Genomic DNA, 57236 nt, shown 5'->3' on the forward strand with positions numbered 1-57236 from the left:
TAGAGTAAATGAAAATGGTTCTCGTTTCCAACTAGTTTCTCCGCCTTCATCCGAGAGGTAGGTCACCCTTGTCCGCCCACTGCCAGCTGACCGGCGCACAGCCCGGCTTCGGCAACCGCATCTCGCACTCGCACCGCCGCACGTCACGGCGGTTCGACCCGAACATCCAGAAGAAGCGCTACTGGCTGCCGAGCGAGGGCCGGTACGTCCGGCTGACGCTGAGCGCCCGCGCGATCAAGACCGTCGACACGATCGGCGTCGAGGCCGCCGTGGCCCGGATCCGGGCGCGGGGGGTGCGGATCTGATGGCGAAGAAGAGCAAGATCGCGCGCAACGAGCGGCGGCGGGGCGTGGTGGAGCGGTACGCGGCGCGGCGCGCCGAGCTGAAGGAGATCATCCGGCGGCCGTCCGCTCCGGGGGCCGAAGGGGAGGGGGCGGTACAGGAGGCGGCTGTACGGAAGTCGGCAGTGCGGGAGGCGGCTGTGCGGGAGGCGGCTGTGCGGGAGTTGCGCCGCCAGCCGCGTGACGCGAGCGCGACGCGCGTCCGCAACCGGGACGCTGTGGACGGGCGGCCTCGGGGGCACCTGCGGAAGTTCGGGATCTCACGGGTGCGGCTGCGGGAGCAGGCTCATGCGGGGTTCTTGCCGGGGGTGCGTAAGGCGAGTTGGTAGCGGCATTGGCGGGAGGCCGGGTGCGGTCCCGGGCGGGTGCAGTCCCGGGCCGGTGCGGTGCCGTCAGGCGCGGTCCGTGGGTGGGGCGAGGGACTCCGACAGGTCGTCCAGGGCGTCCAGAAGCAGACCCGCGCCCTTGCGGAGCAGCGGGTCCGTCATCAGCGGCCCGGAGTTCGCGACCGTCTCGCGGAGCTCGTCCCACTCCGGCACCCTGCGCTCCCGTACCGCCTTCCCGCCCCGTTCCGTCGACCGGCGCAGCGCCTCCGCGAGGGTCGCCGCGGCCGGGACGGGCGGGGCGCCGCGTTCCGGCAGATGCGCCTCCATCAGCATCGCGACCCGGCCGAACTGGGCCAGCGCGTGCCCCGCGTCGTCCGCCGCGGCCCGTGACAGGCCGCGGTGGCGCACCGGTTCGTGGGTCGCCCGGTCCAACGCCTCCTGCCAGGCGATCCGGGCGGCGCGGGTGTCGAGCAGCGCCTCGCGCACGTCGGCGCAGACGTGGCCGGCCGGGTTGGCGTAGTGGGCGACGACCGAGGCGGCGTAACGGCCGTCGGTCACCAGCCAGTCGGCGAGGCGGCCGCGCAGCCGGGGCGTCTCCCAGGCGGGGTAGACGGCGTACGCGAGCATCGCGAGGACCCCGCCGAGGAGGGTGAGTACCACCCGCTCGTACACGGTCTGGGTCCAGGCCGAACCGCCCATGCCGAGCAGGAACACGACGTACGCGGCGACGCACACCTGGCTCACGGCGTACCCGGTGCGCATCAGCAGGTACATCCCGAAGGCGCAGGCCACGGCGAGCGAGGCGGAGGCGTACACGCCGGGGTCGGCGACCTCGACGACGGCGGTGGCGAGGGCGACGCCGACGAGGGTGCCGCCGAAGCGGGCGACGGAACGGGAGTACGTCTGCGAGAAGTCGGGGCGCATGACCATCACGGAGGCCATCGGGGCCCAGTAGCCGTGGCCGAGGGGGAGGGCGGAGCCCAGGACGTAGCCGGCGGTGGTGACGGCGGTGACGCGGACGGCGTGCCGGAAGACCGGGGAGTCGGGGCGGAGTTCGGCGCGCATGCGGGCGGCGACGACGGGGGCGAGGCGGAGGAGGGTGGGGCGGGCGCGGGACTTGGGCTGGGACTGGGACTGGGAGGCGGTCTGGGTGCGGGTTTGTGCGCCGGCTGCCGTGGGGGTTTGTGTGCGGGTTTCTGTGGGGGTTGGTGTACGGGTTTCTGTACGGGGTTCGGCCGTCTCGACGACGTCGTCCAGGAGGGCGGCGAGGCGGACGGCGGCGCGGCGGGGTGGTCCGTCGAGGATGGCGACGGTGTCGGGGGTGCGGAGGGCGGCGACGGCGCCGGGCGGGAGGTCGACGGGCTCGCCGTGCCGGATCGCGTGGGCGGCGGCGTCCAGGACGGAGGCGGCCGCGGCGAGGAGTTCGCGGACGCGGTCGCGTTGCGGGCCCTCGGCGGGGGCACCGACGGCGGGGTCGGCGAGGGAGGCGAGCACGGGGCGGATCCGCTCGGCGAGGCCCCGGGCGCCGTGGAGTTCGGCGGGACGGCTGCGGGCCTGGCGGGGTGTGACGGCGGCGGCGCTGCGGGCGGTCATGAGGGGGACGGGGTCGAAGGGGGCGACCGGGTCCTGGCGGAGCCGCCGGGCGTAGTCCGCCTCGGCGGCGAGGGCGTCGGCGAGCGCGTCGCGCTGGGCGCCCCAGCGGCGGACGGGGAGCAGGACGACGAGGGCCGCCTGGACGACGCCGCCGACGGCGATCATCGCGGCGTGGCCGGCGGCCGCGGCGACGGAGGTGGGGAGGGTGACGGTGACCAGCATCATCGCGACGTTGGAGGAGGCGATGATGCCGATGGTCGGGCCGGCGGCCCAGGCGAGACCGGACAGGAACGTCCAGACGGCGAGCAGGGCGAGGAAGGGGCCGGGGTGGGTGCCGGCGCCGGTGACGTAGCCGAGGAAGGTGGAGACGGCGAGGCTGGCGCCGGAGGCGAGGGCGAGGGTGGGGCGGGGGCGCCAGGACCGCTGGAACGTGGCGATGGCGGCCTGGAAGGCGCCGAACGCGGAGCTGATGGCGGCACCCGGGCCGAAGAGCGCGAGCGTCGCGCCGACGACGAGGGCGAGGCCGAGGGCTGCGCGGGCGGCGACGAGCGGTTCGAGCCGGCGCCGCTCGACGGTGAGCCCGGAACGGGCGGTCGCTTTCAGGGCCCGGAGCCAGCTCATGGCGGGAGCCTATCCGCGAAGCGGTATGAAGCGGTTGATTCCCCCCACCCCACCCCTTCCCGAAACCCTGCCGGGGGCGGGGGTGTGGGTGGGGTGGGGACCCCTGCCGGGGGCCGGGAGGGCGGGGCGCCGCCGGGTGGGACCTTGAGGCGGGGCACCGCCGGAGGGCGGGGCGCCACCGGGAGGGCGGGCGCCGGGTGGGGCCTTGTGGCGGGGTGCCGCCGGAGGCAGGCGCCACCGGGACGGGCTTCCGGAGGGCGGCTCTTGGGGCGGGCACCGCCGGAGGGCGGGGTTTTTATGGTGGGGGTACGGGGCGCGGCCAGACGGGGTGATGTGGCGGGGCGCCGTGGGCGGTTCGGGTCTGGCCTGGGGGGTGGGGCGGGGCCGTGGGCGGTGCAGCCTGACCCCCCGGGGCCGCGTGGCCCCACTGTGGCACACGTCGGCGCCACCCTTACGATCCGCTGGCGCCAAGCTCGACGCCGACGGCATCACACCCTCCCTGGGCATCAACTTGGCAGACCAGAGGGCCTATCGGGCCCCCAGTCACGCCCATCGGAAACCCCCCTCCGGGGCCCCATCCCCGCATCAGCTCACGCCAGTCGCTCGCCATGGCGCCATCGATGTGCCACTATGGCGCCACACGTTGAAACAACGCTGAGGCACCTAAGGGGTCGGATCATGGAGAAAGCGCAGAGCAGTCGGCGGCAGCCCGCCTCGCCCGGTGCCTTCGTTGCCTTCGTGCGGTTCGTGCTCTGTGGTGGTGGCGTCGGGGTCGCCTCCAGTTTCGGTGTGGCGGCCCTCGCCTCCTGGGTGCCCTGGGCCCTGGCGAACGCCCTCGTCGCCGTCGTCTCCACGCTGCTCGCCACCGAGCTGCACGCGCGCTTCACCTTCGGTGCCGGCCAACGGGCGACCCGGCGTCAGCACCTGCAGTCGGCCGGGTCCGCGGTGGCCGCGTACGCGATGACCTGCGTGGCCATGTTCGTCCTGCAGCTGCTCGTCGCCGCGCCCAGTGCCGTGCTCCAGCAGGTCGTCTACCTGTCCGCCTCCGCGCTCGCCGGTGTCGCGCGGTTCGTCGTGCTGCGGCTCGTCGTCTTCGCCCGCAAGCGGTCCGCCCGGACGACGACCACCACCATCAGCGGCGCGACCGTCGACCCCTCCGCGCTCTGCCGCGCCGCCTGACAGACCTACGCGCCCTCCACCTCCCCCCGCCCCCGGCGCCCCAGGCCCGCCGCGTTCGCCGCCGTCGTGCCGTGGGTCCAGCCGGCCTCGTCCCACATCGCCCGGACCCGGGTCGTCCGCGTCTGCGGGAACATCTCGTCCGTGTGGGACGTGACCGCCGCCTCGCGGCTGCGCAGCGCCGGAAGCAGCGTCGGCTCCTCCGCCGTCACCCGGCGCGCGGTCGACGCGAGGCGGGCGCCCAGGCGGTTCGCGTACGCCAGCAGGAACGACTGCCGGAAGGACTTCGTACGCTTCCGGCCGCCCGCCCGCTGCTCCGCCTCCGCGCGCGTCATCGCCGCCGTCCCCTGCACAAGGAGCGAGGTGTACAGCAGCTCCACCGGATCCAGGTCAGCCTCGAAGCCGACCACCGTCGAGAAGCCGTACGGCTCGTTCCACACCGCCCGGCAGTGGTTCGCCGTCGCCACCGCGTCCAGCAGGATCGCCTTCGCCTGCTCGTACGGCGGCTCCACCCCGATCCGTATCGCCCCCGGCACATCACCGGAGGGCGTACGCGACGCGAGCGCAGCCTCGTCCAGGCTGTGGCGGGCCATCAGTTCCTGGGCCTTGGCGGTCAGCGCCTCCGCCTCCTCCGGGTACCCCGTCGCCTCCGCCTTCGCCAGCAGCGCCCGTACCCGCGTCAGCATCCGCGGCTCCCCCGCCGCCGGCGCCGGAAGCGCGTCGCCCGGCACCGGGCCCACCGGCTCCAGGGACGGCAGCCGTACCAGCAGGCGGTACAGCTCAAGGGCCGTCGTCGCCGACGAGAAGCGGTCCGAGCCACGGGCGGGCTTTGTGTCCAGGTCCGTCAGTTGGGACGCCCAGCGGTGCGGCAGGTGCGCGTAGCCGGCCGTCTCCGCCGCGATCAAGGAGCCCGCCAGCCGTACGTGTTCCTCCGCCAGGTCCCGCTTCACCAGTCGTACGAGATCCGCCGGCTGCCAGCCCCGCTCCCATGCCTTGCGTACGAACTCCTCGCCCCGGCGCGCCAGTTCCGCGTCCGCCGAGCGGTCCGCCGCGAGCATGGAGGCCGCCGAGTCCAGGGGCGTGTCTTCGTCCGTGTACAGAGCCGTCTCCAAGGCCCTGTCCACCGTCGTCTTCGTGCTCACGTCTGCTTCGCGTCCCATGCCTCGCGCGCCCGGCCGATCACCGCGCGGTGGTCGAGCGACCAGTCGATCAGCTGCTTGATCAGGTGCGTCATGCTGTGCCCGGTCGCCGTCAGCTCGTACTCCACCTGCGGCGGCGTCGTCGGGTACACCGTCCGCGTCACCAGGCCGTCCCGCTCCAGGCGGCGCAGCGTGAGCGTCAGCATCCGCTGCGAGATCCCGGTGACCAGGCGCTGCAGCTCCTTGAAGCGCCGTGCGCCCGCCGCCAGTTCGACGACCACGTGCACCGTCCACTTGTCGCCGAGGCGGTCCTGGACATCCCGTACGCCGCACTCCTCCGCACAGCTCACCAGGGGGTCTGTGGTTTCGAGCGTGGCTTCCGACCCGGTTACCTCGGTGTGCCCCTCGTACATGAATGTGCCTCCTTACAAGATCCGCGCGTCGCCTCCAGGATGGTCCTGAACGGACAGAACCACGAAACCAGGGGGAATCATGCTGCTCGTCACCGGTGTCTCCGGCGGGCTCGGCTCGCTCGTCGCGGAGCGCCTCGCCGGGCGGGAGGACGTGGTCCTCGGCACCCGTGCCGGGCTGCCCGGCACCCGGCCCGTCGACTTCGACGCGCCCTCGACGCTGCCGGAGGCCTTCGCCGGGGTGGACACCCTGCTGCTGATCTCGGCCGGATACGGCGAGGACGACATCGTGATCGGCCGGCACGAGGCCGCGATATCCGCCGCCGAGGCGGCCGGGGTCCGGCACATCGTCTACACCAGCCTCTCCGGCGACGGCGACCACCTCACGTACTCCCTCGCCCACCGCTGGACCGAGCGGCGGCTCCAGCGGTCGAGCGTGGAGTGGACGGTGCTGCGCAACGGGCTGTACGCCGAGTTCCTCACCTGGATCGCGGCGCCCGACGCCGACAACCGCATCACCGGCCCCCTCGGGGACGGCCGGCTCGCCGCCGTGGCGCGCGAGGACCTCGCCGAGATCGCGGTCCGCGTCGCCACCGACCCGGCCGCGCACGCCGGCCGTACCTACGAGCTCGTCGGCGAACGGCCGCTCGGCGGGGCGGACCTGGCGCGTGCGCTCGGCGCCACGTACGCACCCGGGACGCTCTCCGAGGCGCGTACGGCGATCGTGGCCTCCGGGGCCGTGGACTTCCAGGTGCCGATGCTGACGGGGACGTACTCGGCGATCGCGCACGGCTTCATGGACGGTACGGGGGTCAAGAGCGACCTGCGGGGGCTGCTCGGTCGGGAGCCGCTGGATGCGCTGGAGGTGTTCGTGGCGGCGGTACGGAGGGGGTAGGGCGTACGGCGGAGGTAGGGGCAGGCATACCTTGGAGACGCCCTTCAGTGGTCGTGATCAGAGGGTGAGGCCAGGGTTCGCTTGAGGCATGACCTCAACCTCAACTCGCCACGACATCGCCGTTCGGCTGATCGGGCTTCGCCGCCACCACCGTGACGTCCGCGCCCTCGACGGCGTCGATCTGGACTTCCGTACTGGGACCTTCACCGCCGTCATGGGGCCCTCCGGCTCCGGCAAGTCCACGCTGCTGCAGTGCGCGGCGGGCCTCGACAGGCCCACGGGCGGGACGGTCGAGGTGGGCGGGATCGGGTTGGCGGGGCTGAGCGAGCGGCGCCTCACGCTGTTGCGCCGGGACCGGATCGGCTTCGTCTTCCAGTCGTTCAACCTGCTGCCCTCCCTGACGGCCGCCCAGAACGTGGCCCTGCCGCTGCGGCTCGCGGGGCGGCGGGTGGCGCGGGGCGAGGTGCGGGCGGCGCTGGAGCGGGTCGGGCTGGGTGGGCGGGAGAGGCACCGGCCCGGGGAGCTGTCCGGTGGGCAGCAGCAACGGGTCGCGATCGCCCGGGCGTTGATCACCCGGCCCGCGGTGCTCTTCGGCGACGAGCCGACCGGGGCCCTGGACTCGACCACCAGCCGCGAGGTCCTGACGATGCTGCGGGAGCTGGTGGACCGGGACGGCCAGACGATCGTCATGGTCACGCACGACCCGGTGGCGGCGGCGCGCGCGGACCGGGTGGTGTTCCTGGTCGACGGGCGGGTGGAGGGGGAGCTGCACGGGCCCACGGTGGACGGGGTCGCGGGGCGGATGGCCGGGTTGGAGACGGCTGGCGGCGGTGGGGCCGGGGTCGGTACGGCTGACTCCGGGGTGGCCGGGTCCGAGGTGGCCGGGTCCGAGGTCGTCGGTTATGGCGTGGAGGTTCTTCCGTGCTGACCGTCGTTCTCTCCGGGCTTCGGGCCCGTTGGGCCGCCTTCCTCGGCAGTTTCGTCGCCCTCGCCCTCGGCGTCGGGCTCCTCACCACCATGGGCCTCGGCCTCTCCGCCACCTTCGACGCGCCCGAACGCGCACCGCAGCGGTTCGCGGCGGCGCCCGTGGTCGTGAAGGGGCGGGACGCGGTCAGCGTCGAGGTACGGCGGGGTCCTGGTACCGCCACCGTGTCGAGGAAGCTCGACCGTCCACAGCCTGTGGATATCGAACTGCTTGCCGAACTGAAGGCCCGCTGGACCGTCACCACCGCCGGTGGCCCCGACGCCGTCGGCGTCCACGGCCCCGCCGCCGAGGTCCGTACGCTCGTCGGGGACCGGGCCCAGGTGCTCACCGGGAACGAGCGGCGGCTCGCCGACCCCGAACCGGAGCGGGACGCCGAGGCGCTCGTCGCCGTCAACGCCCTCCTCGGCACGGCCGGGGGCGTCACCACCTTCGTGTCGGTCTTCGTCGTCGCGTCGACGTTCGCGTTCGCGGTCGCCCTGCGGCGGCGGGAGTTCGGGCTGCTGCGGACGGCGGGCGCGACGCCCGGTCAGGTACGGCGGATGCTGCTCGCGGAGGCCGCCGGGGTCGGGGTGCTCGCCTCGGCCGCCGGGTGCGCGCTGGGCGGGTGGGCGGCGCCGTGGCTGGCGCGGGTGCTGGTGGACGGGGACCTCGCGCCCGATTGGTTCGCGATCGGTGGCGCCGCGTGGCCCTTCCACGTGGCCTTCTGGACGGGTGTGACCGTCGCCCTCACCGGGGCCTTCGCCGCCTCGCGGCGGGCGGGGAGGGTAGGTCCCGCGGACGCGCTGCGGGAGGCGGACGTCGACGCGGACGTGCTACCGCTCGGCCGGGCACTGCTCGGCACGGGGCTGCTGGTGACGGGTGCGGGGCTGCTGGTGTGGACGTGTGTCACCGACCCGTCGGAGCTGCTGAAGCGGAAGACGTACACGACGGTGCCGATGCTGCTGATCGCGGGCGTGGCCCTGCTCGCCCCGGTGCTGGTCAGGCCGGTGGCGCGGGCGGTACGGCTGCCCGGGGCGATCGGGATGCTCGTACGGGAGAACAGCGCGGCTGCCGTCCGCCGTACCGCCGCGGTCGCCGCGCCGGTTCTCGTGACGGTCGCGCTGGCCGGCTCGCTGCTGGGGGCTTCGACGACGGTCACGAGCGCGAAGGCGGCGGAGGCGCGGGAGCAGACGCGGGCGGAGTGGGTGGTGACGGGGGACGACCTGCGGCCGGTGCGGGGTACGTCGGCGACGGGCGCGACCTCCGTCTTCGTACGGGACGGGACGGAGGCGCTGGTGAAGTACGGGGCACGGGCGGTGTCCGACCCGGCGGCCTTCGCGGAACTGGCGCGGCTGCCGGTGGTGGCGGGGGACGTGGCCGACCTGGACGACCGGTCGATCGTCGTGAACGAGGAGTTCGAGCGGCGGAGGGTCGGTGAGGTGGTGGAGGTGTGGCGCGCGGACGGGAGCGGACCGGTACGGCTGCGGGTGGCGGCGGTACTCGCCCTCGGGACCGGCGACAACGGGCCTTACGTGACGCGCGCGAACGCCCCGGGGTCGGTCGTGGACCGGATCGACGCGCGGGGCGCGGAGTCCCTCACGGCTGGCGGAGGGACGGTACGAGGGGTGGACTCGGGGGACCGGGCGGGCGGGTGTGGGGCGGTGCGCGGCGTGGATGCCGGGGCCCTGGCCGCGGCCGGCGGGACGGTACGGGGCGCGGATTCCGAGGCCCTGGGCGCGGCCGGCGGGACCGTACGGAGCGTGGACGTCGAAGCCCTGGCGGCTGCCGGCGGGACCGTACGGAGCGTGGACGCCTGGGCGGCCGCCACGTACCCGGCGTCCAGTCCGGAGACCCGGCTCGGTCTGCTCCTGGTTCTCGGCATCGCCCTCGTCTACACGGTGATCGCCCTCGCCAACACGCTCCTGATGGCGACGTCGGTACGGGGCGCAGAGCTCGCCGCACTCCGCCTGGCCGGTGCCACCCGGTCCCAGATCCTGCGGGTCGTGACGGGCGAGTCCGCGCTCGCGGTGGCGATCGGCACGGCGCTGGGCCTCGCGGTGACGGCGGCCTGCCTGGCCGTCCAGGGCGCCGCCCTCACGGCCCTCTCGGCCCCGGTCGCGCTCACCGTGCCATGGAGCACCGTGGGCGGGGCGGCGGGAACGTGCGCCCTGGTCGCTGCGGCCGCCTCCGCCCTCCCCGCGTGGCGCGCGACGCGCTGAGCGGCGAAGGTGGGTGGACGGGGCGGTGACCAGGGTCGGAGCCGGGTCACCGCCCCGTCCTGGCGGTGCGGGCGTCAACTTCGGGGCGCGCTCACCACTCTTTCCGGTGGTCACGAGCCAGTGGCATATGCCAGACGACTCTGCGCCCTCTACGTTCCCCACATGGTCACTTCATCGCATGAGGCCTCTCATCGGATCTTCCAGGACCGGCCGGAGCTGCTGACGCCGGTCTTCAAGATCCTCGGTGTGGGGCTGGCACCCAAGGCGTCGATCGAGGCGCTGACGCCGGACATGACCGCGTTACAGCCACTGGAGCGCCAGGTCGACAGCCTCCTGCGCGTCACCCCGTCCGAGGGGAGGGCATTCCTCCTCGCGATCGAGCTACAGGGGCGGCGGGACCCGGACAAGGCACTGAGCTGGACGCACTACCTCGCGTACCTCATGGCGAAGTACGAGATGCCGGCGCTCCTTCTCGTCGTCTGCCCGGACCGGCGCACGGCCCGATGGGCCGCCGGCCCCTTCAACACCAGCGTCGATCACTGGCACTCCCTCACCACCCGCCCCCTCGTTCTCGGGCCGGACAACGTCCCGGTGATCACCGACCCGGACGAGGTGAGCCGGAATCTGGCCACGGCGGCCTTCTCCGCCATGACTCATCGCCGCGATCGGGACATGACCCCGACCTTGGAGGCACTGGCACGCGCCCTGGGCACGGCCGGCAGCGACACCGACTCCGTCGCGTACTACTCGGAACTGCTGGAGATCGGCCTGGGCGACACCCCGGCCCGCAAGACCTGGAGGAAATTGATGAGCGTGGGCAGCTTCTTCCCCGGCCGAGGGACTCTCGTCGAGGAGACGTTCCTGAAGGGCAAGGCCGAAGGCGAAGTGGAAGGTAAAGCCAAGGGCAAGGCCGAAGGGAAGGTCGAAGGCAAGGCGGAGGGGAAGGTCGAAGGCAAGGCCGACGCCGTCCTCCGCGTGCTCGCCGCGCGAGGGGTCGACGTCCCCGAGGCCGCCGCCCGGCGGATCTCCACGTGCGCGGACACCGACGTCCTCGACACCTGGCTCGACCGCGCGATCACGGCCACCGACGCCGAGGAGCTCTTCGCCGGCCAGCCCGCCGACTAGGGCCTGGCCCCTCGGTCCGCCCGGCGCAGTTCTCCGGCGCCCAGGGCGAGGTAGGCGGCGCCGATGAAGAGGGTGCCTGGGATCCCGAACATCATGCGCTGATCGGCCTCCAGGACGGCCTGGTACTGGCTCTGGGTGATCTCGACCGTGCCGCGCTTGTGCGGCGTGGTGTCGAAGGCGTAGTAGCGGGCGTTCTTCGCCTCGGCGGACTGGAGATTGCCCTCCCCCTCGCCGGGGAGCTGCATCACCACACCCGACAGGGCCAGTGCCGCCAGACCCAGTTGGGCCCGGCGGGGCAGGCATCGGAAGGCCACCCACATCGTGCGACGGTCCGCGCCGGTCAGCATCACGCGTGCCACAGCGGCTGTGAAGATCGGGAAGAGCAGCGCGGCGATCACGATCATCGGCCATCTCGCCGCCCACGTCAGCGGCAATGTCCCCGGCAGCCACGTGAGCCCCGTCAGGAGCAGCAGCGAGGCGCCCAGTGCCGTCGCTGCACCGCCGTGCAGTTTGTAGGTCCACCCCATGGTCCACAGCCTGCCACGGCGGGGCGTTGTTACGGCAGGAGGATCAACTTGCCCCGCGCTCGGCCGGATTCGCTCAGTTCCTGGGCTCGGGCCGCCTCCTTCAGGGGGAAGGATTCCGCCAGGCGGATCGTCAGGGCGCCCGTTGCCGCCAGCTTCGCCTGGGTCGTGAGGTCCTCGCGGACCTGCCCCGGAGCGCCGATCCCGCCCGAGAAGACGATGCCGTGGGCGGCCGCGTCCGGGGCCGCGATCGTGATGATGCGGGTCTTCTCGCCCGCCATCAGGTCGATCGAGACCGGCAGCGTGTCGTGGCCCGCCGCGTCGAAGACCGCGTCGATACCGGCGGGGGCCGCCGAGCGGACGCGGGTCGCGAGGCCCTCGCCGTACGTCACCGGGATCGCGCCCAGGGACTTCAGGTACGCGTGGTTCGGCTCCGACGCCGTGCCGATCACCGTCACGCCCGCCGCGACCGCCAGTTGGACCGCCGCCGAGCCGACCGCGCCCGCCGCGCCGTGCAACAGCAGGGTCTCGCCCTCCCGCACGTCGAGCAGGCGCAGTACCCGCGCCGCCGTCTCGCCCGCAACGGGGAGGCTCGCGGCCTGCTCCCAGGAGAGTTCCGCCGGCTTCGGGACGTACAGCTCCGACAACGCGTACTCGGCGTACGCGCCCGTCTTCGTCCAGCCCAGGACCTCGTCGCCGACCCGCACCCCCGTCACCCCCGGGCCCAGCGCGTCCACCGTGCCCGCGAACTCCAGGCCCGGGATCGCCGGGAACGTCGTCGGGTAGAACTCCTCCACCCAGCCGTAACGGCGCTTGTAGTCCACGGGGTTGACGCCCACCGCCGCCACCTTCACGCGGACCTCGCCCTCCCCCGGCTCGGGCACCGCAAGGCCCGACTCGTGGCGCAGGACCTCCGGGCCGCCGAACTCCTCGTACACGATCGCTTCCATCTCGGCCTCCGTAGAACCTTGTTCGTCGATGGGCCCAGCTTGTCCTCCCTTGCTCTGTTCTCCGCCCGTCGTTCGGGCAGGGCTGCCTAGTCGAAAGGACAGGCCTAAGCTCCCCCTATGGACGCGATCACGCTGAACACCGCGTACGAGGTCATCCGGCAGCCGCTCGGACAGATCCTGCCCCGGCTCTCCGCCGCCCTCGGCCCGCTGGTCCCCCACCGCGCCGCCGCCGAACTCGCCACCCACTGCGCCCACTCCCCGTACAAGAGCGTCGGCGAGCCCGGCCACGGTCTGCCGACCGCCGCCGAACTCACCCCGCTGCTCGCCTCCGGCACCCCCGGCCGGCCCTGGCAGGGGCGTGCTGTCGTCGGTGGTGCCGAGCGCGAGATCGTCGCCGTCACCAGCGACGCGACCGCACGGCGGTCCGTCCTCGTACTCGTACGGGACGAGGACGGGGTTGTCTCCGACGACGTCCTCGGCGTCGCTCAGACCCTCTGGGATCTGGTCACCAGTCACTTCGACCGGTTCGCCGTCGAAGCCATGCCCGGCGCCCTCGCCCGGTCACGGGCCGCCGCCGACACCCGGGCCCGGGTCATCGCCGAGCTGACGACCGCGCACTCCTCGGCGCTCTCCGGGATCCTCGCCGTGCTCCGCAGCCGCGCCCTCGACGACGCGTCCGCCCGGGTCACCGCCACCGACCTCGCCGTCAACGCCCTGATCCAGATGCGGAACGAGGCCCAGCGGGACCGCTCGGTCGCCGAGGAGCCGGCCCTCGAAGCGTTCGAACGGCTCGCGGACGGGCTGCGCACGATGCTCCGGCACAGCCCCGTACGGCTCGAACTCGGGCCCCCCGGTACCTCCCGCGCCCTGCCGGCCGATGTCGCCCACGGTGCGCGGGCCATCGTGCGCGCGCTGCTGCTCGTCGTCCTCGAACAGGAGGCGGTCGGCCGGGTCCACGTCGGCTGGCAGGTCACCGAGCACGAGCTGCGGGCCACCCTGCGGGACGACGGGCCCGGCGCCCTGGACGCCTGTCCGGCGGGCGCCGGGAGCATCACCGACCGCCTCGACGTGCTCGGCGGGCACCTCGAGTTCGACGCCGTCCCCGGCTGGGGCACGACCTTCACGGCGACCCTGCCGCTCGCCACCCCCGACGCGCCCGTCGCCGCCGTCGACCCGCTCACCGGCCTCGGCGAACGCGAACTGGAGGTCCTCACCCATCTCGCCCTCGGCCACCGCAACCGGCAGATCGCTGCCGAGCTGCACATCAGCGAGTCCACCGTGAAGTTCCACGTCGCCAACATCCTGAACAAGCTCGGGGTCGGGTCCAGGGGCGAGGCCGCCGCGCTGTTTCACCGGGCGGCGTAGCCCCCCGTAGGGCGGTGCAACCCGGCAGAGCGGCGTAACCGGGCAGAGCGGCGTAACCGGGCACTGTCAGTGGTGGGTGCCAGACTCGCACCCATGAGCGAGAGGTGGGCGCTGGCCGCCGAGGCCGAGGGGGACGGAGCGCGGCTCGTCCCCCTCGGCACCGACGCGCTGCCCGCCGGACCCGTCCTGCGCGAGCCGGACCTCGTCGAGGCCGTCCGTTCCCGGCCCGGCGTCGCCCGCTGGGTGTGGCGGTCCACCGCCGAGGTCCACCCCCGGCTGCTCGCCGCCGGGGTGCGCGTCGAGCGGTGTTACGACATCGAGGTCGCCGAAGGGCTCCTCCTCGGCCACGAGGGGCGGCTCGGGGAGCCCCGGTCCGCGGCCGCCGCCCTCGCCCGCCTGCGGAACGCTCCCGTACCGCCCGATCCGCCCCAGCGGGCCGCCGAGCCCGGCTCGCAGGACTCCCTCTTCGAAGCCAGACCCAGCGCCACCGCCGTCTCCTTCGAGGACCTCCTCGCCGTCTACGCCGAGCAGCACGCCCGCCACGACCGGACCGCGCACCCGGGGCGGATGCGGCTGCTCACCGCCGCCGAGTCCGCGGGCATGCTCGTCGCCGCCGAGATGCATCGGTCCGGGCTGCCCTGGCGGGCCGACGTGCACCGGGAGCTGCTGCAGGAACTGCTGGGCGAGCGGTACGCGGGCGGGGGCGAGCCCCGGCGCCTCGCCGAGCTCGCCGACGAGGTCTCCGCCGCCTTCGGCCACCGCGTCCGCCCCGACCTGCCCGCCGAAGTCGTCAAGGCCTTCGCCCGGGCCGGGATCCGGGTGCGGTCCACCCGCCGCTGGGAGCTGGAGGAGATCGACCACCCCGCCGTGGCCCCCCTCGTCGCCTACAAGAAGCTGTACCGGATCTGGACCGCCCACGGCTGGTCCTGGCTCCAGGACTGGGTGCGGGACGGGCGCTTCCGGCCCGAGTACCAGCCCGGGGGCACGGTCACCGGCCGCTGGACCACCAACGGCGGCGGCGCCCTGCAGATCCCCAAGGTCGTCCGGCGGGCCGTGGTCGCCGACGAGGGCTGGCGGCTCGTCGTCGCCGACGCCGACCAGATGGAGCCCCGGGTCCTCGCCGCGATCTCCCGCGACCCCGGCCTGATGGAGGTCGCCGGGCACCCCGACGACCTCTACACCCGGCTGTCCGACCGCGGCTTCTCCGGCGACCGCGAGCACGCCAAGCTCGCCCTCCTCGGCGCGATCTACGGGCAGACCAGCGGCGACGGCCTGAAGAACCTCGCGGCGCTCCGCCGCCGCTTCCCGCGCGCCGTCGCCTACGTCGACGACGCCGCGAAGGCCGGCGAGGACGGGCTCCTCGTCCGGACCTGGCTCGGCCGCACCAGCCCCCGCGCCGTCGGCGCGGCCGAGGACGACGAGGCCGGCCTCCCCCAGGAGGGTGGGGGTGGGGACGGGGGCGACGAATCCGGTTCCCGGGAGGGCGAGTACACGCCCGGCTACGCCTCCGGCAACTCCCGGGCGCGCGGCCGGTTCACCCGTAACTTCGTCGTCCAGGGCAGCGCGGCGGAGTGGGCGCTGCTGATGCTCGCCGCGCTGCGGCGCGCCACCGCCGGGATGCGGGCCGAGCTGGTCTTCTTCCAGCACGACGAGGTGATCGTGCACTGCCCGGCCGAGGAGGCCGAGGCCGTGACCGAGGCGATCCGCGCGGCCGGGGACGAGGCCGGCCGCATCGCCTTCGGGCACACTCCGGTGCGCTTCCCGTTCACGACGGCGACGGTGGAGCGGTACGCCGACGCGAAGTGAGGGCCCCCGCCCCACTGCCTTCTACTCCGTCCGTCTCGGTACTCCGTCTCGGTACTCCGTCTCGCTACTCCGTCTCGAACTTCGACCACTTCGGGCTCAGCGCGATCTCCTTCAGCTGCTCCTTCGTCAGCGCGGGCTTCGCGCGCGTCGCGGCCTCGTGCTGTGCGCCCGTGTTGAACGCGGAGATCACGACCCGGAAGCCCGACGGCGTCAGGGACTCGGCCGTCCACGCCATCACGCCCGCGCCGCCCTTCTCGCCGGGCTCCTCGGTCACCAGGACCAGCCGGCCGTCGGGCAGCCTGGTGCCGGCGTCCTTGAGGCGCGGGGCGACGTCCTGCATGTGGTTCTGCACGTTGATCTGGACGAGGCTCTTGCCCTTGCCGTCGTTCACGACCACGTACGCGAACTCGTCCTCCTGGCCGCCGCCCGAGACCACCGTCAGGCCCTTCGGCATCAGCGAGCGCAGGGTCGCCTGGACATCCGCGCCGTCCACCGTCGGCGGCGGGGTGTCCTTGCCCGGGGTGGGCTTCCCCTCCGGGGCCGGCAGCTGCTCGAACAGCGGGCGCCAGCCCTCCGCCGTGACCAGTGTCCTCAGCTGCGCGGGGCTGAAGGGCGGGTCCGCGCGGGTGACCTCGGAGCCCTTGGCGCTCGGCGCGTTGTACTCGCTCGCGTCGACCAGGAAGCCGTCCTTCGTGAGCAGCACCGCCCGCCAGTTCTTCGTGTCCGTGCGCCGGTCCGGGTACTCGTACCCCTGGAGGACCATCAGCCGGTCGCCGTTCGGCAGCGTGCTGCTCGTGCAGGCGTCGTGCGGGACGTACGTCGGGTCCGGGCACGTCACCTGACCGGCGGCCGTCTCCTCGCTCTCGCCCGCCCGGTAGAGGCCGACGGTGACACCCGCCGGGCCCTTGCCGTCCTCGTACACGGCCGCGACGGACATGGAGTCGCTGTGCTCGACGGTCCAGGTGCCGGCCGGGGTGTTCGCCTTGAGCACGGCCGCCAGGTCTCCTTCGACGCCCGTGCCCTTCGGCGCGGCGACCGAGGAGCCGTCGGCCCCCTTGCCCGAACCGCCCGAACCCAGCAGGTCACCGGCGTACACCCCGCCGACGCCCACCGCCGCGAACGCGAGCACCCCGCTGGTCACGACCGCCGCGCGGCGGCGCTTCACCTGTCGCCGGCCACGGATCAGGCCACCGGCCACGAGGCCGCGGCTGTCCTCGGTGGCGAAGCCGTCACCGGTACGGCGCAGGGCCGCACCGAGCTCGTCCTCGAAACCGTCGTGTCCCTCGTTCAGAGGCATGCCGAATCACCGTCTCCGGTCCATGAGTGAAAGGAAGAGTGGAAGCTGAGGAAATTGCTGGTCAGCCGGTCAGTGCAGTCAGTCGGTCAGGGGTCAGGGGTCAGTGGGGTGCGAACTCGACGATGCTGCCGCCGAGCCGCTCCCGGAGCTTGGCCAGCGCCCGGGACGTGCGTGTACGGACCGCCGCCGAGCTGACGTGCATCGCGTCGGCCGTCTCCTCGACGCTGCGGTCCTCCCAGTACCGCAGCACCACCACCGCCCGGTCCTTGGGCGCGAGCGCCGCCAGGGCGTCGAGCAGGGCGATCCGCAGCGTCGGGTCGTCGCCGCCCTCCGGGGCCCGGTCGGGCAGCTCCCCCAGGGGACGCTCCGTCGCGGAGCGTCTGCGCCGGTGACTGAGGAACGTACGGACCAGGACCGTCTGCGCGTACCCGGCCGGGTTCCCGATCCGGTGGACGCGACCCCACATCGCGTACATCCGGCCCAGCGTCTCCTGCACCAGATCCTCGGCGAGATGGGTGTCTCCGCTGGTCAGCAGGCATGCCGACCGGTACAGATGACCCGTCCTGGCAGCTGCGAACTCCAGGAACTCGTCCGCGCGGGACTGCTTCATGTCCCTCCCCCCTGTCACGCGACCCCCTACACCTCAATGACGCGACGGGCCCGGGGAAATGTTTCACCGGAATTCCGCAGGTCCCGATCCGGGCCCGGATCCAGATCCATGCAGATTGTTACGTATTGCTCAGATTGGCCCCAGATGGGTATCTCTGGAACATGAACGGTTTTCTCGTGGATTCCACAGGGGTCACGACGGCGGCCGGAGTCTGGCAGTCCGGGTTGGCCCAGGTTCTCGGCGGCCTGGTCGTGGTCGCCGTACTGATCGGCGCGTTCTGGCTGGGGATGAGGGTCCGGGACAAAGAGTCCGCCACCCCCAAGGCCGAGGAGCAACCGCACCGGCCCGAGGGCGGTCTTCCCGGCGAGATGTCCGAGTACCGGCGGCCGGCGGAGATGCCCCACACCGACGGCGAGCACCGCCTCATGCCGTACGAACTGAAGAACGGCGGCACCTCGGGCACGGAGACCTCACCCGACCCGCCGAGCGAGGAGAAGCGCAAGTGGGGCGGGATCTCCAGCGGCGGCTTCGGCAGCGGCGGGACGGGTCACGGCGACTGATCCCGCAACGTGAGGCAGAGAGGTGGTCGATCACGCGGTGAGGCATGACGATGCCGCGCGGCTGCGGGCGATCGCGTACCGGATGCTGGGCTCGTTCGCCGAGGCCGACGACGCGGTACAAGCGGTGCAGGCCTCAGGGACCGAGGCGGACGCCGATGCCGGCGTCGCGCGCGTCTGCCTGGAACGGCTGCGTGCGCGCGAGTCCCGGCGCCAGGACCCCTGGGATCCCTGGGCGACGGGCGAGCCCCGCGAGCCGGTGCGCGGCTCCGACGCCGTCGACCCGGGCCTGCTCGCCGCCCTCGACGCGCTGACGCCGGCCGAGCGGGTGGCGTTCGTGCTGCACGACATGTTCGCGGTGCCGATCGACCGGATCGCGCCCGTCGTGGACCGCACCCCGGCGGCCACCCGGCAGCTGGTGAGCCGGGCGGCCACCCGGGTGCAAGGTACGGAGGAGATGCCCGAGCCGGACCTTCCGCGCCAGCGGGAGGTCGTCGCCGCGCTGCACGCCGCCGCGCACGACGGGGACTCCGACGCCGTGCGCGCGCTCCTCGACCCGGAGGTCCTCCTGCGCGCCGACGCGGAGGCGGTACGGGCCGGGGCGACCACCGCCCACGGGGCCCAGGCGGTCTCGGAGCGCCTCGCCGAGCTGGCGCGGACGGCCCGCCCCGCGCTCGTCGACGGCGCGGCGGGGCTGGTGGGGGCGGGCGCGGGTGCGGCCTTCGTGATGGCTCTCGCGGTCATCGACGGGCGCGTGACGGCCGTCGACGTCCTGATGGACCCGGGCCATGTGGGCCACATGCGCGTGGAGGTCGGCTGAGGCGGGCGCGCGCCACGACCCCCGGCCCGGGCCGGCGGACCGGGGGGTCCTGGCGTCGGTGTCCGTCTCTGTATCGGTGCGGCTATTCGGTGGGCCGTCTCCGGCCTCCGCGATGAGTTCCGCCGGACCGGGCAGTCTGCCCCTCGACAACCTCAGGCCCAGTAGGAGACAACTCGTGCACCAGGAACAGCTGCTCAGAGTCATGAACTTCTGCGTCTCGCGCGACGGATACGGCGCGGGCGAGAACCAGAGCCTCGAACGGCCCTTCGGCCACGCCGATCCCGGGTCCATGTTCTCCTGGGCCGGTGCCACGGCGAGCTGGCCGAACCGTACCGACCCCGGGGGTACCCGGGGCCTCGACGACTACTTCACCCGGGACTTCTCCAACAACATCGGCGCGGAGATCATGGGCCGGAACAAGTTCGGGCCCCAGCGCGGGCCCTGGCAGGACCTGGACTGGCTCGGGTGGTGGGGTGACGAACCGCCGTTCCGCACCCCAGTGTTCGTGATGACCCACCATCTGCGGCCGTCCTTCACGCTCTCCGACACCACGTTCCACTTCATCGACGCCGACCCCGCCACGGTCCTCGCCCAGGCGCGGGAGGCGGCCGGGGGCAAGGACGTCCGGCTCGGCGGCGGGGCGGCCACGGTCCGGGAGTTCCTCGACGCCGACCTCGTGGACACCCTCCACGTCGCGGTCTCGGACAGCGTGGAGCTCGGGGCGGGCTCGCGGCTCTGGGAGTCGCCGGACGAGCTGCTCGACCGGTTCCAGCTGGAGGTCGTGCCCAGCCCCAGCGGTGTCACCCACCATCTCTTCTGGCGGAAGTAAGCCCTCAGCCGAGGGGGCTCCCCTCGCGGGCCGCTATGTGCGCCGGCGGCTCGATGCCCTGCGGGAGCACCGGGTCCGGGGTCGGGGTGCCGAAGGTCGTGACGACCGGGAGGACCCCGGCCCAGAGGCCGAGTTCCGCGTCCGGGCTGTCGCCGTCGTCCGGCGGGCCCGAGGCGATCTTGACCGACGCCTCGGTGAGGTCGAGGGCGAGCAGCGAGGTGGCCGCCAGCTCCTTGCGGCTGGGCTGCCTGGCGTACTCCCACTGGCCAGGCGCGCTCTGCTCGGTGAGCGCGCGCAGCCCGCGCAGCTTCTCCTCCGGGTCGGTCACCTCGCGCGGAACGCCGTAGATCATCGCGCACCGGTAGTTGACCCCGTGCTCGAAGACGGACCGGGCGAGGACAAGGCCGTCTACGTGCGTCACCGTGACGCAGACCGTGGCGTCGGGCGCCCGGACCAGGCTGCGGCTGGCGACGGAGCCGTGCAGGTAGAGCCGGTCGCCCCCGGCGCCGTCCTCGCTGCCGTACTCGGTGCCGTACACGGTGGGCACGACCATCGGGGTGCCGTCGACGGTGACGCCGAGGTGGCAGAGGAACCCGGCGGCGAGCACCGCCTGCAGATCGGCGCGCCGGTGGCTGCCCTTGTCGCGCATCCGGCGGAGGCGGGTGCGCTCGGTGGGGGCGAGGTCGTCGGGGCAGGCAGGTGTCCGTTCGGGGGCGGTGCTCATGGAGTCCTCTTCGTGTGTGATCGCGTGCTCCGGTTTCTACGTCCTCCGGACCCCGCCCCGCCACCCTCGCCCGCCTGCCGGACAGCCCTCGAGGCGGCCCTTACGGCCTCAGCAGCCTCTCCTCCGCCACGGGGCTCAACCACTCTGCCGTCTTCAACTCGCCCTTCGGCAACGCGCGTTGCCAGGCCCAGGTGTCGGCCCCCGCGCCCGCGCGACGGGCCTCAACTGCCGCCCGGCCGAGGAGACGGTGGTCCAGGTCCAGCGGCGCCGGGGCGCCGGTCCAGGGAGGCGCCGTCACCTCGACGGGGCCGGAGTCCTTGGCCCTCAGGTACGCCTCCTCGCGGGTCCAGCAGCGTCGAGACGCGGGCAGCGGTTCGACGTCCGGGGGCCCGTCCCTGCGCGACCGCGCCGTACAGGGCGGCGAGTTCGGGGGTGAACAGCTCCACAGCCGCCGCTGGGCGGGGCTGAGGGGCAGGTAGCGCGGGCTCATTTGACCGCCTCCGGTTCCGGGCTCGCCACCGTATCGCCAGAGCCAGAGCCAGAGCCGGACCCGGAACCGGACCCGGAACCGAAGCCCGACCCGCCGCGCAGCCCCCGCGCCAGCAGCACGAGGGCGGCGACCACGAGCACGCCGCCGGACCACACGATCGAGGCCGCGACGCCGACGAACCCGGCGAGCAGACCGCCCACGACGACGCCGATGACGGTGAAGTTGACCATCAGGGCGTTGAGCAGGCCGACGCCACGGCCGCGCAGTTCCTCGGGGAGGTCGCTGAGCAGCGTGTTGGCGATCGGCACCTGGAAGAGGCCGGAGCCGAGGCCGGCGAGGACGCACCACGCCATGACGACGACCAGGCCGAGCGCGCCCCGGTCGGTGCCGTCCCAGACGGCGCCGGTGGGGGCGAGGAGCAGCAGCGAGGCGCCGAAGACCACGATCGAGCCGATGAGCAACTTGCGGTCGGAGAACCGGCGGACCAGCGGCGGGCCCGTCAGCGCGCCGATGACGCTGCCCGCGCCGAACATCGCCTGCGCGAGGCCGTAGCCGGTGGCGGGCAGCTCGAAGACGTTCAGGAGCTGGGAGTTGAGGTTGGTGGTGAACAGGCCGAGGACCAGCATCACCGGGACCATGACGATGGCCAGGAACTTCAGCGACGGCACGGCGAGCACCCCGGAGATGCCGGCGCGCAGCGACTGCCAGTAGCCCTCGCGCCCGCTGTCGGCGCCCCTGACGGGCACCTCCTTCAGCACGGCCATGCCGGCCAGGAGCACGGCGGAGATCGCGAACGTCGCCGCGTCGAGCACGAAGACGAAGGTGACGCTGCCGAAGGCGATGAGCAGTCCGCCGAGCGCGGGGCCGATCAGGTTCAGGGTGTGGTTGGTCGACTGGAAGAGCGCGACGGCCGTCGGGATGCTGTGGCCGCGAACGATCAGCGGGATCGCCGTGATGCGGGCCGTCTCGAAGAAGGCCTTCGCGATGCCGCTGAGCAGGATCAGCACGAGGAGGGTCAGCGGGGAGTCCCGTACGACGATCATCGCGAGGACCAGGACGATCCGGACCAGGTCGGAGCCGACCATGAGGAACCGGGCGGGCAACCGGTCGGCGAGCGGGCCCACGAAGGCGCCGAGGACGCCGAACGGCAGCAGTTGGGCGATGACGGCCAGCGAGACGTACAGGACCGGGTCGTCGGTCTCGGTGGCCACCACGTAGATCAGCGTGATCTTCGTGATGGCATCACCGAGGAACGAGGCGACGACGGCCAGCCAGTACCGGATGTACGTCCGGTCCTTCAGGAGCTCAAGCATGGTGGTGGCCTCCGTCGCCGCGCGGGGCGGCGTTCAGTACGTCGTTGAGCACGGTGGCGACGCCCTCGATGTGAGGGGCGCGCATCATCGTGCAGTGGTTGCCGTCCACCGAGCGGACGTCGAAGCTCTGCCCGGTCAGGTCCCGCCAGGACGAGGCCAGGTCCCAGGTCTCCTCGGCGGCGGGAACGGACCGCAGGTCGACGTGGCGGACGGGCACGCTCATGCTCGCGTGGACGACCTGGACGGGCGCGTGGCCGTCGTACTCGAAGTCAACGTTGAGCATCACGTCCCGCTCGGCCTCGGCCCCGGAGCGCGAAGCATGACGTACGTCCCCCTGTGGCTGCGTGATCACTGTGCTCACAGCATCACTACTGATCACAGGGGTAGGAAGGGTTTCCGGCTGGCCCGATTGGGTCCTGACCCAATCGGGCCCGCTCCGCACTGCTGCGGCCGCCTGGGATGATGACGGGAGGAACAGGGGTGAACGTATGCTCGAACTGCTGGGACTGGATCAGCCGACCGAGGCCGTGTACCGGGCGATGCTGACCCATCCCGACACCGCGGCGGACGCGCTGGCCGAGCACCTCGGCATGCCCGAGGATTCCGTACGAGAGGCATGGCGGCGGCTGGCCGGACTGTCCCTCGCCCAGTACCCCGCCGGGGGCCCGCTCAACGCGTCGGCGCCACCCCGCGCGGTCAACCCCCAGGTCGCCCTGGAATACCTGCTCACCCAGCGCCAGGCCGAGTTCGAGCTCCAGCGCCGGCGGATCGCCGGCGCCCGGGCCGCGGCGGAGCGACTCATCTCCGAGTACGAGGAACTACGCCCGGCCGACCCACCGGTCGGCGTGGAACACCTCGCCCACCTGGACGACATCCGTGCCCGACTGGCGTTGCTCACCGAGAACCTCAAGACCGAGGTGATGGTCTTCGCCCCCGGTGGCGCGCAGACCGAGGCGAACATGGCGGCTTCCCGCCCCCTCAACGAACGGATCCTGACGCGGGGCGTCACGATGCGGACGATCTACCTGGACAGCGTGCGCAACAGCCCGGCGAGCGTGGCGCACGCCAAGTGGCTGACGGAGCTGGGCGGACAGGTCCGCACCGTCGCCACGCTCCCCCTGCGGATGACCATCGTCGACCGGACGACCGCCGTCATCCCCGTCGACAGTGAGGACAGCAGCGCGGGCGGGGTCGTCCTCACCGGACAGGGCATCCTGACGGCCCTGTGCACCCTCTTCGAGACGGTCTGGGCCAACGCCCGCCCGCTCGGCGAGGCGCACCGCCGGGACGAGGGCGAACTCGACCACCAGGAGACCGCGACCCTGCGCCTGCTGGCCGCGGGCCACACCGACGAGGGCATCGCCAAGCGCCTGGGCGTCTCCCACCGCACGGCCCGCCGGATCGCCACGGTCCTCATGGACCGCCTGGGCGCCCGCAGCCGCTTCGAGGCCGGGGCGAAGGCGGTCCAACGAGGCTGGCTACCCCCGGAGGCGTAAGCCCTTCGCCCTACGGCACGCACGCCGACCACCGCTCGCCTGACTAGCGCTCGCTGACTACCGCACGCTGAGCGGCCGCTGGTCGACCCAGACCTCGTCGATGTGCGCGAGGCACTCCTCCTTGGTGCCGACGACACCCACACCCCGCCGGCCGGCGGGCAGTTCGCGCCCCTCGGCCCAGATCGAGTACCGAACGGGAATCACCTCAGCCGATCCACCCGGCAAATACTTGCAAGACCCTGACCGTTTTTTGCGGCCGTGCTGTACGGTACGCGCATGAAGAAGAGGCTGATCGACGTGGCGCAGTTCGCGGGCGTCAGTGAGGCGACGGCGCGGCGGGCGCTCCATGGCAGCCCGCTGGTGGCGCCCGCGACGCGAGAGCGGGTTCTGACGGCGCTCGACGTGCTCGGGCTGCCCCGGCCGGCGGGGCAGGAGAAGGAGCGGAACCTGTTGATCGGCGTGGTGGTGCCGAATCTGCAGAATCCCGTGTTCCCCGCGTTCGCGGAGGCAATCACCAGCCGGCTCAACAAGCGCGGCCTTGTGCCCGTGCTGTGCACCCGGACCTCCGACGGGGTGTCCGAGGCCAACTACATCGAGATGCTGCTGGCCCAGAACATCGGCGGGATCGTCTTCATCGGGTCCAGTTACGCGGACGCCGGCGCCGAGCAGGGGGCGGCCCTGAAGGAGCGCAAGGTGCCGCTCGTCCTGGTCAACCCGGCCGACGAGAACGCGGACGCGGTGCAGATCAGCGCCGATGACGCCGACGCGGTACAGCAGGCGCTCACCCATCTGACCGGGATGGGGCACCGGCGGATCGGGCTCCTGGTCGGGCCAGTGGGGCATGTGCCGTCGGCTCGCAAGCTCGCCGCCTTCGCCGCGTTCTGGAAGGCCCGCCAGGTGCCCTCCGAGGAGTGGAAGCCCCTGGTCGGACACGCCTTGTTCTCCATGGAGGCGGGCGCCGCCACGGCGGGCAGACTCCTGCGGAGCGGGGCGACAGCCATCGTTTGCGGAAGCGACGAACTGGCCCTGGGGGCGATTCGCGGCGCCCGCAGGATGGGCCTGGACGTACCGGGTGATATCTCCGTGACCGGGTTCGACGACTCGCTGCTCATGGGCGCCGTCGACCCGCCCCTGACGACCTGCCGGCAGCCGGTGGCGCGCATGGCCGACGCTGCGGTGGAAGCGCTGACGATGCAGATGCGGGAGCACCCGGTGGAGGCCGGAGTGACACCGTTCCAGACCCAGCTGATCGTTCGGGGCTCGACCGGAAGGCCAGGTCACCACCCTCGCAAGTAGAAATTTTTCAATCGGTCATTGACTTCTTACATAGTCGACTTCTACCTTCTGCGGTGTCAGCCGGCGCCCCCGGGTAGACGGGACCGGGCAGAGCGCGGCGCATCTCAGGAGGGCCGATCTGTCATGGCAGGTACGCAGAGCCGTCGCGGGCTCATAGCCGCGGGTATCGCCGTTGCTCTCGCCGGAGGGCTGGCCGGTTGCGGCGGCTCCCCGGCCGTGTCCAAGGACGGCATCGTCACCATCACGGTCAACGGCATGCCGCCCAAGACCCAGCCGGTGGACCGCAAGTACTTCGAGGAGGACATCAAGGCCTTCGAGAAGGAGCACCCGAAGATCAGGATCGACGCCCGTGAAGGGCAGATGGATCCCAAGACGTTCTCCGCCAAGCTCGCCGGCGGCCAGCTCGAGGACGTCTACTACGTCTACTTCACCGACCCCGCGGGCCTCATCGCCCGCCGTCAGGGCGCGGAGATCACCCAGTACGTCAAGGACATGCCGTACTACAAGGACATCAAGTCCGACTACCTCAACGTGTTCACCGGCTCCGACGGCGCCCTGTACGGCCTGCCGAACGGGCAGTACTCCCTCGGTCTGATCTACAACCGCGACCTTTTCAAGAAGGCCGGGCTCGACCCGGACAAGCCGCCGGCCACCTGGGAAGAGGTCCGTACGGCCGCGAAGAAGATCAGCGCGCTGGGCGACGGCACCGTCGGCTACGCCGACTACAGCAAGAACAACCAGGGCGGATGGCACTTCACCGCGTGGGTCTACTCCCTGGGCGGGGACATCGCGGTCGCGGAGAACGGCGGCTGGAAGGCGGCCTTCGACGGCCCCGAGGGCCGCAAGGCCCTGCAGCTGCTCCACGACATGCGCTGGACCGACAACTCCATGGGAACGCGCCAGCTCCTGCAGATCGAGGACGTCCAGAAAATGATGGGCGCCGGCAAGCTGGGTATGTACATGGCCGGCCCGGACAACATCCCCACCATCGTCAAGCAGTTCGAGCGCGAGTACGACGAGTACGGGGTCGCCGCGATGCCGGGCAAGGCGACCCTCGGCGGCGGCAACGGTTTCATGTTCAACCCCAAGGCCTCGCCGGAGGAGATCAAGGCCGGCATCGAGTGGGTCCAGTGGAAGTACCTCAACCCCGACCGCACCGAGTTCGAGGACAAGCGCGCCTCGGGCAACGACATCCCGATCGGGCTCCCCCTCGACCGGCTGTTCACCGGCGCGGCGCAGGAGAAGCAGGACGCCGCGCACTCCAAGTACGCCAACGTCCCGCGGAACAACTACAAGCCCTTCGTCGAGGGCAACGCCACGCGCGAGCAGAAGGTCGAGCCGCCGAACGCCCAGCAGATCTACGCCGTCCTGGACGGGGTGATGCAGGCCGTCCTGACCGACAAGGACGCCGACCTCGACAAGCTGCTCGCCGATGCCGCCAAGAAGGTCGACGGCATCCTCGCGACGGTCAAGTGACATGGCGGCACCGGCCCTCACGCGGACACCGAAAGCCTCCTCGCGGCCGCGGAAGGACACCAGGGGACAAGGCCAAGGACACGGCCAAGGACCAGGCCAGAGGCGTCGGCGCCGCGTCCGCGAGAACCTGATCGCCTACGCGTTCCTCGGCGCCGGGCTGATCTGCTTCGTCGTCTTCTCCTGGTACCCGATCGTCCGGGGCCTGCTGCTCGGCTTCCAGGAGGTCACCTTCTCCCAGCCCGCCACCTGGGTGGGCTGGGAGAACTACCAACGCCTCTTCGACGACCCGCTGTTCGCCACGGCCTGGAAGAACACCGGCTACTTCACCCTGCTGGCCCTCGTCTTCGGCTTCGCCGCCCCGTTCGTCACCGCGGTCGTCCTCAACGAGTTCCGCCACGCCCGCGGCTACCTGCGCATGACGGTGTACCTGCCGGTGATGCTGCCGCCGATCGTCACGATGCTGCTGTGGCGCTGGTTCTACGACCCGGGGCCCGGCCTGTTCAACAGCGTCCTGGAGGTCCTGCACCTGCCGGCCCAGCAGTGGCTGGAGTCGGAGCACCTCGCCATGGTCTCCCTGGTACTCGTCTCCACCTGGGCCAACATGGGCACCACCACGCTGATCTACCTCGCGGCCCTGGGCTCCGTCCCCGGCGAGCTGTACGAGGCGGCCGAACTCGACGGCGCGTCCATCCGGCAGCGGCTGTGGCACGTGACGATCCCGCAGACGCGGTTCATCCTCATGATCACCCTGCTGCTCCAGGTCATCGGCACCATGCAGGTGTTCATCGAACCGTTCGTCCTCACCGGCGGCGGACCCAACGACGCCACCGTCACCGTACTGCTGCTGCTCTACCGGTACGCGTTCGTCTACAACGACTTCGGCATGGCCAGCGCCATGAGCACCGTGCTGTTCGTCGTCCTGGGCCTGTTCGCAGCGGTCTACCTGCGCCTGACCCGCGGCAAGGCCTGAAAGGAGGCACCGTGTCCGCCCCCGCAGAACGCACACGTACACGCACACTCATCGCGCCGTCCGAGATGAACCGCCGCACCGGCCGGTACCTGTACCGCTTCGTGCTCGCCCTGACCGTGGTCGGCTTCACTCTCGCGTTCGTCTTCCCGCTGTACTGGATGGCCTCCGGGGCACTGAAGTCGTCCGCCGAACTGGCTGACCCCAACCCCACTCTGTGGCCGCAGAGTTGGCACCCGGAGTCGTACAGCCAGGCATGGACCAACGTCGGCCTGGCCCAGCACTTCCTCAACACCCTGCTGCTGGCCCTCGGTGCCTGGCTCACCCAGCTCATCGTCGACGTCGCGGCCGCGTACGCCCTGTCCCGGCTGCGTCCCGTCCTGGGCAACGTCGTCCTGGGGATGATGCTGGCCACCCTCATGCTGCCGGTGTCCGCGCTGCTCGTGCCCACCTATCTGACGGTCACCGACGTCCCGCTCATCCACGTCAACCTGATCAACACGCCCTGGGCGATCTGGCTGCCCGCCTGCGCGAACGCGTTCAACATCTTCATCCTGAAACGGTTCTTCGACCAGATCCCGGGCGAGCTGCTCGAGTCGGCCCAACTGGACGGAGCCGGACCGGCGCGGGTCCTCGTCTCCGTCGTGCTCCCGCTCTCGCGCCCGGTCCTGGCCGTCGTATCGATCTTCGCGGTCGTAGGCGTCTGGAAGGACTTCCTCTGGCCGCTCCTCGTCCTGCCGGACCCCGCGCGCCAGCCCATCACCGTCGCACTCAACCGCCTGGCCGAGTTCATGCCCGCCAACCAGCTCCTCGCGGGCATGGTCATGGCCTCCATCCCGCTGCTGGTCGTCTTCCTCATCTTCCAGCGCCACATCATCGCGGGCCTGACGGCGGGCAGCCTGAAGGGCTGAACTCCGGCCCGGCTTCCGCCGGAACGAGCCTCCACCGGAACGAGCCTCCACCGGGCCGAGCTTCCGTCGGCCGGGCCTCTTCCACCCACCCAGCGGCCTCCATCGCACCGGCGCCACCCCACCCATACGCCCAGGGCCAAGCCGCCCCCGCACCGGAAGGACACACCGCCGTGTCGATCCACCGCACTTCCCCGCGCCCCAGGACCAGGAACTCCGCCGCGACAGCCGCCACCCTACTCCTGGCCATCGCAGGCACCGCCTCCTACAGCCTCGCCGCCCCGGCTCCCGCCCGCGCCGCCACCGTGGTCCTGGAGTCCGAGACGGCCGCCCTCGCCGGCGGTACCGCGGTGGAGCGGGAGCACGCCGGGTACACCGGGACGGGCTACGTCGGCGGCTACACCGACGGCAACAAGGGCTCGGCGTCCACGTCGTACGCCGTCGCGTCCGCGTTCGCGGGCACCGGGTCGGCGCGGATCCGCTACGCCAACGGCACGGGCTCGCCCAAGACCCTGACGCTGCTCGTCAACGGCACGGCGTCCGGCCAGGTCACCCTCCCGGCCACCAGCGCGTGGACGAGCTGGGCCATGACGGTCGTACCCGTCGCCTTCACCCAGGGCACCAACACTCTCACCCTGGCCTTCACCGCCACCGACAGCGGCAACGTCAACATCGACAGCCTCACCGCCACCACCCCCGACGCCCCCGCCCCCATCGACCCCACCATCGTGGAGGCGGAGTCCGCCACCCTGGCCGGTGGCGCGGTCGTCGAACAGGAGCACGCCGGCTACACCGGCAGCGGTTACGTCGGCGGGCTCACCGACCCCCACAAGGGCACCGCCTCCCTCACCGCGGGCGTGCAGTCCACCCACGCCGGCGCCGGCAGCGTCACCATCCGCTACGCCAACGGCACAGGCTCGCCCAAGACCCTGACGCTGCTCGCGAACGGCGCCGCATCCGGCCAGGTCACCCTCCCAGCCACCAGCGGCTGGGCGAGCTGGGGCACGGTGGACGTCCCCGTCACCTTCGCCCAAGGCGCCAACACCCTCCGGCTGGCCTTCACCGCCACCGACAGCGGCAACGTCAACATCGACCACCTCAAGGCGACCACCCCCACCGGCCCCGGCGACCCGGACCCGACCGGGGTGGGGGCCACCGTCCCGTTCACCACGTACGAGGCCGAGGCCGGCACCAGCCAGGGCTCGACGATCGGCCCCGACCGCACGTACCTCACCGTCGCCTCGGAGGCCTCCGGCCGCAAGGCCGTCACGCTGTCCCAGACCGGTGACTACGTCGAGGTCAGGCTCACCAAGCCCGCCAACGCGATCAACCTGCGCTACTCCCTGCCCGACAGCGGCGACGGCAAGGGCATCGACGCCTCCCTCAGCGCGTACGCCGACGGCCAGGCGCTGCCCGACCTCCAGCTGACCTCCCGGTACGCCTGGGTCTACGGCGAGTACCCGTACACCAACAATCCCGGCGAGGGCAAAGCCCACCGCTTCTTCGACGAGACCCGCGTCGCCTTCGGCCAGACCCTCCCGGCCGGCACCGTCCTGCGGCTGCGGAAGGACGCCGGGGACACCGCCCCCTCCTACACGATCGACCTGATCGAGGCGGAGGAGACCGGAGCGGCAGGCACCCTGCCCAGCGGCTACGTGTCCGCCACCACCCTCGGCGTCACCCCGAACGACGGCCAGGACGACACCGCCGCCCTCAACCAGGCGCTCGTGACGGCCAAGGGCCAGGGCAAGGGGCTGTTCCTGCCGGCCGGCACGTACAACATCTCCGACCACATCAACCTCACCGGCGTGAAGCTGCGCGGCGCGGGGGTGTGGCACACGGTGCTGCGCGGCACCGGCCTCAAAGGCGGCCTGTTCGGCCGGGGCGGCACGAGCACCGTCGAGGACCTGATGATCGACGGCCAGAACACGGTCCGCGACGACGCGGGCGGACACGCCGCCGTCGAGGGGGACTTCGGCACCGGGTCCGTCATCAACAATATCTGGATCCAGCACACCAAGGTCGGCCTGTGGATATCCGGCCCGACCGACGGCCTCAAGGCCGACAAGCTGCGGATCCGCAACACGTACGCCGACGGAGTCAACCTGCGCGGCGCGGTGAAGAACACGGTCGTCTCCCAGAGCAGCATCCGCGGCACCGGCGACGACGCGCTCGCCATGTGGTCGGACGGAGGCGCGGTGACGAACAGCGCCTTCCGCAACAACACCGTGCAGCTGCCCACGCTCGCCAACGGCGCGGCCGTCTACGGCGGCAGCGGCAACAGCGTCGAGAACAACCTCATCTCCGACACCGTCGTCGCCGCGGCCGGCATCACGGTCTCCACCCGCTTCGGCGAGCCCTTCAGCGGCACCACCACCGTCTCGGGCAACCTCCTGCGCCGTACCGGCAGCATGGAGGTGAACTGGAACGCCAAGCTCGGCGCCCTGTGGGTCTACGCCGACCGGTACGACATCACCCAGCCCGTCGTCCTGACGAACAACACCGTCGAGGACTCGACGTACAGCGGGCTCCTCGTCACCTGGCAGAAGTCGGTCTCCGACCTGCGCGTGGACGGCCTGGCCATCAACGGGACGGGCCACCACGGCATCGAGGGCAACGCGGCAGGCAACGGCACCTTCTCCCGCACCACCGTCACCGGAACCGCCGCCACTCCCCTGAACATGACCGGCGGCTTCACCATCCAGCGCGGAAGCGGCAACTCCGGCTGGTGACCCGACGGACCGCGGGCCCGGGCGTGCGTCCCTGACCGGCCGCCCGGGCCCGCGGCCCACCACCCCGCGGCCCACCACCCCGCGGCCCACCACCCCATGGCTCCGCATCCTCACGAAGGCAGGCCCCATGACCCCGCGCACCACCGACTGGTGGCGTCACGCAGCCATCTACCAGGTCTACCCGCGCAGCTTCGCCGACGGCAACGGCGACGGCATCGGCGACCTCACCGGCGTGCGCTCCAGACTGGACCACCTCCAGCGACTGGGCATCGAGGCCATCTGGTTCTCCCCCTGGTACCTGACCCCGATGGCGGACGCGGGCTACGACGTCACCGACTTCCGCCAGATCGATCCCCGATTCGGCACCCTCGCCGAAGCGGAGAAGCTCATCGCCGAGGCCCACGAGCGGGGCATCCGCATCATCGTCGACGTCGTCCCCAACCACGTCTCCAACGAACACGCCTGGTTCACCGCCGCCCTCGCCGCCGCTCCCGGTTCACCGGAACGCGACCTGTTCTGGTTCCGCGAGGGCCGCGGCGAGAACGGCGAACTGCCCCCCAACGAATGGCAGTCCATCTTCGGCGGCTCCGCCTGGACCCGCGTACCCGACGGCCAGTGGTACCTGCACCTGTTCGCCCCCGAGCAGCCCGACCTCAACTGGCGCAGCCCGCTGGTGCGCGCCGAGTACGAGGACATCCTGCGCTTCTGGTTCGACCGCGGGGTCGACGGCATCCGCGTGGACTCCGCCGCCATGTGCAGCAAGGACCCCGACCTCCCCGACTACGACCACGCACGTTTCCCCGACCCCCACCCGTACGTCGATCGCGACGAGAACCACGAGATCTACCGAGGCTGGCGCGCCGTCGCCGACTCCTACGCCGAACCCCGCGCGCTGATCGGCGAGGTCTGGCTGGCCGACCCCGCCCGCTTCGCCCAGTACCTGCGCGCCGACGAACTCCACACCGCCTTCAACTTCGACTTCCTCGGCTGCGGTTGGGACGCAGCCGCCCTGCGCGCCTGCGTCGACCAGACGCTCGCCGCGCACGCGGGCGTCGGCGCCGCCAGCACGTGGGTGCTGTCCAACCACGACGTCACCCGGCACGTCACCCGCTACGGCAGGCCCGACACCAGCACCGCGGCCGGCATCCGCCAGTACAACCCCGAGGTCGACGAGGACCTGGGCCGGCGGCGCGCCCGCGCGGCCGCCCTGCTCACCATGGCCCTGCCGGGAGCCGTCTACGTCTACCAGGGCGAGGAACTCGGCCTCCCGGAGGTCGAGGACATCCCCGCCGACCGCCGCGACGACCCGATCTACCACCGCACGAACGGCAAGGACCCGGGCCGCGACGGCTGCCGGGTCCCACTCCCCTGGACGGGAGACACGGAACCCTACGGATTCAGCCCCGCCGACTCCCCGAGCCCCTGGCTTCCCCAGCCCCCCACCTGGTCACACCTGACGGTGGCCGCCCAGGACAAGGACCCCGACTCCACACTCAACCTCTACCGCACCGCCCTCACCCTCCGCGCGACGGAACCCACCCTGGGAGACGGCCCCATGCAGTGGCTCGACTCCCCGAGGAACGTCCTGGCCTTCACCCGCGGCGAGGGCTTCACCTGCCTGGTGAACCTCTCCACCACCCCGCTCCCCCTCCCACCCCACACCCAGCTCCTCGCCTCCTCCCACCCTCTGAGCGAGAACCTGCTCCCACCAGACACCAGCGCCTGGCTCCGCACCCCCTGACGTCCGCGGAACAAGAAACCCCAGGTCAGAAGAGCTGACCTGGGGTGAAGGTGATCTGGGGTGGCCGGTCATTCCTCGGCGTCGCGGACCAGGAGTGCGATCTGCACCCGGTTCTCGACCGCCAGCTTGGCGAACAGGTTGCCTGTGTGCGCCTTGACGGTCGCGACGCTGATGCCCAGGCGCTCGGCGATCTCCGGGTTGCCAAGACCGTCCGCGATGGCCCGGGCGGTCTCGAGTTCCCGTCCGGTCAGCGCGGAGAGCTGTTTCCGCGCGGCTTCGCGGGACGAGCGGCGGGCCGCGGAGGACTGCGGCCCGGTGGCCGCCGCGATCACTCGTGCCGTGGCAGCCGGGGACAGTACGGGGTTCCCGTCCGCGACCGTCCGCACCGCGTCGAGGATCCGCGCCGGCGGGGTGTCCTTCAGGACGAACCCGAGGGCTCCGGCGCGCAGCGCGCCGAGCAGCAGATCGTCGGAGTCGAACGTGGTCAGCATGAGGACCCGGGGCGGCGCCGGCCGGGTGAGGAGTTCCCGGGTCGCGCTGAGACCGTCACGGCCGGGCATCCGGATGTCCATCAGCACGACGTCCGGCCGCTGTTCGTCCACCACGGCGATCGCGGCGTCCCCGTCGGCCGCCTCCGCGACGACGGTCAGGTCCGGTTCGCCGTCGATGACGAGTCGTAGCGCAAGGCGCACCAGTTGTTCGTCGTCGACGATGACGACCCGCACCGGCTCCCGCTCGCTGTCCACTCAGCTTCTCTTTTCGTGGTCGTGGTCGTGGTTCGGGTTCGGGTTCGGCCAGGGGAGTTGCGCGGCGAGGACGTATCCGCCGTCGAGCGTGGGGTGATGGCTGAGTCCTCCGCCGGCGAGGGTGATGCGTTCGGCGAGGCCGAGCAGACCGAATCCCGATGTCGGCGGTTGAACGATCGTCGTGGTGGCCGGGAAGTTGCGGACGCTCACGCGCAGTTCGTCGCCGGCCGTTCCTTCGACGGTGATGTGTACGGCGGCGCCCGGGGCGTGTTTGGCGGCGTTGGTCAGTCCTTCCTGGATGACCCGGTAGCAGGTCCGGCCCACGACGTCGGACGGCGTTCCCGTCACCGTGTTGGTGAGCGTGACGTCCAGTCCGGAAGTGCGGGCGTCGCCCACCAGCTCCGGGATACGGTCGAGGGAGGGCTGTGGCGGTTCCGGGCGGCCCGGGTCGGCGCGGAGGACACCGAGGACGTCCCGTAGCTCTTCCAACGCCTGGTGGGAGCCGTCGGCGATGCCACGGATCAACGTGCGGTTCTCCTCAGGGGTGAGGTTGCCGCGGTGGTCGAGGACTCCGGCCTGCATGGCGACCAGGGAGATCCGGTGCGCGAGCACGTCGTGCATCTCCCGGGCGATACGGTTCCGTTCCAGGGCCCGCGCCTGCTCCGCCCGTGCGGTCTGTTCCCGCTCCGCGCTCTCCGCCCGCTCCCGCAGGGACCACACCTCGACGCGTCGTGCGCCGATGGCCACGCCCATGGCCACCGCGATGCCCGCGCTCAGTGCCGGGAGTGCGAGTTGGAGCGCCAGAGAGCCGGGCGGGGTCTCGATCGGGTAGAGCACGAGGGTGAGTTGCGACGCGGCTACGTAGACGAGCGCGACAACTCCGATCTCCACCGGACGGCGACGCGTGGAGATCGAGCACAGAGCCAGCAGCGCGGCACCGACGGCGAGTGTCGACACACCCGAGGCGATGGCGACCGCCATGGCGACGGCGAGCGGGAACCCTCGCCGCCACAGGAGCGCCGTCAGGCAGCCGAGAGCCACCAGCGGATCACCGGTGACCAACCAGGAACACGTGTCGGTCGCGCACCCCCGCGGCAGCGCCGCACCGGTGGAGACCCAGAAGGGAATGCCCAGTGCCGCGGCCGCCACCAGCTGCCATGTCTGCTGCCACCCCCCGAGTCGTGGCGCGAGGTCCGTGTTCATCCGGTCATTGTCGCGAAACCGTGCGGCCGGTGCAGCAGACCTGAGGACACTCCCGCCCTCGCCCGGAGTCGTACCACCACTTCGACTTAGGTCTAGGTCGACTCGGGCCAACGGGCCGATGTGCCGATGCCGCCGGACGATCAGACTCGTCCATGTCACCCGATCGTTCCGGCGTGCGACATCGTGCGCCCCCTCAGGAGGACACCAGATGCGCACATCCCTGTCCCTTGCCCTCGCGGCCACCGCGGTCGCGGCGGTCGCGATGTCGGGAGCGTCGGCGTCGGCGGCTCCGGATGCAGTCACGGCCAAGCCGGGCTCCCTGCGGTGGGGCCCGTGCCCGCAGCAGGCCGCGGCGCAGAGCGCCGACGCGCCCCGTCTCGAGTGCGCGACGCTCGACGTCCCGCTGGACTACCGCGCTCCCGACGGCCGGCAGATCGAGATCGCCGTCTCCCGCCTGGCGAGCAAGGACCCTGCGAAGCGCCGCGGTGTGCTGCTGACCAACCCGGGCGGCCCCGGCGTCTCGGGGCTCACCTACCCGGCCCTCCTCGCCGGCGCCGGGCTGCCGAAGGAGGTCCTCGACTCCTACGACGTGATCGGCTTCGACCCGCGTGGCGTCGGCCGCAGCACGCCGGTCACCTGCGACCTGACACCGGAGCAGCAGGCGCGCGGCAACTTCCCGCCGTACGCGCACACCGCGGCCGACGTCACCAAGGAGGCGCCGCACGCGCGGGCCATCGCCGAACAGTGCGCCACGTCGCGGACGGCGTGGATGCTGCCGCACACCACCACCGCGAACACCGCGCGCGACATGGACCGGATCCGGGCGGCGCTGGGCGAGCGGAAGACCTCCTACTTCGGTACCTCCTACGGCACCTACCTCGGCGCGGTGTACACGACGCTGTTCCCCGAGCGCAGCGACCGGATCGTGCTCGACAGCAACTTGGGCCCCGGCGGCTACGACCTGGCGGGCTTCCGCCTGCTCGGCCGCGGGATGGAGGACCGGTTCCCGGACTTCGCGGCGTACGCGGCCGCGCACCCCGAGTACGGTCTGGGCTCCACACCGAAGCAGGTGACGGCCAAGTTCTTCGAACTCGTGAAGCGGCTGGACGCCAAGCCGGTCGGCGGCATCGACGGAACGGTGTTCCGCGGGGTGACGTTCGAGAACCTCTACGTCGAGGGCTACATGCCCAAACTGGCGGGGGAATGGCAGGCGCTGGACAAGGGCAAGCCGCTGCCGCCTCCGGCGCCGCTTCCGGAGAACTTCTCGGCCAGTCACTTCTACGTGACCTGCGGTGACTCGCGTTGGCCCGGCAAGGTCCGCGACTACCAGCGCAACGCCGCGATCGACCGGGCGAAGTACCCGATGCTGGGCGGGACCACCGGAAGCATCAAGGCCTGCGCGTTCTGGCCGGACACCCGGGTCGAGCCGCCGGTGCGGATCGGTGACCGCGGCCCGTCGAACGTCCTGATGGTGCAGAACGAACGCGACCCGGGGACACCCCTGGTCGGCGCCATGAAGCTACGGCGGGCATTCGGCGACCGGGCCACGATGGTGACCGCCGACCAGGGCGGCCACGGTGTCTACCCGTTCAGCCGCAACACCTGCGCGAACAACACGGTGACAGCGTTCCTGACCGACGGACAGCGCCCGACCGAGGACCTCGCCTGCGCGGCGGAGCCGAAGAAGTAGCGGGGAGCGAACACATGATCAAGGAGTGGCGGCAGCGTCGAGCCGCACAGCGGGTGACGCCCGGGGACGGCCGAGAGTTGAAGCCCTTCCGCTGGTGGCAGCTGCCTTTCCGCGCCCTGCTCCATCTGCGCCTCACGAACGACGCCGGCCGCGATGCGGTCTACACCGTCGACGTCAGGCACTGGCAGAACCAGTCGTCCGGCAACGTCAAGGCCCACCTGTACGTCGACGGCAGGCTGCACTCCGAGTCCAGGCTCCCTGCCGTGTTCCCCGTCCCGGGCGGCACCGTAGAAGTGAGGATGAGCGGATTCGGCCTCAAGCGCTGCCACTACGTCACCGACGAAGGCCACGAGTTCCAGCTGGTCCCGGACCCCGACTCCGCCGAGGGCCGCCGGGCACACCTCGACCACGCGCACCCCGCGCTGAGCCGCACCATCGGTCTCTTCTCCCTGTGCGTGCTCCTCGCCGCCCTGGCCGTCCTCCTCCCCCAACTCGCCGAACAGCTCACCAAGTCCGAGGCCATCGCCCAGCACACCGGGACCTTCACCTCGCCCATCGACGTGCCGCTGTGGGGCAACATCGCGCTCGGCATCGCCACCTTGGCAGCCAGCACAGAACGCGCACTACGACTCCGCCACAGCCCCCTGCTGGACGGCGCAGCGGGCTGATCGCCCCAACCCCCCGAGGCACCACACCCGAGACTCCACACCCACGCCGGCGACCCCCGCCGGCGCGGCCACACAGCGGCCACACAGCGGGCACGCACGAGGGCGCGAAGATCATCGCGTTCCGCCCCCGCCTCATCGGGGCATAAGAAAAGCCCCAGGTCACGGCGAGTGAGTCCTGGGGCTGATCCGAGCCGCCTTCGGGATTCGAACCCGAGACCTACGCATTACGAGTGCGTTGCTCTGGCCAACTGAGCTAAGGCGGCATGCCGTGCGTTCCCATGTTGGGCGCAGCGGCCTCGCCAAGTCTACACAGTTTCCGGGGTGCTCCTGACCAGGCTCATGTGGTCCGCGACACCCCTCACGTGCAGCGCTTGGCGGTGGTCGGGGGTGTGCCGGTCAGGAGATAGGTGTTGATCGCGGAGTCGACGCAGTCGCTGCCTCGGCCGTAGGCCGTGTGGCCGTCGCCCTCGTAGGTCAGGAGGGTGCCGGAGGAGAGCTGGGACGCGAGGGACTGAGCCCACTTGTACGGGGTCGCCGGGTCGCGGGTGGTGCCGACGACGACGATCGGGGCGGCGCCCTCGGCGGTGATGCGGTGCGGGCGGCCGGTCGGGGCGACGGGCCAGTAGGCGCAGTTCAGGGCCGCCCAGGCGAGGCCCTCGCCGAACACCGGGGAGGCCTTCTCGAAGGACGGGACCGCCTTCTCGACGTCCGCCGGGCCGGTGTAGGCCGCCGGGAGGTCGAGGCAGTTCACGGCGGTGTTGGCGAACATCAGGTTCGTGTACGTGCCGTCCGTCTCGCGCTCGTAGTAGCTGTCGGCCAGGGCGAGCAGGCCCGAGCCCTCGCCGCCCATCGCCCGGGTCAGCGCCTCGCGCAGCTGCGGCCACGCCGCCTCGTCGTACATCGCCGCGATCACCCCGGTCGTCGCCAGGGACTCGCCGAGCTCGCGGCTCTCGCCGGTCGGCACCGGTTCGGCGTCGACCTTGCGGAAGAAGTCCTTCAGGTTGTCGGAGGCCGCGTCGACGGACCCCGTCCCCAGCGGGCAGTCGGGCTTCTGGACGCAGTCGGCCGCGAAGGCCCGGAAGGCGGTCTCGAAGCCGGCGGTCTGGTCGCGGGCGAGGTCGATCGCGGGCAGCGAGGGGTCCATCGCACCGTCCAGGACCAGCCGTCCGACGCGGCCGGCGAACAGCTCCGCGTACGTGGCGCCGAGGAAGGTCCCGTACGAGGCACCCACGTAGGTGAGCTTCTCGTCACCGAGCACGGCGCGCAGGATGTCCATGTCCCGGGCCGTCTCGACCGTGGAGACATGCGGCAGGACCTCGCCCGAGCGCTTCGCGCAGCCCGCCGCGAATCCCTTGAAGGCGCTGGTCAGGGCAGTCGTCTCGGAGCCGTCGTCGGGGGTCTGGTCGACCTGCGTGAACGTGTCCATCTGCGGGCCCGTCAGACACTCGACGGGTTCGCTGCGGGCCACCCCGCGCGGGTCGACGGCGACCATGTCGTACTGGGCCCGGACCGCCGCCGGGTAGCCGATGCCCGCGTACCCCTGCAGGTATCCGACGGCGGAGCCGCCGGGTCCGCCCGGGTTGACCAGGAGCGAACCGAGGCGCTTGCCGGGCCCGCCGGCCGCGACCCGGGAGACCCCCAGCTCGATCTCACCGGCCGCCGGGTTCGCGTAGTCGAGCGGGGCGCGGAGCGTCGCACACTGGAACGACGGAACGCCGCAGTCCCGCCAGGTGAGCTTCTGCGCGTAGAAGCTCCGCAGGGCCGGGTCGGGCGTGGCGGGCGCGGTCCGCGACGACGACGCCAGCGCGCCCGCGGGGGCGGCGGCGTCACTGCCGCCCGTACAGCCGGAGAGGATCAGTCCGGCGGCGACGACGGCCGTCGCGGACGTACGGAGCAAACGCCTGGAGTCCATGCCCGGAGGGTATCCGTACGAGTACGGAGCGTGTCCAATCGTCCCAGGTGCGGACTCAGTCGCGCAGCGCCATCGTCATCGCCTCCACCGCGAGCAGCGGGGCCACGTTCCTGTCCAGCGCCTCGCGGCAGGCGAGGACCGCCTCGATCCGGCGCAGGGTCCGCTCGGGCGCCGTGTCCCGGGCGATCCGCTCCACCGCGTCCCGGACGTCCTCATTGGCTATCGGCGTACGCGTACGGAGCTGCAGCGTGAGCACATCGCGGTAGAAACCGGTGAGGTCGGTGAGCGCGAGGTCCAGGCTGTCGCGCTGCGTACGCGTCTTGCGCCGCTTCTGGCGCTCCTCCAGCTCCTTCATCGCGCCGGCCGTGCCGCGCGGCATCCGCCCGCCCTGGCCGCCGCCGAGCGCGGCCTTCATCTCCTCGGTCTCCTTGACGTCGATCTCCTCGGCGACCTGCTTCGCGTCCTCGCCCGCCGCGTCGACCATCTCCTGGGCCGCCTTGAGGCAGCCCCCGATGTCGCCGACCCGCTGCGGCAGCTTGAGGACCACGGCCCGGCGGGCCCGGGCGCGCTCGTCGGTGGCCAGGCGGCGGGCGCGGTCGATGTGGCCCTGGGTGGCGCGGGCGGCGGCCGCGGCGACCTGGGGATCGATGCCGTCCCGTCGTACGAGCACATCCGCCACCGCGTCCACCGGAGGCGTCCGCAGGGTCAGGTGGCGGCAGCGCGAGCGGATCGTGGGTAGCACGTCCTCCAGGGAGGGCGCGCAGAGCAGCCAGACCGTGCGCGGCGCGGGCTCCTCGACCGCCTTCAGGAGCACGTTCCCCGCGCCCTCGGTGAGCCGGTCGGCGTCCTCGAGGACGATCACCTGCCAGCGGCCGACCGCCGGGGAGAGCTGGGCGCGCCGGACCAGCTCACGGGTCTCCTTCACACCGATGGAGAGCAGGTCCGTACGGATGACCTCCACATCGGCGTGGGTCCCCACCAGCGCGGTGTGGCAGCCGTCGCAGAACCCGCACCCCGGCGCCCCGCCGAGCGCCCGGTCCGGGCTCACACACTGCAGCGCGGCCGCGAAGGCCCGCGCCGCCGTCGCCCGCCCGGACCCCGGGGGGCCGGTGAAGAGCCAGGCGTGGGTCATCTTGGACGCCCCGGGCACGGGCGCACCGGTGGCATGGGCCGTCACGAACGCGTCGGCGTCCCGCGCGGCGGCGGCCAACTGCTCCTCCACCCGCGTCTGCCCGACGAGGTCGTCCCATACGGTCATGTGCCCTCCTCAGGTACGCCCCAGGTACGTCCTGCCCAGGTACGTCCTCCATTGTGGGGCACCCCACTGACACTCTCGGCCGCCCGCCGGACAACGACGGGCGGCCGAGGGTTCCCTGCGTCGGCGTCAGCGGCCGCGGCCCCTGCGGCGGCCGTCGTTCTCCTCGTCGTGCGGGCCGAGCAGCTCGTCCGCCAGGGAGGGGAGGTCGTCGAGCGGGGTCTCCTCCGCCCAGTCGGAGCGGCGCTTCGGGCGGCCCTGCTCGTCGAGCTGCGGCAGCTCGCGCGTCCGGTCGTTCGAATCGGCCTGCTCGTTCGAACTGGTCTGCTCGTTCGATCCAGTCGGCTTGTTCGACCCGGTCGGCTCGTCGCGGAAGATCCCCTGCGGAACCCGGTCGGCCGGATCCGCGTCCCGTACGGGAGGCAGAACCGCCGTCTCGTCGACGGCCCGCACCTGCGGCAGAACCGTCGTCTCTTCCGCGTCCCGCACCGGGCGGAGGACCGTCGTCTCTTCCGCGTCCCTCACGGGACGGAGAACGGTCGTCTGCTCCTCGGGGCGGGGAGCGTCCGGGCGCACGACCGGCGTGGGGACGGTGATCTCGTTCGGCGACACGACCGGCACGGTCTGCGTCACGTCGTCGGGCCGGGGAGCGTCCGGACGCACGACCGGCGTCGCGACCGTGATCTCGTTCGCCGACTCCGTCGCCTTCCTGGCGTCGGCAGCCTTCGCCGCCGCAGCGGCCTCCGCCGCCTTCTCCGCCTCAGCAGCCCTCGCAGCCTCCGCGGCCTTGGCCGCTTCCGCAGCCTTGGCCGCCGCAGCCGCCTTCTCCGCCTCGGCCTTCCGCGCCGCCTCCGCAGCCTTGGCCGTCTCCGCGGCGCGCGCCGCCTCAGCCGCTCGTTCCGCCTCGGCCGCAGCCTCCGCCGCGGCCTTCCTCGCGGTCTCCTCCGCCGCCTTCGCGGCGGCCGCCTCGGCCAGGCGGCGGGCCTCCTCGGCGCGCAGCAGGGCCTCCTCGGCCTTGCGCTGCTTCTCCAGGCGACGTTCCTCCGCCTCCGCGCGCAGCCGGGCCTCTTCCTCGGCCTCCTTGCGGCGGCGTTCTTCCTCCTCGCGGCGGACCTTCTCCTCGGCCTCGCGCCGCTTGCGCTCCTCCTCGGCGGCCACTCGGGCCTCCTCCGCGCGGCGGCGGGCCTCCTCGGCCTGGCGCTCGGCCTCGCGGCGCCGCGCCTCTTCCTCCTCCTGGCGCTTGCGCTCCTCCTCCTCGGCACGGAGCTTGGCGAGCTGCGCCTGGCGCTCGCGCTCGAGCCGCTCCTCCTCGGCCTTGCGCGCGGCCTCTTCCTCCGCCTTGCGCCTGGCCTCCTCCTCGGCCTTGCGCCGCGCCTCCTCCTGGGCCTTCACCTCGGCCTCGGACAGCGGCAGCATCCGGTCGAGCCGGTGGCGTACGACGGTGGTGACGGCCTCCGGCTCCTGGCCGGCGTCGACGACGAGGTAGCGGCCGGGGTCACCGGCGGCGAGCGCGAGGAAACCGGCCCGCACGCGCGCGTGGAACTCCGGCGGCTCGGACTCGAGACGGTCCGGGGCCTCGGTGAACCGTTCCCGCGCGGTCTCGGGCGAGACGTCGAGGAGCACGGTCAGGTGCGGGACGAGCCCGCCGGTGGCCCAGCGGTTGATCCGGGCGATCTCGGTCGGCGACAGGTCACGGCCGGCGCCCTGGTAGGCGACGGACGAGTCGATGTACCGGTCGGAGATGACGATCGCGCCCCGCTCCAGGGCGGGCTTGACCAGCGAGTCGACGTGCTCGGCGCGGTCGGCGGCGTACAGCAGCGCCTCGGCGCGGTTGGAGAGCCCGGCGCTGGAGACGTCGAGCAGGATCGAGCGCAGCCGCTTGCCGATCGGGGTGGCGCCCGGTTCGCGGGTGACGACGACCTCGTGGCCCTTGGCGCGGATCCACTCGGCGAGCGCCTCGGCCTGGGTGGACTTGCCGGCGCCGTCGCCGCCCTCCAGGGCGATGAAGAAGCCGGTCGGCGCGGGCGCCTGCACCGGGTCGGCGCCGCGCAGCGCGTCGCGCAGGTCGCGGCGCAGCGGTACGCCGGCCCGGTCGTCGGTCTTGGCGAGGACGAGGGCCGCGACGGGCAGCAGCAGCGCGCCGACCAGCATCAGCGTGAACGCGGCGCCGCCGTGGGCGAAGACGAAGCTGCCAGAGGCGAGCCGGTGCGGGCCGATCGCGGCGGCGAGCAGCGGCGCGGCAAGTGCCCCGGCGGCCATGGCGACCCGGACGACGGCCTGCAGGTGCTCGGTGACCTTGGGGCGCCGGGCCTCCTCGGTCTCCTGGTCGATGAGGGTGTGGCCGGTGTTGGCGGCGACCCCGGCCGCGTACCCGGCGAGTACGGAGAGGAGCAGCACCGTGGCCGTGTCCGGCACGAGGCCCATCGCGAGCAGCGCGATGCCGGTGAGGGCGATCGCGAGAGCGAGGAGCCGACGGCGGGAGAGCACGGTGAGCACGGAACCGGCCGTGCGGATGCCGACGGCGGTGGCACCGCTCAGCGCGAGGATGAGCAGCGCGTACGTGACCGGGCCACCGCCCAGGTCGTACGCGTGCAGGACGGCGACGGCCGCTGCTGCGGCGACGGCACCGGCGACCGTGGCGCAGGCGATCACGAGCAGTCCGACCGCGCCCGTGCGGCCCTTCTCGGCGCCGGCGAGGCGCAGGCCCTCCAGCGGCGAACGCGGCCTCGGGGTCTGCCCGCCGGGCAGCTCGACGAAGTACAGGACCGAGACGGAGGCGGCGAAGAGACCGGCGGCGACGTACGAGCCGAGGGCGGCCTGGTGCAGCGTGAACCAGTCGATGCCGGCGCCCAGCAGGTTGCTCGCCAGGGTGGCGGCGAGGAGCACGGCGGCCGCGGCCGGTACGGCCAGGAAGCCCGTGCGCAGCGACAGTCGGCGCAGCGCGTCGAGGTGGTCCGGCAGCGGGCGCACGGCGGCGCCCTCCAGCGGCGGCGCGGGCAGCAGCGCGGGGGCCGCGCCCTCACGGGCGACGGTCCACAGCCGTTCGGCGGCGCCCACGACGAAGACGGTGCCGAGCAGGAACCCGAGGGCCTTGTCCGGGGTCCAGTCGATCCACAGGGGCGCGATCACGAGCAGCGCGATCCGCAGGGCGTCCGCCCCGATCATCGTCCAGCGCCGGTCGAAGGGTCCGTTCGGCCCGGTCAGCTGGGTGAGCGGGCCGAGCAGGACGGCCCCGAAGAGCACCGAGGCCAGCAGCCGGGCGCCGATCACGGCGGCGACGGCGAGCGCCGCGCCCCGGTACCCGCCCCCGAATGCCTGCTCGGAGACGGCGGCCTGGAGCCCGAGGAGCACCAGGACGAGCACGGCGAGCGCGTCTCCCGTCCCGCCGACGAACTGGGCGCTCCACAACCTTCGCAGGGGCTGATGGCGCAACAGCGCCCGTACGGCACGCTCCCTGGAGTCTGCGACAAGCGCGACGTCGGAGTCTGGCTGCTCTGCTCGCGTCATCCGTCCACCCTATCCGGACCCTCTGACTCCCCGTGGCCTCCATCCGAACAAACGTCGGGAGGCGGGGAAACGTGTAAGGGGCGGGGGTCACTTGCCCCCGCCCCTTACAAGACCCCGTCGCAGAGCGCGGGGTTCCGCTTTCGCAGCCGTCTTTACTCCGACTTCGCGGCCGTCTTCTTCGCGGCCGCGGTCGTCTTCTTCGCCGCGGTCGTCTTCGCGGCCGTCGTCGTCTTCTTGGCGGCCGTCTTCTTGGCCGCCGTCTTCTTCGCCGGAGCGGCCTTCTTGGCGGCCGTCTTCTTCGCGGGCGCCTTCTTGGCCGTCTTCTTCGCCGGCGCCTTGGCCCGCTTCTCGGCGAGCAGCTCGTAGCCGCGTTCCGGAGTGATGTCCTCGACGCTGTCCCCGGTCCGCAGGGTCGCGTTGGTCTCGCCGTCCGTCACGTACGGGCCGAAGCGGCCGTCCTTGACGACCACGGGCTGCTCGCTGACCGGGTCGGTGCCCAGCTCCTTCAGCGGCGGCTTCGCGGCCGCCCGGCCACGCTGCTTGGGCTGCGCGTAGATCGCGAGCGCCTCCTCCAGCGTGATCGTGAAGAGCTGCTCCTCGTCCGTGAGCGAGCGCGAGTCCGTGCCCTTCTTCAGGTACGGGCCGTAGCGGCCGTTCTGGGCGGTGATCTCGACGCCCTCGGCGTCCGCGCCGACCACGCGCGGCAGGGACATCAGCTTGAGCGCGTCCTCAAGCGTCACCGTGTCCAGCGCCATGGACTTGAAGAGCGAGGCGGTCCGCGGCTTCACCGCGTTCTTGCCGGTCTTCGGGGTGTCCTCGGGCAGGATCTCGGTGACGTACGGGCCGTAGCGGCCGTCCTTCGCGACGATCTGGTTGCCGCTGACCGGGTCGGCGCCCAGCTCGAAGTCGCCGCTCGGCTTGGCGAGCAGCTCCTCGGCGTGGGCGACCGTCAGCTCGTCGGGCGGGAGGTCCTCGGGCACGTCGGCCCGCTGGTGGCCCTCGGTGTCCTTCTCGCCCCGCTCGACGTACGGGCCGTAGCGCCCGACGCGCAGCATGATGCCGTCGCCGACCGGGAAGGAGGAGATCTCCCGGGCGTCGATCGCGCCGAGGTCGGTCACCAGCTCCTTCAGACCGCCGAGGTGGTCGCCGTCGCCGTTCCCGGCGTCCGCCGCAGCGCCCGTGGCGGCGCCCGCGCCCTCGCCGAAGTAGAAGCGCTTCAGCCACGGCACGGCCTGGGCCTCGCCCCGGGCGATGCGGTCGAGGTCGTCCTCCATCTTGGCGGTGAAGGAGTAGTCGACGAGCCGGCCGAAGTGCTTCTCGAGCAGGTTGACCACGGCGAAGGAGAGGAACGACGGCACGAGCGCCGTCCCCTTCTTGAAGACGTAGCCGCGGTCCAGGATCGTGCCGATGATCGACGCGTACGTCGACGGGCGGCCGATCTCGCGCTCTTCCAGCTCCTTGACCAGGCTGGCCTCGGTGTAGCGGGCCGGCGGCTTGGTCGCGTGGCCGTCGACCGTGATCTCCTCGGCGGAGAGCGCGTCGCCCTCGGCGACCTGCGGCAGTCGGCGCTCGCGGTCGTCCAGCTCGGCGTTCGGGTCGTCGGCCCCCTCCACGTACGCCTTCATGAAGCCGTGGAAGGTGATCGTCTTGCCGGACGCGCTGAACTCGACGTCCCGGCCGTCGGCGGCACGGCCGCCGATCTTCACGGTCACCGAGTTACCGGTCGCGTCCTTCATCTGGGAGGCGACGGTCCGCTTCCAGATCAGCTCGTAGAGCCGGAACTGGTCGCCGGTCAGGCCGGTCTCCGCCGGGGTGCGGAAACGATCACCCGAAGGGCGAATCGCCTCGTGCGCCTCCTGCGCGTTCTTGACCTTGCCCGCGTAGACGCGGGGCTTCTCCGGCAGGTAGTCGGCGCCGTACAGCTGCGTGACCTGCGCGCGGGCCGCCGAGACGGCGGTGTCGGAGAGGACCGTGGAGTCCGTACGCATGTACGTGATGAAGCCGTTCTCGTACAGCTTCTGCGCGACCTGCATGGTCGCCTTCGCGCCGAAGCCCAGCTTCCGGCTCGCCTCCTGCTGGAGGGTCGTCGTCCGGAACGGGGCGTACGGGGAGCGGCGGTACGGCTTCGACTCGACCGACCGGACGCCGAACGAGGTGTCGGTGAGCGAGGCGGCGAGCGCCCGCGCCTTCTCCTCGTCGAGGTGGAGCACGTTCGCGCTCTTCAGCTGACCGTCGGCGCCGAAGTCGCGGCCCTGGGCGACGCGCGCCCCGTCGACCGTGTTCAGGCGGGCGACCAGCGACGACGGGTCGGAGGGGTCACCGGCGCGGCCGGTGGAGAAGGTGCCGGTGAGGTCCCAGTACTCGGCGGAGCGGAAGGCGATGCGCTCGCGCTCACGCTCGACGACGAGGCGGGTGGCGACGGACTGGACGCGGCCGGCGGAGAGGCCGCGCATGACCTTCTTCCACAGGACCGGCGAGACCTCGTAGCCGTACAGCCGGTCGAGGATGCGGCGGGTCTCCTGGGCGTCCACCATGCGCTTGTTCAGCTCGCGCGGGTTGCGGACGGCCTCCTGGATCGCGTCCTTGGTGATCTCGTGGAAGACCATCCGGTGGACCGGGACCTTGGGCTTCAGGACCTCGAGGAGGTGCCACGCGATGGCCTCGCCCTCGCGGTCCTCATCGGTGGCGAGGAAGAGCTCGTCGACCGTGGCCAGCTGCTCCTTGAGCTTCCTGACCTGCGCCTTCTTGTCGGCGTTGACGACATAGATGGGCTGGAAGTCGTGCTCGACGTCGACGCCGAGGCGGCGCACCTCGCCGGTGTACTTCTCCGGCACCTCGGCGGCGCCGCTCGGGAGGTCGCGGATGTGCCCGACGCTCGCCTCGACGACGTAGCCGGGGCCGAGGTAGCCCTTGATCGTCTTCGCCTTGGCAGGCGACTCGACGATGACGAGTCGGCGGCCGCCCTGTGCGGTCTCGCTGGTCGGGGACAACTTCGCTCTTCTCTCCGGTCGACGCTCGGTGGCACGTACAGCACCGGCATTCCGCCGGCACGCACGGCGGCGGCACGCATGGTGACGCTGCCATCGCTGCGGAGTGTGACGGTACAACCCGCCCCCGTGTCAAACGGCGAAAGCCCGCAACGGCCACTCGAACGGTAACCCGACTTCTGGCATTCCTGCCGCCCGGACTCCAGGTCCGGTGAGGCGTGACCAAGCGGAACGACCTCGTCACACCCGGCCGAAGCACCACACGCCGAGGAGCAGGAAGACCATTCCGAAGATCGTCGTGAGCGTGGCGGCGACCCGCGTGGCGACCCCCTGCGCGACGGGCTCCCCGTGCGCCACGCGCACCCCCGTCCACAGCAGCAGCGCGGCTCCGAACAGCGCGAACGCCGTTCCGGCGAAGATCGCAGGCCCGCTCTCCATGCCCGTACCCCGTTCCCTTCACAGGCCCTGGTGGCGCCCGGTGGTCCCTGGAGGCCGAGGCTGGCACCTCCCGGCGTCTCCGGTGCGAATTCCGGGTGAACGACGCGGACGGTCCCCTACGGGTTCACGAATATGGCCGGTAGTGCCCCCATCCCCGGCTGCCACGTCCGTCACATCGCGGCGGGGCGGGGCGTGTCGCGGGTCACGATTCGGACGGACGGCCTCAGCTCGACGGGATCCGTGGGGCTCAGCTCGACGGGAGCAGGAAGCCCTCCTCCACCAGGAGCCGGATGGCCTGCGGCGTACGGTCCCTCAGCAGCACCGGGTCCTCGCCCATCAGCTGGCCGATCGCGTCCAGGATCCGGCCCGCGCTGAGCGTCCCGTCGCAGACGCCCGCGAAACCGGCCCCCACGTGGTCCACCTTGGTCGCCCGCCGCATGCCCCGGTTCTGCCGCAGCACCACGTGCTCCGGGTCCTCGGCGCCCGGCAGCCCGACCTGCTCCTGCACGACCTCGGACGCGAGGATGAAGCGGTCGGCGAGCAGGGCCGCGTCGTCGCGCGAGCGCAGGTAGTCCTGGCGCTCGAAGTGGGCGACCACGGTGTCGCCGAGCGGCTGCTCGACGGGGTGCGGCCACTCCTCGACCACGATCGACGGCTCGACCGCGCCGGAGGCCACCGCCGCGTTCTTCCGCAGGGTGATCCAGCCGAAGCCGACGGCCTTGGTCTTCCGGGCCTCGAACTCGTCCAGCCAGGCCCCGTACCGCCGCGTGTACTCCGCCGGGTCCGCACGGTGGTCGCCGCTGTCCCGCAGCCACAGCTCGGCGTACTGGGTGACGTCCTGGACCTCGCGCTGCACGATCCAGGCGTCGCAGCCGCGCGGCACCCAGGAGCGCAGCCGCTCCTGCCACTCCTCGCCCTCGACGTGCTGCCAGTTGGCGAGGAACTGGGCGTATCCGCCGTCGTTGAGCCGCTCCCCGGCCTCCTGGACGAGCGTGCGGCAGAGGTCGTCGCCGCCCATCCCGCCGTCGCGGTAGGTGAGCCGGGCGCCGGGGGAGATGACGAACGGCGGGTTCGAGACGATCAGGTCGTACGTGTCCCCGTCGACCGGCTCGAAGAGCGAGCCCTGCAGCAGCTCGGCCTCGCGGGCCCCGGAGAGCGCGAGGGTGAGGCGGGTGAAGTCCAGGGCGCGCGGGTTCAGGTCGGTCGCGGTGACCAGCGTGGCGTGCTGGGCGGCGTGCAGGGCCTGGATGCCGGAACCGGTGCCGAGGTCGAGCGCGGAGGACACGGGCGTACGGACGGTGATGCCGGCCAGGGTGGTGGAGGCGCCGCCGACGCCGAGGACGACGCCTTCGTCCTTGCTGCCGATGCCGCCGGCTCCGCCGACCGCGCAGCCCAGGTCGGAGACGATGAACCAGTCCTGCCCGTCGGGCCCGCCGTACGGCCTGACGTCGACGCTCGCGCCGACCTCACCGTCCGCCTCGCCGTCCTCACCGAACGGGGTCAGCCAGCCGTCCTCCAGGCACTCCTCCAGCGGCAGCGCGGCGGCGGCGCGGGCGCGGGAGACGGGCTGCTGGAGCAGGAAGAGCCGTACGAGGGTCTCCAGCGCGGAGTCCCCCCGGGTGGCGCGCAGCGCGGGCACGGTCTCGCTGCGGGCGAGCGCGGCGTACGCGGGGGCGCCGAGCAGTTCGAGCAGGCCGTCGGCGGTGAAGTCGGCGGCGAGCAGAGCCTCGCGGAGCCGCGCGGCACGCGCGGGGACGGGGAGGCGGGAGGTCAGGCTGGTCGTACTCACCCCACCATTGTGGCGTCCCCCACGGACATTGCCGCGTCAGCCCCACGCGCGCGTGGGGTCGTACGAAGGCCCTGGGCAAGCGCGAAGGCTCCGGGCACGCGCGAAGGGCCAGCGCGCGCGAAGGCCCCGGGCGAGGCCGGCTCGTCCCGGGGCCTTCGTACGCCGCTGCTACTCCGAGCTCTTGCTCGCGGAGCCGGAGGGCTTGACGGAGGCCGCGCCGGACGGCGTGGAGCCCGCCTTCGGGGAGGTCGCGGCGGGCGAGGGGGTGGCCTTCTGGCAGCCCGGCTGCTTCGCCATGGCCGTACCCAGCTCGCCGGACTGGAGCTTGGCCAGCGCGTCCTGGTCCATCTTCTCGATCTTCTTCAGGCCGTCGGCGACGTCCTGAAGGCCGTCCGCGAACTTCTGCTGGTTGCTCGGGTCGAGCGCGTCGACCTGCTTCTTCAGCCCCTCGTAGGCCACCGCCGTGGCGTTGAGCTCCTTGACGGCGTCCTGCTGGAGCTTCTCGCCGTTGTCGACGGGCGGTACCCCAGCGCCCTCGATGGACTTGGCGAGGGCACGGTCCGCGTTGGCGATGTCCTGGAAGGCCTTCGAATCGGCGGCCTGGATGTCGGCCGGCTTGCCGTCCGCGGCCGTCGAGATGATCAGCTGCTGGGCGTCGGCCCGCTTCTGGATCTGGGGCTTCGCCTGGTCGCAGACCGTCTTGGCCCAGTCGTTCACCTTGTCGCCGTCGTCGCTGCAGCCGGACAGCGTGAGCACCAGTACAGCGGCGCCTGACAGCGCGACAGCAAGCTTCTTGTTCACGGATCGGTCCCTTCCAAGGCTCTCGGCCCCGGAACATACACGCCGAGCGGGCGGCTTCCACCTTTCAGGCGACGGATTCATCCCATATTGCAGCCGATTGCACTATGGGAGACACACCTCACGCGGAACGCGAGACAGGCGGACAGCACGTCAGAACGTGCTGCCCGCCTGCCTTCTGACCTGGTATTACGAAATCACCGGAGCATCCGGCGTAGCCGCCGAGCGCCGCGCGGCGTTGCCTTCGTCACCCACGTCGTCGCTCTCGTCGTCCCCGACGACCACGGAGCGCCGCTTGGAGACGTAGACCGCGACGACGATGACGACGATCGCGAAGATCGCGACCAGGGCCCGCAGTCCGCCGCTCGCGTCGTCGCCGTAGCTGAACTGCACCACGGCGGGCGCGATCAGCAGGGCGACCAGGTTCATCACCTTGAGCAGCGGGTTGATGGCCGGTCCCGCGGTGTCCTTGAACGGGTCGCCGACGGTGTCGCCGATGACGGTGGCGGCATGCGCCTCGCTGCCCTTGCCGCCGTGGTGACCGTCCTCGACGAGCTTCTTGGCGTTGTCCCAGGCGCCACCGGAGTTGGCGAGGAAGACGGCCATCAGGGTGCCGGTCGCGATGGCGCCGGCGAGGTACGAGCCGAGCGCGCCGACGCCGAGCGTGAAGCCGACCGCGATCGGCGCCATCACGGCGAGCAGCCCGGGCGTGGCGAGTTCGCGCAGCGCGTCCTTGGTGCAGATGTCGACCACGCGCCCGTACTCGGGCTTCTCGGTGTAGTCCATGATCCCGGGGTGCTCGCGGAACTGCCGCCGCACCTCGTAGACCACCGCGCCCGCCGAGCGCGACACCGCGTTGATCGCGAGCCCCGAGAAGAGGAAGACGACCGCGGCGCCGAGGACCATCCCGAAGAGGTTGTTCGGCTGCGAGATGTCCATGGAGAGGGTCATCCCGGAGGCCTGCGCCCCGACGTCGGCGACCGCCGTGGCGATGGCGTCGCGGTACGAGCCGAACAGCGCGGCCGCCGCCAGGACGGCGGTGGCGATGGCGATGCCCTTGGTGATGGCCTTGGTGGTGTTGCCGACGGCGTCGAGGTCGGTGAGGACCTGCGCGCCCGCGCCCGTGACGTCGCCGGACATCTCGGCGATGCCCTGCGCGTTGTCGGAGACCGGGCCGAAGGTGTCCATGGCGACGATGACACCGACCGTGGTGAGCAGCCCGGTGCCGGCCAGGGCGACCGCGAACAGCGCCAGCATGATCGACGTACCGCCGAGCAGGAACGCGCCGTAGACGCCGAGGCCGATGAGGAGGGCCGTGTACACGGCGGACTCCAGGCCGATGGAGATGCCGGCGAGGACGACGGTGGCGGGGCCGGTGAGCGAGGACTTGCCGATGTCCTTGACCGGGCGCCGGGTCGTCTCCGTGAAGTAGCCGGTGAGCTGCTGGATCAGGGCGGCCAGGACGATGCCGATGGCGACGGCGACCAGGGCGAGGATCCGGGGGTCGCCGGGGTGTTCGCTGATCCCGGGCTCGGTGACGCCCTTGAGGTCGGCGTAGGAGGACGGCAGGTAGGCGAAGACGGCGATCGCGACCAGGGCGAGGGAGATGACGGCGGAGATGAAGAAGCCGCGGTTGATGGCGGACATTCCGCTGCGGTCGGAGCGCCGCGGGGCGACCGCGAAGATGCCGATCATCGCGGTGACCACGCCGATCGCCGGGACGATCAGCGGAAAGGCGAGGCCGAGGTCGCCGAAGGCCGCCTTGCCCAGGATGAGGGCGGCGACGAGCGTGACGGCGTACGACTCGAAGAGGTCGGCGGCCATGCCCGCGCAGTCGCCGACGTTGTCGCCCACGTTGTCGGCGATGGTCGCGGCGTTGCGCGGGTCGTCCTCGGGGATGCCCTGCTCGACCTTGCCGACGAGGTCGGCGCCGACGTCGGCGGCCTTGGTGAAGATGCCGCCGCCGACACGCATGAACATGGCGATGAGGGCCGCTCCCAGGCCGAATCCCTCAAGCACCTTGGGCGCGTCGGCCGCGTAGACGAGGACGACGCAGGAGGCACCGAGCAGGCCGAGGCCCACGGTGAACATTCCGACGACTCCGCCGGTACGGAAAGCGATCTTCATCGCCTTGTGCGCGACGGTCGTAAGATCCTTTTCCGGTTCGCCGGGCGCCGGGGTCGCCTCTCGAGCGGCCGCGGCCACTCGTACATTCGCCCGTACGGCAAGTCGCATGCCGATGTATCCGGTGGCCGCCGAGAAAAGCGCGCCCACCAGGAAGAACAGGGAACGTCCGGCGCGCTGGGACCAGTTGTCGGCGGGCAGCAGCATCAGCAGGAAGAACACGACGACGGCGAAGATCCCGAGGGTGCGCAACTGCCGGGCGAGATAGGCGTTGGCACCTTCCTGTACGGCGGCCGCGATCTCCTTCATCTTGTCGGTGCCCTCACCGGCGGCCAGCACCTGACGGGTCAGCACCTGGGCGACGAGCAGGGCCGCGAGTGCGACGGCCGCGATGACGATCACGATCGTACGGTTCTCGTCCGTGAGTACCGCTGCGGCGAGAGAAGTGGGGTGTCCGGCCAGTTCTGGGTTGAAGAGCCCCGCCATTCGTCCTCCTTGACGTTGCGAGCTCAAGATGGACGGATTGTAGGGAGCGGAACCTGATCAAAACAGGGCGCCGCAAATGGAATTCCCCATTGCCCTTGATCTTCCACCATATGCGGTAATGGGCCAAAAGCATTGACACATGATCGATGATCTAGAGAAATGAAAAGAGGCCCTGCTCGGCAGGGCCTCTTTTCGCGATCTTTCGGAGCGGTCTTCGCGGCGGGCGCGATCTTCGTTCCGGGGTGGGTCTTCGGGGTGGGTCAGTGGGTCAGGGAAGCACGACCGCCGGATTCGTCGGCCAGCTCATCCTGATGACGCCGCCCTCCTCGCCCGCCCGCACCTCGACGTCGTCGACGAGCCCGCGGATCACCGCGAGGCCCATCTCGTCCTCGCCGTCGGCGTCGTCGAACTCCTCGGCCGGCGCATCGTCCCGCGCGCCGGGCACTCCGGCGGCGTCGGCCGCCGCGACACCCGCGCCCGGCACCTCGTCGCCGACCTCGATGGAGAACGTCTTCTCCTCCTCGGTCAGCACGACCCGGACGGGGGTGGTCACGTCGTTGCTGCGGTGCAGTCCGACCGCGCGGGAGCACGCCTCGCCGACGGCGAGTCTGACCTCGTCGAGAACCGCCTCGTCCACCCCGGCCCTGCGCGCCACCGCGGCCGCCACGAGGCGGGCCGTGCGGACGTGCTCGGGCTGGGCGCTGAAGCGGAGTTCAACGGTGGCCATGCGGTCCCCCTGGAGACGTCTGGGCGGGCAACTCGGAGGACCGGGCGTGTCCTGCCCGGTTCTCCACTCCTTCTTCCGGCCTCTGCGGGCCGTCAGTCGGTGGCGCTGACGGCCTCGTCGACCGTGGTGTGGATGGGGAACACCTTGGTCAGACCAGTGATCCGGAAGATCTTGAGAATGCGCTCCTGGTTGCAGACCAGGCGCAACGAGCCCTCGTGCGCGCGCACGCGCTTCAGGCCACCCACCAGCACGCCGAGGCCGGTCGAGTCCAGGAAGTCCACGCCTTCCATGTCGACAACCAGGTGGTAGCTGCCGTCGTTCACCAACTCGACCAACTGCTCGCGCAGCTTGGGCGCGGTATATACATCAATCTCGCCACCGACCTCGACGACCGTACGGTCGCCACTCGGGCCGGACACATTGCGAGTCGACAGGGACAGGTCCACGGATCCTCCAGCACCTTGCTATCGAGCGGTCGTCCCTCAAGTCTCCCCGGCGGAGTCGGGAGGACGGATCGCCAGCCGCGATGGCATTCAATCACTTACCGGCAGCCATGCACGACGCCTTGGGACATTGTCCGTCACGCCAGTGACACACTCGGTGCCGATGGCCAAGAATCACCGCCCCAGTCGTCCAGCCGGGGAGAGGGGCAGCCGCCCCTCCCCCGGCATGGTCCTCGACCGGCTCTCGTCGGGCGAGAGCCGGGCCGCGCGCATCACTCATACGGAGCACTTGCCCGCCCGGGAGGGCCGCCATGCAGTCTGGCCGCATCGCATCCGGCCGGAGGTGATCAGCGCGATCCAGGCCGCGGGCATCGAGCACCCCTGGGCCCACCAGGCGGAGGCCGCCGAGCACGCCCTGGACGGCGAGTCCGTGGTGATCGCGACGGGCACCGCCTCGGGCAAGTCCCTGGCCTACCTCGCCCCGGTCCTCACGACCCTCCTGGACGGCTCAGAGGCCGCCAACGGCCGGGGGACCACCGCGCTCTACCTGGCGCCCACCAAGGCCCTCGCAGCCGACCAGCGGCGCGCGGTCCGTGAGCTGGCGGCTCCGCTCGGCAACCGGATCCGGCCTGCCGTCTACGACGGCGACACCCCCGTCGAGGAACGCGAGTGGGTCCGCCAGTACGCGAACTACGTCCTCACCAACCCCGACATGCTGCACCGGGGCATACTCCCCTCCCACCCCAGGTGGGCCTCCTTCCTGCGCTCCCTGCGCTACGTCGTGATCGACGAGTGCCACACCTACCGCGGCGTCTTCGGCTCCCACGTCGCCCAGGTGCTGCGCCGGCTGCGCCGCGTCTGCGCCCGGTACGGCGCCGACCCCGTCTTCCTCCTCGCCTCCGCCACCTCCGCCGAGCCCGCCCAGGCCGCGGGGCGCCTCACCGGCCTGCCCGTCACGGAGGTCTCCGACGACGCCTCCCCGCGCGGCGAGCTGGTCTTCGCCCTCTGGGAGCCGCCGCTGACCGAGCTGCACGGCGAGCAGGGCGCTCCGGTACGCCGCACGGCCACCGCCGAGACCGCCGACCTGCTGACCGACCTGACCGTCCAGGGCGTCCGCTCGGTCGCGTTCGTCCGCTCCCGGCGCGGCGCCGAGCTGATCGCGGTGATCGCGCAGGAGCGGCTCGCCGAGGTCGACCGCTCCCTGGCCCGCCGTGTCGCCGCCTACCGGGGCGGCTACCTGCCCGAGGAGCGCCGGGCCCTGGAGCGTGCCCTGCACTCGGGCGAGCTCCTCGGCCTGGCGGCCACGACCGCCCTGGAGCTGGGCGTGGACGTCTCGGGCCTGGACGCCGTGCTGATCGCCGGCTATCCGGGCACCCGGGCCTCCCTGTGGCAGCAGGCGGGCCGGGCCGGCCGCTCGGGCGAGGGCGCCCTGGCGATCCTGGTCGCCCGGGACGACCCGCTGGACACCTTCCTGGTCCACCACCCCGAGGCGCTCTTCCAGCAGCCCGTCGAGTCGACCGTCCTGGACCCCGACAACCCCTACGTCCTCGCCCCGCACCTCTGCGCCGCCGCCGCCGAGCTGCCGCTGACCGACGCCGACCTGGCCCTCTTCGGCCCGGCCGTCACCGAGCTGCTGCCCCAGCTGGAGGCCGCCGGACTGCTCCGCCGCCGCGCCGCCGGCTGGTACTGGACCCGCCGCGAGCGGGCCGCCGACCTCACCGACATCCGGGGCGGCGGCGGGAGCCCCGTCCAGATCGTGGAGGCCGCCACCGGCCGCCTCCTCGGCACGGTCGACGAGGCCGCCTCGCACACCGCCGTCCACGAGGGCGCCGTCCACCTCCACCAAGGCCGTACGTACCTGGTGAAGACCCTCGACCTGAAGGACTCCGTGGCCCTGGTCGAGGAGGCCGCCCCGCCGTACTCCACCACCGCCCGCGACACCACCTCCATCTCCGTCCTCGAAACCGACACCGAGATCCCCTGGGGCGCCGGCCGCCTCTGCTACGGCTCCGTCGAGGTCACCAACCAGGTCGTCTCCTTCCTGCGCCGACGTCTGATCACCGGCGAGGTGCTCGGCGAGACCAAGCTCGACCTGCCACCGCGCACCCTGCGCACCCGGGCCGTGTGGTGGACGGTCACCGAGGACCAGCTCGACGCCGCCCGGATCAACCCGGAGATCCTCGGCGGGGCCCTGCACGCCGCCGAGCACGCCTCCATCGGCATGCTGCCGCTCTTCGCCACCTGCGACCGCTGGGACATCGGCGGGGTGTCCGTGCCGCTCCACCCCGACACCCTGCTGCCCACCGTCTTCGTCTACGACGGGCATCCGGGCGGCGCGGGCTTCGCCGAGCGGGCCTTCCACACCGCCCGCGCCTGGCTCACGGCCACCCGGGAGGCGATCGCCTCCTGCGAGTGCGAGGCGGGCTGCCCCTCGTGCATCCAGTCGCCCAAGTGCGGCAACGGCAACGACCCGCTCCACAAGCGCGGCGCCGTGCGCCTGCTCACGGAACTGCTGCGGGAAGCCCCGGCAGCGCCCCAGGAGGCCCCGCCCGCGCCCTGACCTCCGGCGCGTACGGCCCGAGGCGCACCGTCGCCGTCACGTCCGCGAGGTCGCCCCGCACCGAGCACCGCACCACGACCGCCCCCTGCGCGGCGGCGACCCGGTCCGCCGCCGCGCAGGCGGTCTCCTCGCCCCACAGGGCCCGGTCGGCGGCGGCGAGCGCGGCCAGGTCGGCGGCCCCGCCCGCCCGGTGCCGAGCCGCCACCGCCTGCCCCAGCGCGAGGACCGCACCGAACACCACGCACAGGACACAGGCCGCGAAGGCCGTCCACACCGTCGCCATCCCCCGGTCCCGCCCTGCGCCACGCGCCACGGCCGAGGTCGCGGACGTGGTCGGGGCTGGGGCTGGGGACGCGGACGGGGACGTGGCTGGGGCCGAGGACGGGGACGTAGCCGAGGCAGTGGCAGTGGCCGTTCCTGTCCCGCTCACGGCGCCGTCACCCCCACCGTGTCCTCGGCGAGCGCCGCCGCGCCGGCGCGCAGCGTCAGGCCCAGCCCGCCCGGCCCGGGTGCCCGGGCCTCCACGGTCACCCGCCACAACTCGCCCGAACGGGTGACCGAGACCCGCGCGCCCTCCGGCGCCGCCGCCCGGGCGGCGGCCTCGGCGCCGGTCACGGGCTCCGACCTGGCCACCGCCCGCGCCCCGGCCCGCGCCGCGTCCACGCACTGGATCTGCGCCGCGGCTGCGGCCAGCGCCCACACCAGAGCCATGGTGAACAGCACCAGCGCGGGCAGGGCCACCGCCGCCTCCACGGTCACGGCGCCCCGGTCGTCAGAACGGCGCATCGAGCGCCTTCCCGATCACGGACTCCAGCGCTCCGGAGACAGAACCGCTGGTCACGATCTTGTACAGGATCGTCGCGAACCCGGCCGCCGCGATGGTCCCCATCGCGTACTCCGAGGTGGTCATCCCCGCGTCACCCCGCGCGGCCGCCCGCCGGACCCACCGGTCCCGCCACCAGGCGCCCATCCGTCGCTTCTTCGTCATTCCAACCCCCATGTGTGGTCCTCGTGTTCGTCTCTCGGTTCGTCGTCGTTCCGGTCAGCTCCGCAGCAGTCCGGTCGCGAGGCCGATCACCACCGGGGCCACTCCCACCGCCAGGAAGGCGGGCAGGAAGCAGAGCCCCACGGGCGCGGTGATCAGGACCTGGGCTCGCTGGGCCCGGGCCGCCGCCTTACGGGCCCGCTCCGCG

At 72.1% G+C, this 57236-nt stretch carries 49 protein-coding genes, 1 tRNA gene and 1 pseudogene (1 of these 51 running past the window's edge); 22 read left to right on the forward strand and 29 right to left on the reverse strand.

Features of this window, described 5'->3' with window-relative positions; translation table 11 throughout:
* Positions 1-68: 68 nt before the first annotated feature.
* Positions 69-305, forward strand: coding sequence for a 50S ribosomal protein L28 (gene rpmB / locus ACFWRO_RS00290; protein WP_384502873.1), 237 nt, complete (start codon positions 69-71; stop codon positions 303-305).
* The gene (rpsN, locus tag ACFWRO_RS00295; RefSeq protein WP_384502875.1) at positions 305-670 is read left to right on the forward strand and encodes a 30S ribosomal protein S14; all 366 of its coding nucleotides are present in this window, start codon (positions 305-307) and stop codon (positions 668-670) included. Before rpmB ends, rpsN begins: the two co-directional genes overlap by 1 nt.
* A gap of 63 nt (positions 671-733) precedes the next feature.
* Here the strand turns inward: rpsN and ACFWRO_RS00300 are convergent, their stop codons facing one another.
* Positions 734-2881, reverse strand: coding sequence for an FUSC family protein (locus tag ACFWRO_RS00300; protein WP_384502877.1), 2148 nt, complete (start codon positions 2879-2881; stop codon positions 734-736).
* Between the two features lie 678 nt (positions 2882-3559).
* On the opposite strand from ACFWRO_RS00300, the gene ACFWRO_RS00305 reads away from it, so the two are divergent.
* Positions 3560-4060, forward strand: coding sequence for a GtrA family protein (locus ACFWRO_RS00305; protein ID WP_384502881.1), 501 nt, complete (start codon positions 3560-3562; stop codon positions 4058-4060).
* A gap of 5 nt (positions 4061-4065) precedes the next feature.
* Here the strand turns inward: ACFWRO_RS00305 and ACFWRO_RS00310 are convergent, their stop codons facing one another.
* The gene (locus tag ACFWRO_RS00310) at positions 4066-5217 is read right to left on the reverse strand and encodes a DUF2786 domain-containing protein (protein WP_384502883.1); all 1152 of its coding nucleotides are present in this window, start codon (positions 5215-5217) and stop codon (positions 4066-4068) included.
* The gene (locus ACFWRO_RS00315; protein ID WP_384502885.1) at positions 5196-5609 is read right to left on the reverse strand and encodes a winged helix-turn-helix transcriptional regulator; all 414 of its coding nucleotides are present in this window, start codon (positions 5607-5609) and stop codon (positions 5196-5198) included. Before ACFWRO_RS00315 ends, ACFWRO_RS00310 begins: the two co-directional genes overlap by 22 nt.
* Positions 5610-5688: 79 nt before the next feature.
* Here ACFWRO_RS00315 and ACFWRO_RS00320 point away from each other — a divergent pair, with 79 nt between their 5' ends.
* From ACFWRO_RS00320 to ACFWRO_RS00335, 4 genes are all read left to right on the forward strand, one after another.
* Complete coding sequence (locus ACFWRO_RS00320) at positions 5689-6501, forward strand: NAD(P)H-binding protein (RefSeq protein ID WP_384502887.1); 813 nt, start codon at positions 5689-5691, stop codon at positions 6499-6501.
* A gap of 88 nt (positions 6502-6589) precedes the next feature.
* Positions 6590-7429, forward strand: coding sequence for an ABC transporter ATP-binding protein (locus tag ACFWRO_RS00325; RefSeq protein ID WP_384502889.1), 840 nt, complete (start codon positions 6590-6592; stop codon positions 7427-7429).
* Positions 7423-9684: an FtsX-like permease family protein gene (locus ACFWRO_RS00330; protein ID WP_384502891.1), complete on the forward strand. Its 2262-nt coding sequence runs from the start codon at positions 7423-7425 to the stop codon at positions 9682-9684. Before ACFWRO_RS00325 ends, ACFWRO_RS00330 begins: the two co-directional genes overlap by 7 nt.
* 162 nt (positions 9685-9846) lie before the next feature.
* The gene (locus ACFWRO_RS00335; protein WP_384502892.1) at positions 9847-10809 is read left to right on the forward strand and encodes a hypothetical protein; all 963 of its coding nucleotides are present in this window, start codon (positions 9847-9849) and stop codon (positions 10807-10809) included.
* Here the strand turns inward: ACFWRO_RS00335 and ACFWRO_RS00340 are convergent.
* Positions 10806-11336, reverse strand: a complete 531-nt coding sequence (locus ACFWRO_RS00340; protein WP_384502894.1) for a hypothetical protein — start codon at positions 11334-11336, stop codon at positions 10806-10808. The genes ACFWRO_RS00335 and ACFWRO_RS00340 overlap by 4 nt on opposite strands.
* A 29-nt stretch (positions 11337-11365) precedes the next feature.
* Positions 11366-12283 (reverse strand): NADP-dependent oxidoreductase, encoded by a 918-nt coding sequence (locus ACFWRO_RS00345; protein ID WP_384502895.1) that lies wholly within the window; start codon positions 12281-12283, stop codon positions 11366-11368.
* 117 nt (positions 12284-12400) lie between these two features.
* Here ACFWRO_RS00345 and ACFWRO_RS00350 point away from each other — a divergent pair, with 117 nt between their 5' ends.
* A complete protein-coding gene (locus ACFWRO_RS00350) occupies positions 12401-13648 on the forward strand; it encodes a LuxR C-terminal-related transcriptional regulator (RefSeq protein WP_384502897.1) in 1248 nt (415 codons plus the stop codon).
* 93 nt (positions 13649-13741) lie between these two features.
* The gene (locus ACFWRO_RS00355; protein WP_384502899.1) at positions 13742-15454 is read left to right on the forward strand and encodes a bifunctional 3'-5' exonuclease/DNA polymerase; all 1713 of its coding nucleotides are present in this window, start codon (positions 13742-13744) and stop codon (positions 15452-15454) included.
* Between the two features lie 64 nt (positions 15455-15518).
* On the opposite strand, the gene ACFWRO_RS00360 is transcribed toward ACFWRO_RS00355, so the two are convergent.
* Together ACFWRO_RS00360 and ACFWRO_RS00365 are read right to left on the reverse strand one after the other, a co-directional pair.
* The gene (locus tag ACFWRO_RS00360; protein ID WP_384502901.1) at positions 15519-16751 is read right to left on the reverse strand and encodes a hypothetical protein; all 1233 of its coding nucleotides are present in this window, start codon (positions 16749-16751) and stop codon (positions 15519-15521) included.
* 100 nt (positions 16752-16851) lie between these two features.
* Entirely contained in the window at positions 16852-17361 is a 510-nt protein-coding gene (locus tag ACFWRO_RS00365) for a SigE family RNA polymerase sigma factor (RefSeq protein WP_384502902.1), read from the reverse strand.
* Between the two features lie 161 nt (positions 17362-17522).
* Here ACFWRO_RS00365 and ACFWRO_RS00370 point away from each other — a divergent pair, with 161 nt between their 5' ends.
* The 3 genes from ACFWRO_RS00370 to ACFWRO_RS00380 all read left to right on the forward strand — a co-directional run bounded on the left by ACFWRO_RS00370 (position 17523) and on the right by ACFWRO_RS00380 (position 19567).
* A complete protein-coding gene (locus ACFWRO_RS00370) occupies positions 17523-17921 on the forward strand; it encodes a DUF6479 family protein (RefSeq protein WP_384502904.1) in 399 nt (132 codons plus the stop codon).
* Between the two features lie 37 nt (positions 17922-17958).
* Entirely contained in the window at positions 17959-18738 is a 780-nt protein-coding gene (locus tag ACFWRO_RS00375) for a sigma factor-like helix-turn-helix DNA-binding protein (protein ID WP_384502906.1), read from the forward strand.
* Positions 18739-18940: 202 nt separating this feature from the next.
* Positions 18941-19567, forward strand: coding sequence for a dihydrofolate reductase family protein (locus tag ACFWRO_RS00380; RefSeq protein WP_384503691.1), 627 nt, complete (start codon positions 18941-18943; stop codon positions 19565-19567).
* A 4-nt stretch (positions 19568-19571) separates the two neighbouring features.
* Here ACFWRO_RS00380 and ACFWRO_RS00385 read toward each other — a convergent pair whose 3' ends face one another.
* From ACFWRO_RS00385 to ACFWRO_RS00400, 4 genes are all read right to left on the reverse strand, one after another.
* On the reverse strand, positions 19572-20291 hold the full coding sequence (locus ACFWRO_RS00385; protein ID WP_384502908.1) for a pyridoxamine 5'-phosphate oxidase family protein: 720 nt from the start codon (positions 20289-20291) through the stop codon (positions 19572-19574).
* 100 nt (positions 20292-20391) lie between these two features.
* Complete coding sequence (locus tag ACFWRO_RS00390; RefSeq protein ID WP_384502910.1) at positions 20392-20781, reverse strand: hypothetical protein; 390 nt, start codon at positions 20779-20781, stop codon at positions 20392-20394.
* Entirely contained in the window at positions 20778-22094 is a 1317-nt protein-coding gene (locus ACFWRO_RS00395) for an MFS transporter (protein ID WP_384502912.1), read from the reverse strand. Before ACFWRO_RS00395 ends, ACFWRO_RS00390 begins: the two co-directional genes overlap by 4 nt.
* Positions 22087-22455, reverse strand: a complete 369-nt coding sequence (locus tag ACFWRO_RS00400; RefSeq protein WP_384502914.1) for a hypothetical protein — start codon at positions 22453-22455, stop codon at positions 22087-22089. The genes ACFWRO_RS00395 and ACFWRO_RS00400 overlap by 8 nt, the downstream gene beginning before the upstream one ends.
* Positions 22456-22582: 127 nt before the next feature.
* Here ACFWRO_RS00400 and ACFWRO_RS00405 point away from each other — a divergent pair, with 127 nt between their 5' ends.
* Complete coding sequence (locus ACFWRO_RS00405) at positions 22583-23590, forward strand: LuxR C-terminal-related transcriptional regulator (protein ID WP_384502916.1); 1008 nt, start codon at positions 22583-22585, stop codon at positions 23588-23590.
* A gap of 57 nt (positions 23591-23647) precedes the next feature.
* Here the strand turns inward: ACFWRO_RS00405 and ACFWRO_RS00410 are convergent, their stop codons facing one another.
* A complete protein-coding gene (locus ACFWRO_RS00410) occupies positions 23648-23794 on the reverse strand; it encodes an MbtH family NRPS accessory protein (RefSeq protein ID WP_384502918.1) in 147 nt (48 codons plus the stop codon).
* Between the two features lie 72 nt (positions 23795-23866).
* Here ACFWRO_RS00410 and ACFWRO_RS00415 point away from each other — a divergent pair, with 72 nt between their 5' ends.
* The 6 genes from ACFWRO_RS00415 (at position 23867) to ACFWRO_RS00440 (ending at position 32710) form a co-directional block, all read left to right on the forward strand.
* Positions 23867-24886: a LacI family DNA-binding transcriptional regulator gene (locus ACFWRO_RS00415; RefSeq protein WP_384502920.1), complete on the forward strand. Its 1020-nt coding sequence runs from the start codon at positions 23867-23869 to the stop codon at positions 24884-24886.
* 123 nt (positions 24887-25009) lie between these two features.
* Positions 25010-26362 (forward strand): extracellular solute-binding protein, encoded by a 1353-nt coding sequence (locus tag ACFWRO_RS00420; protein ID WP_384502922.1) that lies wholly within the window; start codon positions 25010-25012, stop codon positions 26360-26362.
* Between the two features lies 1 nt (position 26363).
* Positions 26364-27332: a carbohydrate ABC transporter permease gene (locus ACFWRO_RS00425; protein WP_384502924.1), complete on the forward strand. Its 969-nt coding sequence runs from the start codon at positions 26364-26366 to the stop codon at positions 27330-27332.
* 65 nt (positions 27333-27397) lie between these two features.
* The gene (locus ACFWRO_RS00430) at positions 27398-28240 is read left to right on the forward strand and encodes a carbohydrate ABC transporter permease (RefSeq protein ID WP_384503692.1); all 843 of its coding nucleotides are present in this window, start codon (positions 27398-27400) and stop codon (positions 28238-28240) included.
* Positions 28241-28410: 170 nt separating this feature from the next.
* A complete protein-coding gene (locus ACFWRO_RS00435) occupies positions 28411-30969 on the forward strand; it encodes a carbohydrate-binding protein (protein WP_384502925.1) in 2559 nt (852 codons plus the stop codon).
* Between the two features lie 127 nt (positions 30970-31096).
* On the forward strand, positions 31097-32710 hold the full coding sequence (locus ACFWRO_RS00440; RefSeq protein ID WP_384502927.1) for a glycoside hydrolase family 13 protein: 1614 nt from the start codon (positions 31097-31099) through the stop codon (positions 32708-32710).
* A gap of 68 nt (positions 32711-32778) precedes the next feature.
* On the opposite strand, the gene ACFWRO_RS00445 is transcribed toward ACFWRO_RS00440, so the two are convergent.
* Both ACFWRO_RS00445 and ACFWRO_RS00450 read right to left on the reverse strand, forming a co-directional pair.
* On the reverse strand, positions 32779-33456 hold the full coding sequence (locus ACFWRO_RS00445) for a response regulator (protein ID WP_384502929.1): 678 nt from the start codon (positions 33454-33456) through the stop codon (positions 32779-32781).
* A complete protein-coding gene (locus tag ACFWRO_RS00450) occupies positions 33457-34659 on the reverse strand; it encodes a sensor histidine kinase (RefSeq protein WP_384502930.1) in 1203 nt (400 codons plus the stop codon).
* Positions 34660-34867: 208 nt separating this feature from the next.
* On the opposite strand from ACFWRO_RS00450, the gene ACFWRO_RS00455 reads away from it, so the two are divergent.
* Positions 34868-36349 carry an alpha/beta hydrolase gene (locus tag ACFWRO_RS00455; protein WP_384502932.1) on the forward strand — a complete coding sequence of 494 codons (1482 nt, stop codon included), beginning with the start codon at positions 34868-34870 and terminating at the stop codon, positions 36347-36349.
* Between the two features lie 14 nt (positions 36350-36363).
* A complete protein-coding gene (locus ACFWRO_RS00460) occupies positions 36364-37017 on the forward strand; it encodes a hypothetical protein (RefSeq protein ID WP_384502934.1) in 654 nt (217 codons plus the stop codon).
* Positions 37018-37206: 189 nt separating this feature from the next.
* Here the strand turns inward: ACFWRO_RS00460 and ACFWRO_RS00465 are convergent.
* The 11 genes from ACFWRO_RS00465 to ACFWRO_RS00515 all read right to left on the reverse strand — a co-directional run bounded on the left by ACFWRO_RS00465 (position 37207) and on the right by ACFWRO_RS00515 (position 53486).
* A tRNA-Thr gene (locus ACFWRO_RS00465) sits at positions 37207-37280 on the reverse strand.
* Positions 37281-37375: 95 nt separating this feature from the next.
* Positions 37376-38929, reverse strand: a complete 1554-nt coding sequence (locus tag ACFWRO_RS00470) for an alpha/beta hydrolase (protein WP_384502936.1) — start codon at positions 38927-38929, stop codon at positions 37376-37378.
* 55 nt (positions 38930-38984) lie between these two features.
* Positions 38985-40187 carry a DNA polymerase III subunit delta' gene (locus ACFWRO_RS00475; protein ID WP_384502938.1) on the reverse strand — a complete coding sequence of 401 codons (1203 nt, stop codon included), beginning with the start codon at positions 40185-40187 and terminating at the stop codon, positions 38985-38987.
* Between the two features lie 126 nt (positions 40188-40313).
* On the reverse strand, positions 40314-43691 hold the full coding sequence (gene tmk / locus ACFWRO_RS00480; RefSeq protein WP_384502940.1) for a dTMP kinase: 3378 nt from the start codon (positions 43689-43691) through the stop codon (positions 40314-40316).
* 152 nt (positions 43692-43843) lie between these two features.
* On the reverse strand, positions 43844-46681 hold the full coding sequence (topA, locus tag ACFWRO_RS00485; protein ID WP_384502941.1) for a type I DNA topoisomerase: 2838 nt from the start codon (positions 46679-46681) through the stop codon (positions 43844-43846).
* 237 nt (positions 46682-46918) lie between these two features.
* Complete coding sequence (locus ACFWRO_RS00490; protein WP_384502943.1) at positions 46919-47116, reverse strand: hypothetical protein; 198 nt, start codon at positions 47114-47116, stop codon at positions 46919-46921.
* A 247-nt stretch (positions 47117-47363) separates the two neighbouring features.
* Positions 47364-48905 (reverse strand): methyltransferase, encoded by a 1542-nt coding sequence (locus ACFWRO_RS00495; protein ID WP_384502945.1) that lies wholly within the window; start codon positions 48903-48905, stop codon positions 47364-47366.
* A 168-nt stretch (positions 48906-49073) separates the two neighbouring features.
* A complete protein-coding gene (locus tag ACFWRO_RS00500) occupies positions 49074-49706 on the reverse strand; it encodes a small secreted protein (RefSeq protein WP_384502946.1) in 633 nt (210 codons plus the stop codon).
* A 186-nt stretch (positions 49707-49892) separates the two neighbouring features.
* The gene (locus ACFWRO_RS00505; RefSeq protein ID WP_384502947.1) at positions 49893-52313 is read right to left on the reverse strand and encodes a sodium-translocating pyrophosphatase; all 2421 of its coding nucleotides are present in this window, start codon (positions 52311-52313) and stop codon (positions 49893-49895) included.
* A 268-nt stretch (positions 52314-52581) separates the two neighbouring features.
* The gene (locus ACFWRO_RS00510; RefSeq protein WP_384502949.1) at positions 52582-53040 is read right to left on the reverse strand and encodes an ATP-binding protein; all 459 of its coding nucleotides are present in this window, start codon (positions 53038-53040) and stop codon (positions 52582-52584) included.
* Positions 53041-53132: 92 nt separating this feature from the next.
* Positions 53133-53486: an STAS domain-containing protein gene (locus ACFWRO_RS00515; protein ID WP_362414401.1), complete on the reverse strand. Its 354-nt coding sequence runs from the start codon at positions 53484-53486 to the stop codon at positions 53133-53135.
* A gap of 80 nt (positions 53487-53566) precedes the next feature.
* Between ACFWRO_RS00515 and ACFWRO_RS00520 the strand changes: the two are divergent.
* Positions 53567-56043 (forward strand): annotated as a pseudogene (locus ACFWRO_RS00520) (DEAD/DEAH box helicase).
* Here the strand turns inward: ACFWRO_RS00520 and ACFWRO_RS00525 are convergent.
* The 4 genes from ACFWRO_RS00525 to ACFWRO_RS00540 all read right to left on the reverse strand — a co-directional run.
* Positions 55985-56326: an Rv3654c family TadE-like protein gene (locus tag ACFWRO_RS00525; protein ID WP_384502951.1), complete on the reverse strand. Its 342-nt coding sequence runs from the start codon at positions 56324-56326 to the stop codon at positions 55985-55987. The pseudogene ACFWRO_RS00520 and the gene ACFWRO_RS00525 sit on opposite strands and share 59 nt — an antisense overlap.
* 143 nt (positions 56327-56469) lie before the next feature.
* Positions 56470-56829: a TadE family type IV pilus minor pilin gene (locus tag ACFWRO_RS00530; RefSeq protein WP_384502953.1), complete on the reverse strand. Its 360-nt coding sequence runs from the start codon at positions 56827-56829 to the stop codon at positions 56470-56472.
* Complete coding sequence (locus tag ACFWRO_RS00535) at positions 56816-57031, reverse strand: DUF4244 domain-containing protein (RefSeq protein WP_384502955.1); 216 nt, start codon at positions 57029-57031, stop codon at positions 56816-56818. The genes ACFWRO_RS00530 and ACFWRO_RS00535 overlap by 14 nt, the downstream gene beginning before the upstream one ends.
* Positions 57032-57085: 54 nt before the next feature.
* Positions 57086-57236, reverse strand: partial view of a type II secretion system F family protein gene (locus ACFWRO_RS00540; RefSeq protein ID WP_384502956.1) — the 3' portion only. 617 nt of this gene lie beyond the right edge of the window; 151 of the gene's 768 nt are visible here — the last part of the coding sequence; the start codon falls outside the window, past its right edge — the gene reads right to left on this strand; the stop codon is at positions 57086-57088.

The organism is Streptomyces sp. NPDC058579 (assembly GCF_042718575.1).
Taxonomy (GTDB): domain Bacteria; phylum Actinomycetota; class Actinomycetes; order Streptomycetales; family Streptomycetaceae; genus Streptomyces.

Coding starts and splice junctions, on each gene's coding strand:
- rpsN (WP_384502875.1), top strand. CDS start 305: ATGGCGAAGAAGAGCAAGATCGCGCGCAACGAGCGGCGGCGGGGCGTG.
- ACFWRO_RS00300 (WP_384502877.1), bottom strand. CDS start 2,881: ATGAGCTGGCTCCGGGCCCTGAAAGCGACCGCCCGTTCCGGGCTCACC.
- ACFWRO_RS00305 (WP_384502881.1), top strand. CDS start 3,560: ATGGAGAAAGCGCAGAGCAGTCGGCGGCAGCCCGCCTCGCCCGGTGCC.
- ACFWRO_RS00310 (WP_384502883.1), bottom strand. CDS start 5,217: ATGGGACGCGAAGCAGACGTGAGCACGAAGACGACGGTGGACAGGGCC.
- ACFWRO_RS00315 (WP_384502885.1), bottom strand. CDS start 5,609: ATGTACGAGGGGCACACCGAGGTAACCGGGTCGGAAGCCACGCTCGAA.
- ACFWRO_RS00320 (WP_384502887.1), top strand. CDS start 5,689: ATGCTGCTCGTCACCGGTGTCTCCGGCGGGCTCGGCTCGCTCGTCGCG.
- ACFWRO_RS00325 (WP_384502889.1), top strand. CDS start 6,590: ATGACCTCAACCTCAACTCGCCACGACATCGCCGTTCGGCTGATCGGG.
- ACFWRO_RS00335 (WP_384502892.1), top strand. CDS start 9,847: ATGGTCACTTCATCGCATGAGGCCTCTCATCGGATCTTCCAGGACCGG.
- ACFWRO_RS00340 (WP_384502894.1), bottom strand. CDS start 11,336: ATGGGGTGGACCTACAAACTGCACGGCGGTGCAGCGACGGCACTGGGC.
- ACFWRO_RS00345 (WP_384502895.1), bottom strand. CDS start 12,283: ATGGAAGCGATCGTGTACGAGGAGTTCGGCGGCCCGGAGGTCCTGCGC.
- ACFWRO_RS00350 (WP_384502897.1), top strand. CDS start 12,401: ATGGACGCGATCACGCTGAACACCGCGTACGAGGTCATCCGGCAGCCG.
- ACFWRO_RS00355 (WP_384502899.1), top strand. CDS start 13,742: ATGAGCGAGAGGTGGGCGCTGGCCGCCGAGGCCGAGGGGGACGGAGCG.
- ACFWRO_RS00360 (WP_384502901.1), bottom strand. CDS start 16,751: ATGCCTCTGAACGAGGGACACGACGGTTTCGAGGACGAGCTCGGTGCG.
- ACFWRO_RS00365 (WP_384502902.1), bottom strand. CDS start 17,361: ATGAAGCAGTCCCGCGCGGACGAGTTCCTGGAGTTCGCAGCTGCCAGG.
- ACFWRO_RS00370 (WP_384502904.1), top strand. CDS start 17,523: ATGAACGGTTTTCTCGTGGATTCCACAGGGGTCACGACGGCGGCCGGA.
- ACFWRO_RS00380 (WP_384503691.1), top strand. CDS start 18,941: ATGAACTTCTGCGTCTCGCGCGACGGATACGGCGCGGGCGAGAACCAG.
- ACFWRO_RS00385 (WP_384502908.1), bottom strand. CDS start 20,291: ATGAGCACCGCCCCCGAACGGACACCTGCCTGCCCCGACGACCTCGCC.
- ACFWRO_RS00390 (WP_384502910.1), bottom strand. CDS start 20,781: ATGAGCCCGCGCTACCTGCCCCTCAGCCCCGCCCAGCGGCGGCTGTGG.
- ACFWRO_RS00395 (WP_384502912.1), bottom strand. CDS start 22,094: ATGCTTGAGCTCCTGAAGGACCGGACGTACATCCGGTACTGGCTGGCC.
- ACFWRO_RS00405 (WP_384502916.1), top strand. CDS start 22,583: ATGCTCGAACTGCTGGGACTGGATCAGCCGACCGAGGCCGTGTACCGG.
- ACFWRO_RS00415 (WP_384502920.1), top strand. CDS start 23,867: ATGAAGAAGAGGCTGATCGACGTGGCGCAGTTCGCGGGCGTCAGTGAG.
- ACFWRO_RS00420 (WP_384502922.1), top strand. CDS start 25,010: ATGGCAGGTACGCAGAGCCGTCGCGGGCTCATAGCCGCGGGTATCGCC.
- ACFWRO_RS00425 (WP_384502924.1), top strand. CDS start 26,364: ATGGCGGCACCGGCCCTCACGCGGACACCGAAAGCCTCCTCGCGGCCG.
- ACFWRO_RS00430 (WP_384503692.1), top strand. CDS start 27,398: ATGAACCGCCGCACCGGCCGGTACCTGTACCGCTTCGTGCTCGCCCTG.
- ACFWRO_RS00440 (WP_384502927.1), top strand. CDS start 31,097: ATGACCCCGCGCACCACCGACTGGTGGCGTCACGCAGCCATCTACCAG.
- ACFWRO_RS00450 (WP_384502930.1), bottom strand. CDS start 34,659: ATGAACACGGACCTCGCGCCACGACTCGGGGGGTGGCAGCAGACATGG.
- ACFWRO_RS00455 (WP_384502932.1), top strand. CDS start 34,868: ATGCGCACATCCCTGTCCCTTGCCCTCGCGGCCACCGCGGTCGCGGCG.
- ACFWRO_RS00460 (WP_384502934.1), top strand. CDS start 36,364: ATGATCAAGGAGTGGCGGCAGCGTCGAGCCGCACAGCGGGTGACGCCC.
- ACFWRO_RS00470 (WP_384502936.1), bottom strand. CDS start 38,929: ATGGACTCCAGGCGTTTGCTCCGTACGTCCGCGACGGCCGTCGTCGCC.
- ACFWRO_RS00475 (WP_384502938.1), bottom strand. CDS start 40,187: ATGACCGTATGGGACGACCTCGTCGGGCAGACGCGGGTGGAGGAGCAG.
- tmk (WP_384502940.1), bottom strand. CDS start 43,691: ATGACGCGAGCAGAGCAGCCAGACTCCGACGTCGCGCTTGTCGCAGAC.
- ACFWRO_RS00490 (WP_384502943.1), bottom strand. CDS start 47,116: ATGGAGAGCGGGCCTGCGATCTTCGCCGGAACGGCGTTCGCGCTGTTC.
- ACFWRO_RS00505 (WP_384502947.1), bottom strand. CDS start 52,313: ATGGCGGGGCTCTTCAACCCAGAACTGGCCGGACACCCCACTTCTCTC.
- ACFWRO_RS00510 (WP_384502949.1), bottom strand. CDS start 53,040: ATGGCCACCGTTGAACTCCGCTTCAGCGCCCAGCCCGAGCACGTCCGC.
- ACFWRO_RS00525 (WP_384502951.1), bottom strand. CDS start 56,326: ATGGCGACGGTGTGGACGGCCTTCGCGGCCTGTGTCCTGTGCGTGGTG.
- ACFWRO_RS00530 (WP_384502953.1), bottom strand. CDS start 56,829: ATGCGCCGTTCTGACGACCGGGGCGCCGTGACCGTGGAGGCGGCGGTG.
- ACFWRO_RS00535 (WP_384502955.1), bottom strand. CDS start 57,031: ATGACGAAGAAGCGACGGATGGGCGCCTGGTGGCGGGACCGGTGGGTC.